Origin of the sequence: Paenibacillus thalictri, from assembly GCF_004307995.1 — a bacterium.
Lineage (GTDB): Bacteria > Bacillota > Bacilli > Paenibacillales > NBRC-103111 > Paenibacillus_AF > Paenibacillus_AF thalictri.
Window position 1 is genome coordinate 57,672 of sequence record NZ_SIRE01000021.1, and the last position, 57,671, is coordinate 115,342.

Annotated in this window: 48 protein-coding genes (2 of these 48 cut by a window edge); all 48 read left to right on the forward strand. The window is 52.4% G+C overall.

Features of this window, described 5'->3' with window-relative positions:
- Positions 1-68, forward strand: partial view of a Gfo/Idh/MocA family protein gene (locus EYB31_RS26710; protein WP_131016499.1) — the end only. Its footprint begins 955 nt before the window's first position; only the last 68 of its 1,023 coding nucleotides appear in the window; the start codon falls outside the window, past its left edge; it ends in the stop codon at positions 66-68.
- Between the two features lie 28 nt (positions 69-96).
- Positions 97-816: a ThuA domain-containing protein gene (locus tag EYB31_RS26715; protein ID WP_276322094.1), complete on the forward strand. Its 720-nt coding sequence runs from the start codon at positions 97-99 to the stop codon at positions 814-816.
- Between the two features lie 206 nt (positions 817-1,022).
- Entirely contained in the window at positions 1,023-2,318 is a 1,296-nt protein-coding gene (locus EYB31_RS26720) for an ABC transporter substrate-binding protein (RefSeq protein WP_131016500.1), read from the forward strand.
- Positions 2,319-2,438: 120 nt separating this feature from the next.
- Entirely contained in the window at positions 2,439-3,308 is an 870-nt protein-coding gene (locus EYB31_RS26725; protein ID WP_131016501.1) for a carbohydrate ABC transporter permease, read from the forward strand.
- A 32-nt stretch (positions 3,309-3,340) separates the two neighbouring features.
- A complete protein-coding gene (locus EYB31_RS26730; protein WP_131016502.1) occupies positions 3,341-4,156 on the forward strand; it encodes a carbohydrate ABC transporter permease in 816 nt (271 codons plus the stop codon).
- A 22-nt stretch (positions 4,157-4,178) separates the two neighbouring features.
- On the forward strand, positions 4,179-5,528 hold the full coding sequence (locus tag EYB31_RS26735) for a hypothetical protein (RefSeq protein ID WP_131016503.1): 1,350 nt from the start codon (positions 4,179-4,181) through the stop codon (positions 5,526-5,528).
- On the forward strand, positions 5,525-6,763 hold the full coding sequence (locus EYB31_RS26740) for a diphosphate--fructose-6-phosphate 1-phosphotransferase (RefSeq protein ID WP_131016504.1): 1,239 nt from the start codon (positions 5,525-5,527) through the stop codon (positions 6,761-6,763). Before EYB31_RS26735 ends, EYB31_RS26740 begins: the two co-directional genes overlap by 4 nt.
- A 61-nt stretch (positions 6,764-6,824) precedes the next feature.
- Positions 6,825-7,679 (forward strand): class II fructose-bisphosphate aldolase, encoded by an 855-nt coding sequence (locus tag EYB31_RS26745; protein WP_131016505.1) that lies wholly within the window; start codon positions 6,825-6,827, stop codon positions 7,677-7,679.
- 78 nt (positions 7,680-7,757) lie between these two features.
- A complete protein-coding gene (locus EYB31_RS26750; RefSeq protein ID WP_131016506.1) occupies positions 7,758-9,179 on the forward strand; it encodes an aldehyde dehydrogenase family protein in 1,422 nt (473 codons plus the stop codon).
- Between the two features lie 24 nt (positions 9,180-9,203).
- Complete coding sequence (locus EYB31_RS26755) at positions 9,204-10,313, forward strand: M24 family metallopeptidase (RefSeq protein WP_131016507.1); 1,110 nt, start codon at positions 9,204-9,206, stop codon at positions 10,311-10,313.
- 202 nt (positions 10,314-10,515) lie between these two features.
- A complete protein-coding gene (locus EYB31_RS26760) occupies positions 10,516-11,268 on the forward strand; it encodes a GntR family transcriptional regulator (protein ID WP_240762900.1) in 753 nt (250 codons plus the stop codon).
- A 307-nt stretch (positions 11,269-11,575) separates the two neighbouring features.
- A complete protein-coding gene (locus tag EYB31_RS26765) occupies positions 11,576-13,015 on the forward strand; it encodes an FAD-binding oxidoreductase (RefSeq protein ID WP_131016508.1) in 1,440 nt (479 codons plus the stop codon).
- Positions 13,016-13,026: 11 nt separating this feature from the next.
- Positions 13,027-14,058, forward strand: a complete 1,032-nt coding sequence (locus EYB31_RS26770; protein WP_131016509.1) for a zinc-dependent alcohol dehydrogenase — start codon at positions 13,027-13,029, stop codon at positions 14,056-14,058.
- 1 nt (position 14,059) lies between these two features.
- Entirely contained in the window at positions 14,060-15,589 is a 1,530-nt protein-coding gene (locus EYB31_RS26775; RefSeq protein ID WP_131016510.1) for a xylulokinase, read from the forward strand.
- Between the two features lie 138 nt (positions 15,590-15,727).
- Positions 15,728-16,909 carry an iron-containing alcohol dehydrogenase gene (locus tag EYB31_RS26780; protein ID WP_131016636.1) on the forward strand — a complete coding sequence of 394 codons (1,182 nt, stop codon included), beginning with the start codon at positions 15,728-15,730 and terminating at the stop codon, positions 16,907-16,909.
- Between the two features lie 87 nt (positions 16,910-16,996).
- Positions 16,997-17,722: a GntR family transcriptional regulator gene (locus tag EYB31_RS26785; protein ID WP_131016511.1), complete on the forward strand. Its 726-nt coding sequence runs from the start codon at positions 16,997-16,999 to the stop codon at positions 17,720-17,722.
- Between the two features lie 631 nt (positions 17,723-18,353).
- Positions 18,354-24,239 carry an NEAT domain-containing protein gene (locus tag EYB31_RS26790; RefSeq protein ID WP_131016512.1) on the forward strand — a complete coding sequence of 1,962 codons (5,886 nt, stop codon included), beginning with the start codon at positions 18,354-18,356 and terminating at the stop codon, positions 24,237-24,239.
- Positions 24,240-24,559: 320 nt separating this feature from the next.
- A complete protein-coding gene (locus EYB31_RS26795) occupies positions 24,560-25,321 on the forward strand; it encodes an IclR family transcriptional regulator (protein ID WP_131016513.1) in 762 nt (253 codons plus the stop codon).
- Between the two features lie 206 nt (positions 25,322-25,527).
- Complete coding sequence (locus EYB31_RS26800; protein ID WP_131016514.1) at positions 25,528-26,454, forward strand: dihydrodipicolinate synthase family protein; 927 nt, start codon at positions 25,528-25,530, stop codon at positions 26,452-26,454.
- Between the two features lie 25 nt (positions 26,455-26,479).
- Positions 26,480-27,331, forward strand: coding sequence for a sugar phosphate isomerase/epimerase family protein (locus tag EYB31_RS26805; RefSeq protein WP_131016515.1), 852 nt, complete (start codon positions 26,480-26,482; stop codon positions 27,329-27,331).
- Between the two features lie 39 nt (positions 27,332-27,370).
- Positions 27,371-28,645 (forward strand): ABC transporter substrate-binding protein, encoded by a 1,275-nt coding sequence (locus tag EYB31_RS26810; protein WP_131016637.1) that lies wholly within the window; start codon positions 27,371-27,373, stop codon positions 28,643-28,645.
- 24 nt (positions 28,646-28,669) lie between these two features.
- Entirely contained in the window at positions 28,670-29,545 is an 876-nt protein-coding gene (locus EYB31_RS26815) for a carbohydrate ABC transporter permease (RefSeq protein WP_131016516.1), read from the forward strand.
- Positions 29,546-29,574: 29 nt separating this feature from the next.
- Positions 29,575-30,399: a carbohydrate ABC transporter permease gene (locus EYB31_RS26820; RefSeq protein ID WP_131016517.1), complete on the forward strand. Its 825-nt coding sequence runs from the start codon at positions 29,575-29,577 to the stop codon at positions 30,397-30,399.
- A 31-nt stretch (positions 30,400-30,430) separates the two neighbouring features.
- On the forward strand, positions 30,431-31,426 hold the full coding sequence (locus EYB31_RS26825) for a Gfo/Idh/MocA family protein (RefSeq protein WP_131016518.1): 996 nt from the start codon (positions 30,431-30,433) through the stop codon (positions 31,424-31,426).
- Between the two features lie 31 nt (positions 31,427-31,457).
- The gene (locus EYB31_RS26830; protein ID WP_131016519.1) at positions 31,458-32,585 is read left to right on the forward strand and encodes a hypothetical protein; all 1,128 of its coding nucleotides are present in this window, start codon (positions 31,458-31,460) and stop codon (positions 32,583-32,585) included.
- Between the two features lie 18 nt (positions 32,586-32,603).
- The gene (locus tag EYB31_RS26835; protein ID WP_131016520.1) at positions 32,604-33,707 is read left to right on the forward strand and encodes a mandelate racemase/muconate lactonizing enzyme family protein; all 1,104 of its coding nucleotides are present in this window, start codon (positions 32,604-32,606) and stop codon (positions 33,705-33,707) included.
- Positions 33,708-33,745: 38 nt separating this feature from the next.
- On the forward strand, positions 33,746-34,855 hold the full coding sequence (locus EYB31_RS26840) for an aldose 1-epimerase (protein WP_131016521.1): 1,110 nt from the start codon (positions 33,746-33,748) through the stop codon (positions 34,853-34,855).
- Positions 34,833-35,645: an SDR family NAD(P)-dependent oxidoreductase gene (locus EYB31_RS26845; protein WP_131016522.1), complete on the forward strand. Its 813-nt coding sequence runs from the start codon at positions 34,833-34,835 to the stop codon at positions 35,643-35,645. Before EYB31_RS26840 ends, EYB31_RS26845 begins: the two co-directional genes overlap by 23 nt.
- Positions 35,642-36,607, forward strand: coding sequence for an MBL fold metallo-hydrolase (locus EYB31_RS26850; RefSeq protein ID WP_131016523.1), 966 nt, complete (start codon positions 35,642-35,644; stop codon positions 36,605-36,607). The genes EYB31_RS26845 and EYB31_RS26850 overlap by 4 nt, the downstream gene beginning before the upstream one ends.
- 25 nt (positions 36,608-36,632) lie before the next feature.
- The gene (locus EYB31_RS26855; RefSeq protein ID WP_276322095.1) at positions 36,633-38,096 is read left to right on the forward strand and encodes an NAD-dependent succinate-semialdehyde dehydrogenase; all 1,464 of its coding nucleotides are present in this window, start codon (positions 36,633-36,635) and stop codon (positions 38,094-38,096) included.
- A 21-nt stretch (positions 38,097-38,117) separates the two neighbouring features.
- A complete protein-coding gene (locus EYB31_RS26860; protein ID WP_165452642.1) occupies positions 38,118-38,867 on the forward strand; it encodes a sulfite exporter TauE/SafE family protein in 750 nt (249 codons plus the stop codon).
- A 152-nt stretch (positions 38,868-39,019) separates the two neighbouring features.
- On the forward strand, positions 39,020-39,298 hold the full coding sequence (locus EYB31_RS26865; RefSeq protein ID WP_131016525.1) for a UxaA family hydrolase: 279 nt from the start codon (positions 39,020-39,022) through the stop codon (positions 39,296-39,298).
- A 2-nt stretch (positions 39,299-39,300) separates the two neighbouring features.
- Positions 39,301-40,455 (forward strand): UxaA family hydrolase, encoded by a 1,155-nt coding sequence (locus EYB31_RS26870; RefSeq protein ID WP_131016526.1) that lies wholly within the window; start codon positions 39,301-39,303, stop codon positions 40,453-40,455.
- 161 nt (positions 40,456-40,616) lie between these two features.
- The gene (locus tag EYB31_RS26875; protein WP_131016527.1) at positions 40,617-41,687 is read left to right on the forward strand and encodes an Ldh family oxidoreductase; all 1,071 of its coding nucleotides are present in this window, start codon (positions 40,617-40,619) and stop codon (positions 41,685-41,687) included.
- Positions 41,684-42,643 (forward strand): hydroxyacid dehydrogenase, encoded by a 960-nt coding sequence (locus tag EYB31_RS26880; protein ID WP_131016528.1) that lies wholly within the window; start codon positions 41,684-41,686, stop codon positions 42,641-42,643. The genes EYB31_RS26875 and EYB31_RS26880 overlap by 4 nt, the downstream gene beginning before the upstream one ends.
- An 8-nt stretch (positions 42,644-42,651) precedes the next feature.
- Positions 42,652-43,404, forward strand: coding sequence for a FadR/GntR family transcriptional regulator (locus EYB31_RS26885; RefSeq protein ID WP_131016529.1), 753 nt, complete (start codon positions 42,652-42,654; stop codon positions 43,402-43,404).
- A 472-nt stretch (positions 43,405-43,876) separates the two neighbouring features.
- Positions 43,877-44,662 carry an IclR family transcriptional regulator gene (locus tag EYB31_RS26890; protein ID WP_131016530.1) on the forward strand — a complete coding sequence of 262 codons (786 nt, stop codon included), beginning with the start codon at positions 43,877-43,879 and terminating at the stop codon, positions 44,660-44,662.
- A gap of 367 nt (positions 44,663-45,029) precedes the next feature.
- On the forward strand, positions 45,030-45,818 hold the full coding sequence (gene nadX, locus EYB31_RS26895) for an aspartate dehydrogenase (RefSeq protein ID WP_131016531.1): 789 nt from the start codon (positions 45,030-45,032) through the stop codon (positions 45,816-45,818).
- 25 nt (positions 45,819-45,843) lie between these two features.
- Positions 45,844-46,662, forward strand: coding sequence for an alpha/beta fold hydrolase (locus EYB31_RS26900; protein ID WP_131016532.1), 819 nt, complete (start codon positions 45,844-45,846; stop codon positions 46,660-46,662).
- 8 nt (positions 46,663-46,670) lie between these two features.
- Positions 46,671-47,456: an IclR family transcriptional regulator gene (locus EYB31_RS26905; protein ID WP_131016533.1), complete on the forward strand. Its 786-nt coding sequence runs from the start codon at positions 46,671-46,673 to the stop codon at positions 47,454-47,456.
- Between the two features lie 12 nt (positions 47,457-47,468).
- A complete protein-coding gene (locus EYB31_RS26910; RefSeq protein ID WP_131016534.1) occupies positions 47,469-49,058 on the forward strand; it encodes an ABC transporter substrate-binding protein in 1,590 nt (529 codons plus the stop codon).
- A gap of 17 nt (positions 49,059-49,075) precedes the next feature.
- The gene (locus tag EYB31_RS26915) at positions 49,076-50,026 is read left to right on the forward strand and encodes an ABC transporter permease (protein ID WP_131016535.1); all 951 of its coding nucleotides are present in this window, start codon (positions 49,076-49,078) and stop codon (positions 50,024-50,026) included.
- Between the two features lie 75 nt (positions 50,027-50,101).
- Positions 50,102-51,001, forward strand: a complete 900-nt coding sequence (locus EYB31_RS26920; RefSeq protein WP_131016536.1) for an ABC transporter permease — start codon at positions 50,102-50,104, stop codon at positions 50,999-51,001.
- A 49-nt stretch (positions 51,002-51,050) separates the two neighbouring features.
- Positions 51,051-52,070 (forward strand): ABC transporter ATP-binding protein, encoded by a 1,020-nt coding sequence (locus EYB31_RS26925; RefSeq protein ID WP_131016537.1) that lies wholly within the window; start codon positions 51,051-51,053, stop codon positions 52,068-52,070.
- Complete coding sequence (locus tag EYB31_RS26930) at positions 52,051-53,037, forward strand: ABC transporter ATP-binding protein (RefSeq protein WP_131016639.1); 987 nt, start codon at positions 52,051-52,053, stop codon at positions 53,035-53,037. Before EYB31_RS26925 ends, EYB31_RS26930 begins: the two co-directional genes overlap by 20 nt.
- 346 nt (positions 53,038-53,383) lie before the next feature.
- Positions 53,384-54,604 (forward strand): helix-turn-helix domain-containing protein, encoded by a 1,221-nt coding sequence (locus EYB31_RS26935; RefSeq protein WP_165452643.1) that lies wholly within the window; start codon positions 53,384-53,386, stop codon positions 54,602-54,604.
- Between the two features lie 38 nt (positions 54,605-54,642).
- Positions 54,643-56,403 carry a cache domain-containing sensor histidine kinase gene (locus EYB31_RS26940; protein WP_131016539.1) on the forward strand — a complete coding sequence of 587 codons (1,761 nt, stop codon included), beginning with the start codon at positions 54,643-54,645 and terminating at the stop codon, positions 56,401-56,403.
- 121 nt (positions 56,404-56,524) lie between these two features.
- Positions 56,525-57,671, forward strand: the 5' portion of a protein-coding gene (locus tag EYB31_RS26945; protein ID WP_131016540.1) for an ABC transporter substrate-binding protein. Its footprint extends 203 nt past the window's final position; 1,147 of the gene's 1,350 nt are visible here — the first part of the coding sequence; its start codon is at positions 56,525-56,527; the stop codon falls past the right edge of the window.

Sequence of the window (57,671 nt, forward strand, 5' to 3'; positions counted from 1 at the left end):
AGATGATGAAGTTGTCATACGCAGTGCTTGAATCGATCGAAACCGGCAAAGCGGTGTATGTAAGTTAGTTTTAAGTTACATGGAGGAGGGAATGCGGTGACCATCAGAGTGACGGTTTGGAATGAATTTTTGCATGAGCGCCATATGGCGGAGGTGGCCGAGCTGTATCCCGCAGGCATTCATGAAGCGATTGCGGCCGGAATACGAAGCGATGAATTGACCGTTACAACGGCAACTTTGGACGAACCCGAACACGGGCTCACGGAAGAAAGGCTTGCGCAAACCGATGTGCTGCTGTGGTGGGGACATAAAGCCCATCATCTGGTCGACGACGCGATTGTGGAACGCGTACAAGCCCGCGTGCTGGAGGGAATGGGGCTGATTGTGCTGCATTCCGGGCATATGTCGAAAATTTTCCGCAAGCTGATGGGGACTTCCTGCAAGCTCAAATGGCGGGAAGCGGGAGAAAAGGAGCGGCTTTGGGTCGTAAATCCGGCGCATCCGATTGCGGCCGGAATCGGGCAATATTTCGAGCTGGAGCATGAAGAAACTTACGGGGAATTTTTCGATATTCCGGAGCCGGAGGAGCTTGTGTTTGCCAGCTGGTTTGCCGGCGGCGAGCTGTTCCGCAGCGGCTGTACCTTTTATCGCGGCAGAGGGAGAATCTTTTATTTCCGGCCCGGCCACGAAACGTTCCCGACGTATTATAACGAAAACGTGCTGAAAGTCATTGTCAACGGGATCAAATGGGCAGCGCCCGTGCAGACGGCAGAACTTACTTTTGGCAATGTGAAGGCGATGGAGGATTTAGGCTGATACCGGCAAGCAGAACGCCACCGATAAAAGCCCATTTGAAAGCGCACTCATAAGCCGGAATTGCTTTCGCTTACCGGGATATTCATAACCGATTGTAACCGATGTTCCAACAAAAATCGTAATCATCATTATGTTACAACTTGAAATACGAAACATTCCTCCATGATGGTTGCCAAAGTAAACCTATGCAAAAGGGGAAGGTGTTTATGTTGACATTTCATAAAAAGGTAACGGGAACGGCTTTGCTTGCAGGTATTATGGCATTGACGGGGGCATGCGGGAACGGCGCGGAACCAGGGGCAACAAAAAAATCGGACGCGCCTGCGGCTAAAGACAAAGCTGTTGAAATCAGCTTTATCCATTGGCGGGGTGAAGATGTGAAGTCGTTGAATTCCATTATTGAAAAGTTTGAAAAAGAGAATCCGAATATCAAAGTGAAAATGGACATTTTTCCGTCCGATGTTTATCAATCCTCGGCGCAGGCCAAATTGCTGGACGGTACGACAGGAGACGTGTTTACTTCCTTTCCGGGCGCTCAATTTGAATCGATCAGCAAAGCCGGACTGTTCGCCGATTTGACGAACGAAAAATTTGTAAGCAATTTCAACAAAAATTTGATTAAGTCGGGCGCCAAGGACGGCAAGCAGCTGGCGCTTCCACTGCAGCTGGTTTACAACATGCCGTTATACAACGTGGACATGCTGAAGAAATTCAATCTGGAACCGCCAAAAGATTGGGACGGATTTCTGGCGATGTGCGAGAAGCTGAAGCAAGCCGGCATCATCCCGATTGCGCTGCCGGCCTCCGATATCGGCATAGACCAGCTCCTGAACTCGATGATGATGAATAACGCGCCGGACGAGCAAATTTTTCAAAAGCTGGAAGCCGGGCAAGCCAAGTTGACGGACGATTGGTGGATCAAGACGTTATCGCAATTTAAAGAACTGAACGATAAAGGATACATCCAGAAAGATTCGCTTGGCACAAAACAAGATGTCGCGATTGCGATGTTTGCCCAGGAGAAAGCCGCTATGCTGGCTACGGGATCGTTCCACATCGCAACGGTTAAAGCGCAAAATCCGAACATCAAGCTGCAGGTTTTGGCGCCGATAACGGTTCCAGCCGACAAAATGGTTTACGAAGGCATTCATACAACAACCTTTATGCTTGCCGTAAACAGCCGCAGCAAACATCAAGCCGAAGCGAAGAAATTTGTGGAGTTTCTGAGCCGCAAAGATATCGCCGGCCAATACGGCAATGAAACCGGGCAGCACGTCACCGTGGAGGGCGTGGATTATACCTCGCAGGAGCTGAAGGATGTCGCAGTATGGGCCACCAAAAAGACGCGTTTTCAGCCGAGATATTTAATCTCTAACGCCGACATTCAGAAATCGCTGAAAAATTCGATTCAAGCCACGTTGGGGGGCAAAAAACCGGAAGATGCGGCCAAAGAAGCGCAAGCCGTGGTCGATCAGCAGATCAAGCTGATGAAATCCAATTAACGTTGTTTCACCCATGACGCAAGCGGCTGCACTTGTTCCGGTGCAGCCTGCCATGGTCCCGAGAGGTTGGCGCCAAAGATTACAAGCCGCAAGCAAACAAAACGCGTTGGAGGCTTCCCCATGAAAGTGAGCAAAACGATTTATTTATTTCTTGTCCCCGGCACTGTCTTGTATTTGCTTTTTTTCGTCTACCCTACTTTAAGCGGTTTTTATTATTCTTTTACGAACTTTGACGGAATGTCGGACCAATTCAAGTTTGTGGGGATGAATAACTACAAGAACCTTCTGACGGAAGATATGATATTTGCCAAATCGCTAGGCAACAACTTGAAATTTATGCTGTTTGTCGTGCTTGCTCAAAGCATCGTTTCCTTGTTATTTGCACTGTTTCTGGTCAAAAACACAAGGTCCAACATTTTGTTTAGGGCCGTCTATTTTTTTCCCACGATCATATCGTCGACGGCGGTAGGATTTATTTGGACATTCATGTACGATCCTTCCATGGGATTGATTAATCAAGCCTTAAACGGCATGAACCTCCCGTCACTGGCTATGAACTGGACCGGCGATATCGATATCGCGATTTATTCCGTCGCTTTTGTTCAGGTATGGGCGCATATCGGTCAGATGATGGTTATATTTATTGCCGGACTTCAAGGCATACCGGAGGATTTATACGAGGTGGCCAAAATCGAAGGAGCAAATAACAGGCAGACGTTTGTTCATGTCACATGGCCGTTGATCAAACCTGCCGCTACTATAGTCGTTGCTTACACAACGATTCAGTCATTTAAGGCGTTTGACTTGATTTACGTCATGACCGGCGGCGGTCCGGTCAATTCGACGGAGATATTGTCTACGTTCCTGTATCATACGGCATTCCAAAGCTACAGATTCGGTTACGCATCCGCCGGTTCGTTTCTCTTCCTGGCGATTATCGGTTTGATTACGTTGATCCAATTCCGTTTGTTGAAAAGCAACGCCGCTTAATCATCGGCATATTTGTTCGGGAGGTGAGATGATTGCTCAATCAAGCATGGAAAAAAACGCTTCTGCTGCTGCTGGCCGCCGGTATTCTGATACCTGTCTCATTGGTGTTTATCACTTCATTTAAAGAGCAAAAAGAGTATTATATGAACCCGGTCGGGTTCCCGCAGCATTTCTCATTCTCCAATTATATGGAGATGTTCACGCAGCAGAAGATCGGGCAATATTTTATGAACAGCGTGATCGTAACGTTAAGCACGGTTGTTCTGATCTTGTTTTTCGGGACGATGATCGCTTTTGCCATCACGCGGATCAGCGGTGTAAAAGGGCTTGTTGTTTACGGTCTTTTTGCCGCCGGGATGATGGTTCCGGGGCAGGTCAACATGATCGCCATCTATTCCTTGGTATTAAAGCTGGGACTGACCAACAGCCTGACGGGCCTTATTCTTGTGTCGATTGCCGTGTTTATTCCGATTGCGGTATTTATCATTTCCGGATTCATGAAAACTTTGTCCAAGGAACTGTTTGAGGCAAGCGGTATGGACGGCGCAAGCGAATGGGTGATGTACAGCAGGATTGCGCTGCCCGTGGCGATGCCTTCGGTAGCAGCCACCGCGATCTTCCTGTTTGTGATGGTATGGAACGACCTGATGCACCCGCTGTTGTTTATTTCCGACAAAAGCAAAAAGACGATGCCGCTTGCGCTGCTGCAACTAAAAGGAGAATACATTACGAATTTCCCGGCTATTTTTGCCGGTGTCGTGATCGCTTCGATGCCGATGGTTGTTGCTTATCTTTTTTTGCAGCGCTTTTTTGTCGCAGGGATTACGGCCGGTTCGGTCAAAGGATGACATTCATGGAGGAGACGACGATATGATCAAGATGAAGACGGTTTTTTTGCCGGTGGCCCGGCCTACGTTTGATGTCGAGACGGCCAACATTTATTTTGAGCAATCCAAGCAATTGCTGAACAAGCTGGTCGACTGCAGCATTTCGCCGGACGCATTATTGATGTCGCCGGAGGACACGGCCCGGTTTATCCGGGATGCGGTGCAAGGCGGGCCGGTCGATGCGGTCATCGTGCAGAGCACCACGTTTGTGGATGCGCGGTTTATTATCGAAATTATGGATGCGACGGATGCTCCGATTTTACTGTGGGGTGTGCGGGAACCCAGGGTAAACGGGACACGGCTGTCGCTGAATTCGATGACGGGAATTAACAACTTAAGCAATTCCATCGTGGCGCGCAGGCGTAAATTTGCGCTTCTTTTCGGAAATCCGCAGGAAGCGGAGCTGGCGGCAGAACTTCATGCGCAGTTAAAAGTGGTCAGGTTGATGCAGCAATTGAAGCAGTTGAAAATCGGGGTGATCGGCAGCCAGCCGGACGGATTCCTGTTCTCTCATGCCGATCCGGACATGCTGGCAAAGCTTGGGCCGCAGCTGATCGAGCTGAACTTGCAGGACGTCTTTGCCAAAGCGGCGGAAGTACCGGAACAGGAGGTGCAGTTGGCGCTGCAAACCGCAGCGGGTCAGGTGAAGGGATTGTCCCTGCTGCCGGAAGAAGGCGTTGTCAAGTTTTCCCGTTTCCAAACGGCGCTGCTGCACGAAATTCGCCGGCTTGGCATTTCGATGGTAGCGGTTCGCTGTTGGCCGGAGTTTTTTACCGAATATGGGGCGGCCGCCTGCTCCACCGTTTCCAGCTTGATCGAATCGGGCGTTATGGCCTCCTGCGAAGCGGATATTCATGGCGCCATCACAATGTATATTCAGCATCAGTTGGCGCAAAACGCGCCTTATTTGGGGGATCTTGTGCATATCGACGAAAGCAAAGATTCCGGCGTATTTTGGCATTGCGGAGCGGGGGCTTTTTCGCTCGCCAGAGCGGATACCGGGGCCGTTGCCGGGCTTCATCCGAACCGCAAGCTTGGTTTTACGCTTGAATTCGGATTGAAGGCCGGCGAAGTATCGGTCAACCGGTTAGGCCCCGACCCGTTTAAGCCGGGCGCATACCGGATGCTGATGTTAAGCGGCGAAGCGCTGGACGAACCGCAGAAGTTTTGGGGGACCAGCGTGGAGGTCGGCTTTGGCCAACCGATCGTTCCTCTCATGAAAAAGCTGATGCTGCAAGGCTTTGAGCCGCATTATTCGATCGTTTACGCCAATATTAACAAAGAAGTCGGCATGTTGTGCGATTGGCTGGATGTGGAGAAGAATCCATTATGACAGATGCGGCTTGGGACAACACAGATAAACATGCGGATCATCAAAAATCCGGGCTGCGGCACAGCAAGATTGCCGTTGCCCAGGTGGGAGGACCTACCGCTGTCATTAACGGCAGCTTGTACGGTTTTATCAAAAGGATCAGACAACTTGAAGAATCGGCGGAAATTATCGGCATACATGATGGAATGTCCGGTTTGCTGGAAAACCGCATGTCCGCGATCAAACCGGAGCAGCCGCTGGAATGGCTGCGAGCGCAGCCAGGGTCGGCTTTGGGGGCGGGAAGAAAGTCGCTGACCGCGGAAGATATCGAAACGTGCGTGAATGGTTTGCGCGACCGTGATATCCATGCTTTGGCTTTGGCCGGCGGGAACGGCACGATGTGGGCATGCCGTCAGATCGAGCTGAAAGCGCGGGAGCTCGGATATGAGCTGCAGGTGATCGGCATTCCCAAAACTGTCGACAACGACATTATGGAGACGGATCATACGCCCGGTTTTCCCAGCGCCGCCAAATTTGTGGCGCATGCGGTGCGCGATTTGGGGGCGGATCTGGCGTCGATGAGAAGTTTCGAGCAGGTGCGTGTCGTTGAGACGATGGGCCGCAACGTAGGCTGGCTGGCCGCCGCTTCCGGGTATTTTAAACAAACGGTCGACGATGCGCCGCATTTGATCTATGTGCCGGAAAGCCGCTTTGATTTGGAGAAAATGCTGGCCGATGTCGCTTGTATTCAGCAGCGTTTGGGATATTGCCTGATCGTGGTGAGCGAAGGTTTGCGGGACTGCCACGACCGGCCGATCAGCGCTAACGGCATCAACAACGGGAAACAAAACGGGCAAGGACTGCGGGCATTGGGCGGGGTGGGCGCATATATCGCCGAAGAAATCGGCGAACGGCTTGGCGTATCGTGCCGGTACGAAAACCTCGGCATGCTGCAGCGCTGCGCTTCACTGGCTTTGTCCGGGCAAGATCAAGCGGAGGCGGAGGCGGTCGGCTGCAAAGCGGCGGAGCTGCTGCTGGACGGGCATACCGGGGAGATGGTGACGATCCGGCGTTTGCAGAATACGCCTTACCGCTGGGAAACCGGGTCCGCGCCTTTTATCAAGGTGGCCGGAATGGAGAGGGAATTTGATTCGGCTTGCTTGGGGCAAGGCGGCCTAATTGCCGAGTCGTACAAGACGTGGCTTGCTCCGTTTATCGGGGACAACCAACCGTATAAGCAGTTTTCCATGGACTGAGAGTAAAAGGGCTCCCGACGATATCGGGCAGTACTTTATTACAAAAGGGAGCGGGATCATCATGCAATTGGTTTCCGGCATAGAACTTATGCAGGACGCGGCGCAGCGCAATTACGCCATAGGGGCTTTCAGCGCGCACACCGGCGAAATGATACAAGGGATATTGGAGGCGGCGGAGGAAGAACGCTCGCCGGTGTTGATCCAAATCGGTCAGCGGGCGATTCGCAACTCGGGTTTTGCCGGCTTGATTCATAACATTGAATTTTTCGGAAAAAGAACAAATGTTCCGGTTATTATACATTTGGACCACGGGAAAAGTTACGAGCAAGCGATCGCAGCGATCCAGGCCGGATGCACTTCCGTCATGTATGACGGGTCGCATCACCCGCTGGAGACCAATATATCCCATACAAAAGACGTTGTGCGCGCAGCGCATGCGGTTGGCGTGGCCGTGGAAGCCGAGCTCGGCAAAATCGCCGGCGTGGAGGACGATTTGTCCGTCGATGAACAAGACGCCTATTATACGGATCCGGCCCAAGCGCTGGAATTTTACCAGGCCACGCAGGTGGATTCGCTTGCTGTAGCGATCGGCTCGGCTCATGGGCTCTACAAGCAAACGCCAAAGCTGGACACCGACAGATTAAACACGATCAGCCGGCAGTTGGGCATCCCGATTGTTCTGCACGGCGGCTCCGGCATTCCGGATGACCAGATCCGGCTTGCCATTCAACACGGCATCCGCAAAATCAACGTGGATACCGAACTTCGCGCGGCTTATACGGAAGGCGTCAGGGAGGCGGTGGAAACTTACGGCTCCGCTTATGATGTGTATCCGTTTGCGCATCAGGGCATGCAGCGCATGAAAGAAATCGTCAAGCAAAAAATCCGCGTATTCGGCAGCAACGGCAAAGCGTAACGACGGCATAACGCAACAAAGGCATAACGTTAACAGGCGGAAACAAGCTTAAACAATCCAGTTCGGGAGGCATCGTAAATGAACCATTATCCGATTCTGCTAGATGGAGAGTGGCTGACGACTGGCGAGGTATTGGAAGTCAGAAACAAATATACCGGCGAAGTGATGGGCACTGTCCCAACGACAAATAAAGAGCTTGTCGACAAAGCGGTGGCCGCAGCGCTGCGGGCTTATCGGGAAACCCCTATGCCGCCGTATAAGCGGTACGAAATCTTAAAGAAAACAAGCGAGCTGCTGCTGGAAAACAAGCGGTATTTGGCGGCGATCTTATCCGGCGAAGTCGGGAAAACGATGAAGGAAGCTTTGGTTGAAGTCGAACGTACGGCTCAGACGTTGGAAATATCGGCCGAAGAAGCCAAGCGGATCCACGGGGAAGGCGTTCCGGTTGAAGCTTCGCCAGGAGCGGAGAACCGCATCGCTTTTACTTTGCGGGTTCCCGTTGGCGTCGTTTGCGCCATCACGCCGTTTAATGTGCCGCTGAATCTGGTGGCGCACAAACTCGGCCCCGCGCTGGCGGCGGGCAATGCGGTTGTGCTGAAGCCGGCCAGCGTCACCCCGCTGATCGCTGTCAAGCTGGCCGAGCTGTTTGTTCAAGCGGGGCTGCCGAGCGGATTCCTGAACATCGTCATTGGCCCCGGTTCGACGGTTGGCGAGTGGCTGGCGAAAGACGAGCGGATCAGCTTGTACACGTTTACCGGAAGTCCGGGCGTGGGCCTCAAGCTGAAACAAGACACGGGTTTGCGCAAAGTGCTGCTGGAGCTTGGCAGCAACTCGGCGGTAATCGTGCATAAAGACGCGGACTTGCAGCTTGCCGCCAAGATGTGTGTCGATAAGAGCTTTGGCAATGCCGGCCAGGTCTGCATTTCCGTTCAGCGGATTTATGTGCACCGCGATGTTCACGGCATTTTTGTGCAAAAAATGACGGAAGCCGCGCTCAAGCTCAAAGCAGGCGATCCAAACGAAGATACGACCGATATCGGCCCGATGATCAGCGAGAAGGAAGCGGAGCGGGCCGAAGCTTGGGTGCGCGAAGCGGTGGCTGAAGGAGCGGTGGTCGAATGCGGCGGCATACGGCAAGGGGCCTTGTTTCAACCGACCATTTTAAGCGGCGTGCACGATACGATGAAGGTGGCTTGCGAGGAATTATTCGCTCCGGTTGTCGGCATCGCTGCATATGACGATTTGGACGATTGCATCCGGCGCATCAACTTGTCCCGTTACGGATTGCAGGCGGGCATTTTTACGACAAATGTCCATACTGCGTTTAAAGCGGCCCGCGAAATTCACGTCGGCGGGGTCATGATTAACGACGCCTCCCAATTCCGGGCCGATGCGATGCCTTACGGCGGCGTAAAGCAAAGCGGCTGGGGGAAAGAAGGACCGCGGTACGCAATTGAAGAAATGACGGAAGAACGCATTGTCGTGATGAATTTGCAATGATATGAACCAAGATGAGGTGGGCCGATGTCAGGTACAATATTTGAGAGAAAATTGGCGCAGATCAGGGAACAGCTTAAACGGCAAGGGCTGGACGGGCTCAAGCTGGGGCTGCAAAAAAATGTGTCGTGGCTGCTTGGCGGGAGAAGCCATGTGAATACGGCTTCCGAACCGGCCTGCTGTGTGCTTGTCGTAACCGGGGACCATTGTCACGTGGTCGTTAACAATATCGAAGCCGAAAGGCTGCTGGAAGAAGAAATCGGCGAAACGTCCGCGCACAAGCTTCTTGACGTACATATTTGGCCTTGGCAAATCCCTGCCGCGCGGGAGCGCATCCTCGCGGATATATCCGGGGAGCTGCGAAATATGAAAAGCGACGCGGAATGGGAGCATCAGCTTATCGCCTTGCGTTCCATCATCGATCCGCAGCAAATGGAGCAGTGGCGTGATGTCGGACGGCTAACCGCCGAGGCGATCGAACAAGCCGCAATGGAAATCAGCCTGGGACAAAGCGAATACGAAATCGCCGGCCATCTTGCGCGTCATTGCTGGGAAAGGGAGCTGGACCCGATCGTCAATTTAATCGCCGTTGATGAACGCATTTTTACAAGAAGGCATCCGCTGCCTACCGGGCTTCGTCTTTCACGTTATGCGATGCTGGTTGTATGCGCGCGCAGCAAAGGTTTGATCGCATCGGCCACCCGGCTTGTCCATTTCGGCGCGATTGACGAGACGTTGAAGCGCAAACATGCGGCCGTGGCGGAAATTGACGCGCGGCTGATCGATGCCACAAGAAGCGGTATCGCCTACAGCGAGCTTTACGAGCGCATCACCGGCTTCTACCGCGATGCGGGATACCCGGATGAGGTGGCGAAGCATCACCAAGGCGGCTTAACCGGATACGCTACGCGGGAGCGGACCGCCGTCCCGGGAGAAACGATGGTTGTAGCCGCTAGGCAAGCTTACGCTTGGAACCCTTCGATCGCCGGGGTGAAGTCCGAAGACACGATCATCACAACAGACGATCGTCCCGAGCTGATTACCGTTTCCGCGGCCGGACATTTTCCGCAGCTGGAGGTTCAGGTTGACGGGCAAATATGGCGGCGCCCGGCTATTTTGCAGAGGGCACCGCGATAAGGTGCGGTGAAATTTTTTCAAGACGAGACAAGACCTCTGTTAATGAGCCCAAACCGGACCATAGCAGATGTCTTGTCTTCTCGCTTGAGATCGGCTTGTTTTCGTTGACTCCCGATTTTGTTATCTTTATAATTAGGTCATAACATCATGATGTAATTTTTCGGGAAATTTATATCCATATGGCAGGAAGGGTGAGTTGAACATGAATGAACCAAATGTAACGATGGAGAAACTTGATTCCAATAATCCCGTTCCGCTATATCACCAGCTTAAAAACATTTTGCTGCAAAAAATTGTAGACAAAGTATGGCGGCCGGAGGAATTGATCCCAACGGAAAAAGAGCTGATCGAGCAATATGGCGTCAGCCGCACAACGGTTCGCGAAGCGATAACGGAATTGGTCAACGAAGGATTTCTGGTGAAAAAGCAAGGCAAAGGCACAACCGTAACTTCGCATCATATGGAAGCGCGCCTCAGCAGGCTGTCCGGTCTTGCCGAAGAAATTATGGAGCAAGGGCTTGTGCCTTCGGCCAAACTGATCAGCGCCGAATTCAAGAAAGACCGGTTTTACGAGTTGTCCCAGCTTCAACTTCCCGACGGGGCCGTCGTGTACATTATTGAACGGGTAAGATTCGCCAACGGCGAACCGATTGCTTATGAAATTACGTGTTGGCCCGAGCGAATCGGAAAGCTGCTTGAACTGGAAGATTTAAATACGGCGCATTTTTACAAAGTGCTTGAGGAAAAACATAATATTTCGCTGAAAGGAGCGGATGAGACGATTCACGCGATCAATTCCATGACGTATGAAGCGGGATTGCTGGGAGTAAGCCCCGGCGCGGCTTTACTGGAAATGAGGCGGGTAAGTTACGATAAGAATGGGGAACCGATCGAATATACCCGCACCAAATACCGCTCGGACCGTTATGCGTATAAAATCCATCTGGAGCGTTAAAACAACAAACAAACCAAACCGGCCTGCCCGTCAAACTGAGGGAGAGGCCGGTTTTTTTGCAGCAATTGGACAGGAAAACATCCTATTTCCGCGAAGCGAAAAAAAGGTTGACGCGCAAACAGGAGGTTCATATACTATACATATAGTTATATATACAACTATATCATAAAGCGAATGATGTGGACTGCGTGGTGGCCGCATACCGGCTTGAGGTTGACAGCCATCATGCGCCGTCGCACTTCGCGCTGGGAGCTGCGCGAGGTGCCGGAACGTTTTGCGTATCGCTAGGACAAGGGGAGTGGGTTCGTTGAATTTAACCGGATATGCGCTGGAGATGTTTCGTTCGGAACTGGAAAGCGCGGTTGGCGTTGAACACGTGATCGGTCAGGAGGCCATACGCAAGGAACTGGCGGTGGATTGTTATTGGCTGACGCACATGTGGAAGGAGAAAAATCGGGATATACAGCTTCCGTATTTTGTCGTGCGGCCTGCCACAACGGAACAAACGTCCAAAGTCATGCGTATTTGCAACACGTATAAGGTGCCGGTTGTGCCTCGCGGCGGCGGATCGGGGACACAAGGCGGGGCGGCTGCGATGTACGGCGGTATTTTGCTTGAATTGACCAGAATGAACCAAGTTATCGGCATCGACGAGGAATCGTTGATATTAACGGCGCAGCCGGGCATTAACGGGCGAGTGCTGGAAAACATGCTAAATGAAAAAGGGCTTATGCTGGCCCATTACCCGTCTTCGGTAGACATGGCGACATTGGGCGGATATTTGGCGGCACGCGGGTCGGGCGTGATGTCGACGAAATACGGAAAAGCCGAAGACATGGTATTGTCCGTGGAGATGGTGCTGCCTGACGGGAAAATCATCAATACGCTTTCTTTGCCGAACCATGCTTGCGGCCCCGGCTTGCTTCAACTGTTTGTCGGCTCCGAAGGCACTTTGGGCGTCATTACGAAAGTGTCCATCCGGCTTGACCCGCTGCCCGAGACCCGATTGTTCCGCATGTTCAAATTTCCGTCGGTAAACGCCGGCTTGGAGGCGGGCCGCGAAATCATGATCAAACGTCTAAATCCGGCGGTGATGCGGTTGTACGATCCGGGTTCGACGAAAAAATCGCTTAAGGATACCGGACAGCCGTTGGAGGGAGTCAACATGGTGCTTATGGTCGACGGGTTCAAGGAGTTGGCCGAAGTCCATATGAGCAAATTGATCGACATCTGCACATCCAATGACGGGATAGACCTTGGGCACGAGCCGGGCGTATATTGGTGGGAGCACCGCTACGATTTCTACAAGCCGCCGCTTCAGCCGGCGTATCCGCTGCTGTATGGCACTGTTGAATCAATCACAACGTATGCCAACATCAAGAAATTGTATGAAGAGAAAAAACAGCTCGTCGAGCAAAAATATAAGCGCTGGAACGCAACCTATATGGCCCACTTCTCACATTGGTATCCGTGGGGTACAATGATTTATGACCGATTTTATATCGAAAATCCGCCGGAAGACGCCGAGGAGGCATTCCGCCTGCACAATCAAATATGGGAAGAGTGCTCCCGCGTGAACATGAAAAACGGAGCGCTGCTCAACGAACATCACGGCATCGGCTTTAAATTGGGTTGGCTTATGCGCGAGCAATACGGCGACGCCTTTGATGTGCTGCTGGACATCAAGAAAGCAATTGATCCTAAGGGCATTATGAATCCGGGCAAATTGGGATTCGGAATCTGGTAGGGGGGATACATATGAAGGCGTTGGTTTATGAAGGCAGCGGCCGTCTTGCTTTGGCCGAGCGGGAAGTTCCGACCATTGGCGAAGACGAAGTGCTGATCCGCGTATCGCATGTCGGTATTTGCGGAACCGATATGCTGGTTGCGCATGACGGATTGGCGCGGGTCAAACCTCCGGTTGTGCTGGGCCATGAGTTTTCAGGTTATGTCGAGCGGGTAGGCAATCCGGCGTCATCGCTGCAGCCGGGAGACCGCGTTGTCGTTGAACCGCTGGTGACATGCGGCAGCTGCTCGGCTTGCGCAAGCGGCAGCTATAACGTCTGCGCGGCGTTTAAGCTGATTGGGGTTGACGTGGACGGCGCGATGGCGCCATATGTGAAGGTGCCGGAAAAAACCGTATACCGCATTCAAGATGCTACGGCTATGGAAGACGCCGCATTTGTCGAACCGCTTGCCGTCGGCGTGCACATGGTCCGCATGTCCGGACTGCAGGCCAGGCAGACGGCAATGATTGCCGGCGGAGGGCCAATCGGGCTGATTGCGGCCAAAGTGGCGCAGCTTAAAGGGGCCGACGTATACGTTTCGGAAGTGAACCCGTTCCGGATCGAATTTGCCAAGGCGCTTGGTTTTTCGCTTATGAATCCGCAGGAGCAGAACGTTGCACAAGCGCTGAAAGCGGCGACGGGAGGTTACGGCGCCCATGTCACATTCGAAGCGACGGGCACAAATCACGGTTGGAACGATTGCATCGAAGCCGCAGGAACGCATGGCACGGTGCTGATTGCCGGTTTGCCCAAAAAACCTCCCACCATCGACGGATATCAGCTTGTGGCTAAGGAGTTGAAGGTTGTCGGCTCGCGGGTGTATACGGCGGAAGATTACAGGGAAGCGATCCGGCTGATCGAAGACGGGCTATTTCGGCCCCAACATTATATTTCCAAAACGATTCCGCTGGATGAAGCGATCGAACACGGATTTCAAGCGATCGACCGCGGGGAGCCGGTGATGAAAATACTGATCCAAATGAATCCAAACGAGGGCCGATAACATGACAAAGCAATATGTGCTTGGTGTAGATCACGGTTCGGGCGGCTGCAAAGTAACGTGTATGGATGACGGCGGCCAGGTGGTTTCGGAAGCCAATGTTTCTTACCGTTCCTATTACCCTAAACCGCAGTGGGTCGAACAAGAGCCGGAGGAATGGATCGACGCCGCGGTGGAGGCCATTCGCCGGGCGCTGCATGTATTTACAGCCGATGAACGGCGGCGGGTCAAGGCGATTTCCTTTTCCGCGCCACATCATGTCGCTGTGCTGCTCGATTCAAGCCATAAGGTGCTGCGCCGGGTCATCATGTGGAATGACCAGCGCAGCGGCGAAGAAGCGAACTATTTCTCGGCGTTGTGCGGTGATCAGATATACGGGATTACCCATAATTCGCCTTCTCCTACATGGACGTTGTGCCATATGGCATGGCTTCAGAAACATGAACCGGAAGTGTACGGCGCCATTCACAAGATCGTATTTATGAAAGATTACGTCAGGTATCGGTTTAACGGGATTTTGGCGACGGATTACATTGAAGCCGAGGGCACATTGTTTTATGATATTCATAACAAACAATGGTCCGAACCGTTGTATTCGCTTGTTTCGCTGGATGAATCGATGCTGCCGCCGGTGCTCGCGCCAACGGATGTGAGCGGCGCGCTGATGCCGCAGATGGCCGAGCGGATCGGGCTGCCGGCGGGCATCCCGATTGTCGTTGGCACGGCGGATACGGCTGCGGAAATTTTTGGCTGCGGTACGGTGGAAGCGGGAGACGGCGTCGTGAAGCTGGCGACGGCAGGCAATTTCAGCGTCTTGGCCAAACAACCGGTGAACAACAAAAAAATGACCTCATACCATCATCCCGTGCCGGATTTGTATTACCAGAACAGCGCCACCAATTTTGCCGCGGCGTCGTTCCGCTGGTTTAAGGAAAGTTTTCTGAAGGAACTGGAACAGAGAAATTCGGCGGAGCAAATTTACCGGGTGATCGACGCCCATATCGAGCAGATCCCGGCAGGTTCGGAAGGGCTGCTGTTCCAGCCTTATTTGAACGGGGAACGTTCACCTCATTGGGATCCCGATTTGCGCGCCAGCTTTTTTGGCTGCACGGTCAGACACCAATGGCCGCATTTCGCAAGAGCCATTCTGGAAGGCGTCGGATTTTCAATTCGCGATGCCGCGCTGGAGTTTTCCGTCCGGCCGGACAAAGTGAAAATTATCGGCGGTGGCAGCAAAGGCAAAGTATGGGTGCAGATTATGGCCGACATTTTGCATGCGGAGATGGAAATTCCGAAAGTCAGCGACGCTTCTTACGGCGGATGCCTGATTGCCGCCACGGCGATCGGCTGGTTCAGCGGGTTAAAGGAAGCGGCGCTTGCGGCGCAAACGGTCGTAGACCGCGTGGAGCCGCGGCGGGACAACGTGTCCGTATACGATGAGATGTTTGAGATATACAGAGAGCTGCACGCCCAAACCAAACATTTGTCTCACCGCTTGACCGCTATGTCAAACGCCGCCGCCAACCGATCTTAATTCCGCGCGCATATCGGAAGCCAAACGGCACTGCGAATCGCTCCTATTCACGCCACACATGAATCCGCTTACACGGGGAAACCGGCCACGGCTTCGGCAATGGACTTTATTATCGACCTATTATGGAGGAGAACGATGATGGCTGAACACATTTATCATTTGTATATGCCCAAGGCGGTAACTTATGGTGCGGGGTCATTCGCCCGTGTAGGCTTGCATGCCCGTACGTTCGGGAAAAAAGCGCTGATTGTGAGCGATCCGGTGATGGAGCGGATGGGAGCCGTCGCGGAGTGCAAACTCATTTTGCAAGGGCAGGCGGTTGAATATGCGCAATATTTGGGTGTCGACAAAGAACCAACCGACGTTCATGTAGCGGAGGCGCTTGCCGTGTGCCGTCAAGAGCAATGCGACGTCATTGTCGCATTGGGCGGCGGCAGCTGCATCGACACGGCCAAGGCGGTGGCGGTTCTGATGACCAACGAAGGGCCGATCGGCGATTACGTCAACAATAAAAAAACGTTTGCCGCCGACCCGCTGCCTTTGATCGCCGTGCCTACAACGGCGGGGACCGGATCGGAAGTGACGAAAGTCACCGTCATTATCAACACGCAAACGGAAGTTAAAATGATGATCTCCCATCCGCAGCTGATGCCCGCCGTTGCCGTCGTTGACCCCATGCTGACGCTCAGTTGTCCGCCGCCCATTACGGCGGCGACCGGCGTGGATGCTTTATGCCACGCCATTGAGGCGTATATTTCGCGGAAAGCGCATCCGCTTACCGACCTTTACGCCTTAAAGGCCGCTTCGCTCATCGCCGGAAACATGCTTCGCGCTTACCGGGACGGCAATGACGTGGAGGCGCGCTCGCAGATGGCGCTTGGTTCGATGCTTGCGGGCACCGCTTTTTCCAACGCCTCTGTCACGCTTGTTCATGGGATGTCGCGTCCGGTCGGGGCGTTATTCCACGTGCCGCACGGCTTGTCCAATGCGATGCTGCTGCCTGCGGTGCTTGAATTTACGAAAGACAGCGCGCTGGACAGATTGGCGGAAGTCGGAAGCGCGATTGTGCCGGAGAGCAGCCAAATGTCCAAAGATGAGCTAGCTGAACAAGTCATCCGGCAAATCAAGCGGCTTTGCGCCGATCTTCACATCCCCAATATGAAACAATGGGGAATTGATCCGGCGAAGTGGGGACAGGCCGTAAGCAAAATGGCTTCCGACGCGTTGGACAGCGGCAGCCCGCAAAACAATCCGCGGATCGCCAGCCATGAGGAAATCATTCAGCTTTACCATACGTGTTATGATTACGAACTGAGCTGAAGCGCACTTGTATTTCACAGCGGATAGCGGTACATTTAAAACGCTGGCGGTACCGATATTCACATCAGAAAGGAATCTGTTTATTCTGTGAGCAGCCATATTTCCAAATCCAATCCGATGCCGATGTATTTGCAAATAGCTAAAGATCTGCGGGAACGCATTGCCACGGGGGAATTTCCCGTCGATGCGCAAATTCCGACCGAAGAGGAGATTACCACACATTACGGCGTGTCCCGCATGACGGCCAGGCATTCCGTTACGCAGCTGGTCAATGAAGGGCTGGTTTACCGGGTGCACGGCAAAGGCGTATTTGTTTCCAAAACGAAGCTGGAACGGAATCTGAACAAATTAAACGGTTTTCATGAGGATATGCTGGAGTTAGGACTTGCTCCGCATTCCAAATTAGTGCGTCTGGAGCAAAGGCTTCCCGATCAACGCGAGCAGCATGTGCTGCAACTGCTCAAATCCCAGGCCGTATTTGAGGTGCAAAGAATCCGTTACGTAAACGGCGCAACGATGGGGTTTCAGAAACTTGTCACGCCGGTTCATCTTGTTCCGCAGCTGGAAAACGTGGACCTGGAGAACGGGTCTTTTTATTCTTATTTAAAGCAGATCGGCAAACCATTAAGCAGGGCGGAGCAGCGGATGGAAGCCGTCACGGCGCCGGAAGTGGCCAAGCTGCTGGAAGTGCCGGAGCATCTCCCGTTCTTTTTTTTCGAAAGGATCTCCTTTGACGGCTCGAACATTCCGGTTGAATTACTTATGTCTTATTTCCGCGGCGACCAATATTCATACAGCATTTCGCTGGGGTGAGGCTTTCAACGTGCGAGAATCCCCGGCGCCACATAGCTATGGTCGCTTTCATCTTCCGACGGTCTCAAAGCAAGGCACCCTCAAGGCTGCTGCGATTTAGCAAGCAGGCCCAGGCCAGGGTGTTTTTTTCGTATTATCAGGTTAGCCGATGATTACCGGCTGGCCTTTTTTTAGAGTCGACGACGCAGCAAATTCCTACAACGATAGGATCGTTGAGGAGAGAAAAAACGGCTGATTGGGCAAAACATCCAATTTGACGGTTGACAAGCCCAACATGTTTGGGTAGTATTTATACGAGAATGATTATCATTTTCATGTAAGATGGAAATTGTGCCTTGCGGCTCAATGCCGTCTCATGCAACATGTCGAGGGAAATTTGTTTGGAAATATATTTTTTTGCAATTTATTGAGAATGATTATCGTTATTACTATTTTCCCTGTGATGATGACGGATGCAAACAAAGGGGGAGATTACGGGCGGCGGGATGCCGGTTGTTTTTAGACAAATTTCAAGAGCACATTCAAGGGAACAGATAAAAAGTGGGAATGAAAAACGCTTTAGTAGAAAGCGCTTTCTTTGCTATGCGCTTTTTTGTTCTGCCAAATTCACATAAAAGGAGGAGATTAAAACATGAAATCTTTATTTAAGAAAATAACGTCATGGCTCCTGGCGATCGTGTTGCTTGTTTCTTCGCTGCCGCTCGTCCCGGCGGCGAAGGCGGCAGCCGCCGCATTGCCGGATGGCGTTTATACAAACGTGGCTTACCGCTATTTGAAAGACGGCACCGACAGCAATTCGGTGGCGCAAAGTTTTTTGTATGTGGCTAATTCCGGGACAGTTACGGTGAATAACGGCGAAGTTGTTTTTACGCATGAAGTTCCGGTGAATACAAGCGGCGTTATGGCTTACCTGGCCTCCCGCAAACCGGGGGCGGCCAAAGCAAGCATCGTGAACAACGCTCCCGTAGGCCAAAGCGGATATGAAGAGTTTACGGTCGTTCCCGGCGGCGGGGCGGACACGGTGAAAGTGGCGATCAAGGTCGAAGACATCAGGAAAAAAATCGAAATCCTGATGCACGTCTTTATCGAGCCGGGAGACGAGAGGTTCCCGGAACTGGGAAATATGGGCTATGACTACTGGTATACGGCGCAGCTGTGGCTGGATACAAGTTCGCTGCCGATTACGGAGGAAGAAGAGCAAGGCGGTACATGGAACGTTACGCTGCAGGATTTGAAGGATTTAATCCTTGTCGGCAACAACGTGCATGATACTGCGGTGGAAGGAGCGGTATACGGCCAATATCCGGCGGGTTCGAAGGCGGGGCTGAAGGCGCATATTACCGCGGTGAATTCGGCGGTGACCCGGGCGGGTTCCCATCCGCAAGATATTAAGCCGGCTTACGAAGAATTGGCGGAAGCGCTGACCGCGTTCCGCGCTGCGGTCCGCCAGGCGGACAAAACGGCGTTGTCGGCGGCTTATAACAAGCTTGGCGAATTGCGCGACCATATGGTAGCGGTTGGGGAGTATGGCAGCTCGGAAGGCCGGGCGGGCGATGCGTATGCGCCGGTTGCTGAAGGAGAGTTCGCTAGGGGCGTGATTTCCAATGTGGAGAGCGCGATGCGGACGGCATTTAATATGCTGCAAAACGTCACGGCAACCGATACGCAGGTGGCGACGCAGATTACAACGCAAACAAACAATTACACCCGATATTCCGCGAGTTATTTTATAAAAGACGCGGAATCGTGGCCGATTTACATTTTGGACGATCTGAATACTGCAACGACGGAATCGGTTTATGCGTCGGATTTTAACAAAACGGTGGATGTTTTCTACAACGGGAATGCGAGCATGTTTGCAGAAATGCATGCAAACTTCACGTTTGCCGTTCCGAATGCAGTTCCGTGGACGCAGTCCCGGCCGCATTGGACGACAGAGTTTTATATGGACACGAATTGTGCGGAATGTATCGCGATGGACTACAATGCGCCTTATAACGCATACCGGGTTCCGCTCGTGAGCACTCTTTCCAATGACACCCGCAAAGTATACCAGGTGCAGATGAGAGCAAGCGCAGGCAATCCCGATTTGTGGAGAGGCCGGTCCGTGCTGGAATACAAGGTGGGCGGCGAAACAAGGAAGGTGTATATCAGCTACAACAAGCGGGAACTGGAGGCGCTCAAAGACGCCGTCGCGGCGGCTGAGCGGCTGCTGGACAAAGCGGAACCCGCCGCAGGCGGCGAAAGCGGCTATAACGAAGCGCGCAACCAGGTAGACACGGCGATCACGGCGGCAGAAACGGTTATTGCCAATCTTGCTTCCACTCGGCCGGCTATTGCGGCTGCGGCTGCCACTTTGCAAACGGCGGTAAACGGGCTTCGGGCCCATGCGGAATATACCACATATTTCACAGTTGCAAGCGGAACTGCGGACGAGTTTTCGCCTGCAGGCGTCTATTTCAACAATTCGGCGGAAATCGTATCGGTTACGGGAAGCACTTACGCACTGGTGAAGATCAATCCGAATCCGAATTTTGTACTTCAGATCAAGGACGGCAGCTCGTATAAAGCTGCTGAAAGTGTCAGCGAAGCGACATACAAGATTCCGATATCCAATTTTGCCGTGCTGCCGGAAGGTCAAATTTTCAGTTCGGGTCATCCGTACGGTGTCCGGCTGAACTTCAACGATGTCGACAACAGCGCGCTGTACGACAAGATTGCCGCAGTGAAAAGTTTGCTGGCCGGGGCGACGGTTGGCGACAAGCCGGGACAACACCCGGAATCGGCGCGTGTGAAATTCCAGCAAGCCATTGATACGGCGGGCAAGCAAGCGGTCAATGTGAGCGGCACGCCGCAGAAAACGGCAGCTTCAATCGCGGCGCTGCAGCGGGCGGCGGAACAGTTCGACGCAACGGTCAATCCTGACGCGGAAGATCCGGGCGCAGAAAACCCGGGTGAAGGAAATTCCGGCTCGGAGGGGTCTGGAACTCCGGCGTCGGGACCTTTGGCGGATGGCGTTTATACAAACGTGCCTTACCGCTATTTGAAAGACGGCACCGATAGCAATTCGGTGGCGCAAAGTTTTTTGTATGTGGCCAATTCAGGGACAGTTACGGTGAATAACGGCGAAGTTGTTTTCACGCATGAAGTTCCGGTACACACAAGCGGCGTTATGGCTTATCTGGCCTCCCGCAAACCGGGGGCGGCCAAAGCAAGCATCGTGAACAACGCTCCCGTAGGCCAGAGCGGATACGAAGAGTTTACGGTCGTACCCGGCGGCGGGGCGGACACGGTGAAAGTGGCGATCAAGGTCGAAGACATCAGGAAAAAAATCGAAATCCTGATGCACGTCTTTATCGAGCCGGGAGACGAGAGGTTCCCGGAACTGGGGAATATGGGTTACGACTACTGGTATACGGCGCAGCTGTGGCTGGATACAAGCTCGCTGCCGATTACGAAAGAGGAAGAAGGGCAAGGTGGAGCGAGGAACATTACACTGCAGGATTTGAAGGATTTAATTTTTGTCGGCAACAGCGTGCATGATGCTGCGGCGGAAGGAACGGCATACGGCCAATTTCCGGATGGTTCGAAGGCGGGGCTGAAGGCGCATATTACCGCGGTGAATTCGGCGGTGACCCGGGCGGGCTCCCATCCGCAAGATATTAAGCCGGCATACGAGGAGCTGGCGGAAGCGCTGACCGCATTCCGTGCTGCGGTCCGCCAGGCGGACAAGACGGCGTTGTCGGCGGCTTATAACAAGCTTGGCGAATTGCGCGACCATATGGTGGTGGTTGGAGAGTATGGCAGCTCGGAAGGTCGGGCGGGCGATGCATATGCGCCGGTTGTTGAAGGAGAGTTCGCCCGAGGCGTGATCTCCAATGTGGAGAGCGCGATGCGGACGGCATTTAATATGCTGCAAAACGTCACGGCAACCGATACGCAGGTGGCGACGCAAATCACAACGCAAACAAACAATTACACCCGATATTCCGCGAGTTATTTCATAAAGGATTCCAAAACGTGGCCGATTTACATTTTGGACGATCTGAATAATGCAACGGCGGAATCGGCTTATGCGTCGGATTTTAACAAAACGGTGGATGTTTTCTACAACGGGAATGAGAGCATGTTTGCGGAAATGCATGCAAACTTCACGTTTGCCGTTCCGAATGCAGTTCCGTGGACGCAGTCCCGGCCGCATTGGACGACAGAGTTTTATATGGACACGAATTGTGCGGAATGTATCGCGATGGATTACAATGCGCCTTATAACGCATACCGGGTTCCGCTGGTGAGCACTCTTTCCAATGACACCCGCAAAGTATACCAGGTGCAGATGAGAGCAAGCGCAGGCAATCCCGATTTGTGGAGAGGCCGGTCCGTGCTGGAATACAAGGTGGGCGGCGAAACAAGGAAGGTGTATATCAGCTACAACAAGCGGGAATTGGAGGCGCTCAAAGACGCTGTCGCGGCAGCCAAACTGCTGCTGAACCGCGCGCAGTCCACCGCAAGCAATGAAACACGCGTCAATCTGGAGACGGCGGTCACGGCAGCGGAAACGGTCACGGCCAATCTGGCGTCCGCACGGCCGGCTATTAAAGCGGCGACAACGGCATTGCAGACGGCGGCAAGCGCATTTGATCCGCAGCTGCTGGATGACGGTGAATATACGCTGGACTTCAAGATTTACAAAAAAGGCACAACGGAAACATCGGTCATGTACGATTACGTGGACAAAACGAGCGGCCGGTTAACGGTAGAAGGCGACAAGAAATACGTATCGCTTGCCTTAAAGCAAAGCGCGGAAATTTTGTCGTTCAAAACGAAGGTCGGCGGCGTGCTGACGGAAACGGAAACGGTTAGCGCCGATGCGGCGACCAATACCAGGGTCGTTCGGTTCGAAGTGGACGATCTGACAGCGATCTTGGGCGGTTGGGTCAAAATATATTGGAATCTTGGTCCTCCGATCGGCGTCTACGATGAGGAATATGAAGTGGATCTCGGATTTTCGAATATCGTTCCCGCCGTCAAAGAACCTGGAGGGGAAGATCCCGGGACAAATGAACCAGGGACGGGAGAACCCGGAACGGAAGAACCGGGTATCGATCTGACGAAGCCGGTACCGGACGGGGAATACCGCTTTACGTTTACTGCGTCCGCATCCGGGGGGACGCCAATCAGCCAATTTGTGGAGAGTGGCGGCAGCCTCAATGTCACGGGCGGCAAGAAAACAGCGGTCTTCACGCTGAAGCCTGGCGTGAGCGTGTCGAAGGTGACAAAGATTAAAGACGGGGAGCGTACGGAAATTCCGCTTGCCGCTTCCGGGAAGAAATCCGGGAAACTGAAACTCGTAGTTGCGCTGGCGGCGGATAGTCAGTTTTCCTTCGAGGTCGAAGATTTGACGGCGAAATATGAGATGGAAATGAGATCGGCTAACGGAGAACCGCAAGTGTTCCAGCTGGCGTTCCAGAAAGTGGTGGCCGTTAATGTGCCGGGGGAAAATCCGTCGACGAATCCGCCGATTTACTCGTCCGGCAGTTCGTCGGGCGGTGGAGGAGGTTTTGTAGCCACGGTAGTTAAACCGGCGGACGGAACATACAACATCGGATTGACGATTCTGAAGAAGGGAACCGGCGAAACTTCCGAGATCATGGATTATGTGACAGTCCCGGCCGTGCTGCGCGTAAAAGAGGGGAAATACTACATCACCTTGACTTTGAAGATGAGCCGGGAGATTAAGGCGTTTAAAGTTTCGCGCGACGGCGTGCTGACGGATGTCCGTGTGCTGAGCAGCAACGAAGCGGCGGATACGCGGGAGATTGAGTTCGAAGCGCCCGACTTGTCGTCGAAATTGAACGGATGGGTGCAAATCCAAAAAGCCGGGGTTGAGGAACCGCAGACGTACGAGGTGCAAATTGCCTATGACGTTTCGTCGATCAAGGAGCTTGCCGTAGAAGAAAACCATGCGGCTGCGGAAGAGAAACAAACTCCGGTGCTGAGCGATATTGCCGGCCACTGGGGCAAAGCGGCAGTTGAACGGGCGGTGGCGCTTGGCATTGTGAACGGGTACGAAGACGGAAGTTTCCGTCCGGACGGCACAGTGACCCGGGGCGAGTTTGCGGTGATGCTCAGCCGTGCGCTGAAGCTGGCACCGTCGGCGTCCAATGTGGCATTTGCCGATGCGGACCGCATCCCGGATTGGGCCAAGCCGTATGTGGCGCAAACGGTGGAAAGCGGGATCATTGCAGGGTATGACGACCGGACATTCCGCGCAGAGCGCGAAATCAGCCGGGCGGAAATTGCGGTGATGATCGCCCGTGCGCTGAAGCTGGCGCCGTCAGCGTCCGACGTGGCGTTTGCCGACGCGGACCGCATCCCGGATTGGGCCCAGGCCCAGGTGGCTGCGGCCGTCAAGGCGGGCATCATCCAAGGCAGAGATTCAAACGTATTTGCGCCGGATGCGCATGCAACCCGAGCCGAATCGGTGACGCTTATTATGCGGATGCTGAACGAATAACTTAAAGTAAACCGCGCTGATGCCGGATCATAGCGCATAATAGTAAGTCAATGAAGATGGAGGATGCCGGGAGACCGGCATCCTTTTTGCATAGAGCAAGAGCGCTATAAGCCGCAATATTGTTCGAAAATAGCAGCGATTGTAAACTCGCCGCAACAGGGTATGGCGGATATGAATTTCCGCCATACCGAAGCTGATTTTCCGTCAGGTTCTTTTTATAAGTGAACACTCCGCTGTTTGCAATTCGAATAAAATGTGCTAATATGGACTAAATGTCCATATTTAGAACAATTTCTGCGGAATGATCGGAGGAACAACTGATGGAGAAGCTGGATCCATCCTTGAAGGCGTTGGAAATTATTGAAGCTTGCGGTCAAGCGGGCCCGGAAGGCTTGGGAGTGACGGAAATCGTTAATTTGACCGGATTAAGCAGAAGCACGGTGCATAGACTGGTTGCTTCTCTTGTTGATTCCTTGTATCTCAGAAGAGTAGGCACAAGCAAAAAGTTTAAACTCGGCTACCGGCTGCTTCGCTTGACGGATTCGTTAACGGGAGATTTGAAAATTAAGGATGTCGCTTCGCCTTATTTGCATCGGCTGTCGGAGATGACTCAGGAGGCTGTGCATCTTATACAAATGGACGGCAATTATGCCGTATATGTCGATAAAATCGACAGCCCCCAGCCTGTAGGACTGCTTTCGAAGGTGGGGACCAGGCTGATGCTGCATTGCACGGGCGCGGGCAAGGTGCTGCTGGCGGATTTAAGCCCGGAACGCAGAGAGCGGATTTTTCAGGATGTCGGGCTGCCTGCACAAACGCCCAATACGATAACGGATATCAATCAGCTGAATCACGAACTGGAAGTGATCAAAATACAAGGTTACTCCATGGACAGGATGGAAAACCGCGACGGCATTTATTGTATTGCCGGCCCTATATACAATCACCGCAAGGAAGTCGTAGCGGCCTTCAGCGTATCGGGGCCATCCTTCCGTTTTTCTTTAGATCAGCTTGACGACCACATTGACGATGTGAAAGAGACAACCAGATTGATCTCCGAGCAATTGGGTTGTCTAGGTTAAACCAATAGGCCCTTAGACTTCGAATTAGAAGGAATAAGGGTCTTTATTTCGTTTAGGGGCCGGAATGGAATTAAACGTGAAACTTGTGCAAAAAGCTGAAAGGGTTTGCAATAATGATTTACACTGGAAAATTGATGTGATATACTTTAAATGTATCAAATGAGAGATTTAATCCCATATTTGAAACAAAAAAGGAGGGTGGATGAATGGCGGCACAATCCAGCAACAAACATTCGTCACAAGGCTTACATGGAATCATTTCGGCTATGGTCACACCATTAAATACATCGGGCGACGATGTCGATCTGGAAGGTGTCAGCAGTTTGGTTCAGTTTTTGCTTGAGAAAGGCGTTCACGGTTTATTTCCGCTTGGCTCTACAGGGGAAGGGGTGCTGCTGACCGAGAAGGTCAGAATGAAAATGGCCGAGAAGGTTGTGCGGGAAGTGCAAGATCGCGTACCGGTTATTATTCATTCGGGGGCTTTCCGGGCGGAAGAGGTGATTCGTCTTGCCAAGCATGCGGAGGAAATCGGAGCGGACGGGGTATCCGTCATTCCCCCAAGCTATTACACGATGGATGAACAGGCACTGATGCAGTATTTTTCCGTGATTGCGGAGCAGCTGCAGACGTTCCCGGTATACTTGTACAACATTCCTTCCAACGCCAAAAATGCCATTTCCGTGTCCTTGTTTGCCAAGCTGTCGCAGCGGCATGCCAACATTCGCGGAATGAAAGAAAGCAGCATGGACTTCTCCAATTTTTACGAGCTGGTGCAGGCGGCTACACCGGAACAGGTAACTTTAATGGGCAACGACGACCAGATTTTCGCCGCACTTTGCATCGGCGGAAGCGGTGCGATTTCGGCCGGCTCAACGGCCGTTCCCGAACCTTATGTCGAACTGTACAAAGCGTTTCGTGCGGGAGACATGCAGATGGCGTTTTATTGGCAGACGATTTGCTCTAAGGTTAAGAAAATGCTGGTCAAATCTTGCCCTGTCGCTCCGCACAAAAAGGTGCTGCAGCTGCGCAATGTGATGGCCGACAAAGTCAGCCCTCCGCTGAGGCAATTAAATGACAAGGAGACGGCGGATTTGCAAAACTCCTTGCAAGGACTTGGGTATTTAAGCTGCTAGTTACGAATACGGAAGGGGAATCATTATGCGATTAGGGGTTTTATCCAGTGCGTTTGGCGTCAAATCGCTGCATGAATTAACAACGGCGATGCACCGGTACGGTTTTCGCACGACACAAGTGAACTTGAAATGGATCAACGATATCGATTCGTCGCCCGGCAAGCTGAGTACGGGTCTTGCCAACTATGTGGCGGAAACGTTTGACCTTCGCGGTATCCGCATTCCGTCATTGGGCTGTTACACCAATTTGATTCATCCGGATGAGACCGAGCGGAATAAAGGCATCCGCAGAATAAAGGAGCAAATCCGCTTTGCCAGAGATTTCGGCTCCAGCTCGGTAGCTACGGAAACGGGCACCTTAAATGTGGCAAACCAATTCGAAGGGCATGCCGGAAACCAAAGCGAAAGCAACTGGAAGCTGCTTTCGGACATCGTGTCCGAGCTGCTGGAAGAAGCGGAGAAATGGGGAGTTCATCTTGCGCTGGAAGGTTTTACGAAAAATGTGATCAACACGCCGGAACGGATGCAGCGTATGCTGGAGCAGTTTCCTTCCTCCCATCTCGGCATTGTCATGGACCCGTGCAATTATATCGATGAAACGAATATGGACCGGCAGGAAGCGGTGATGGACGATGCGTTTGAGCGGCTCGGCGACTCTATTTTGCTGGCGCACGCGAAAGATTACCGGATGGAGGACGGCCAAATGATCCAACCCGCCGCCGGAACCGGACTGCTCAATTACCCCCATTATTTGCAGCGTCTGCTGCAAAGCAAACCGCATATTCAGCTTTATTTGGAGCATGTACGCGAAGACCAGATGTTCCAATCTTTAGGTATCGTAAACAATCACCTGGGCAAGATAACCGCCAACAAGTAACAAATCAGTAATGATGTGAAAAATGGAGGGTTACCGATGATGAAAAAGGGAATAACAAGCGCTCTTGTTTTGATGGTTTCCGCTTCAATGCTGCTTGCGGCATGCGGCGGCGCAGCGGAGTCCAAAACCGATACGGGCGCGTCTGCCGGTAAAGGCGATAAAAAAGCGACGATTAATTTTGTGCATTGGCGCGGGGAAGATACGGAATCGTTCAAAAGCATTATCGCGAAGTTTGAGCAAGAAAATCCGAATATTCATGTCGACATGACGGTGTACAGCTCCGGGGACCCGTATACAAACGGTTTGCAAGCGCTCATTTTATCCGGAGAAGGCGCGGATGTGTTTGCGTCGGCCCCCGGCGCCCAGTTTACGAACCTGCTCAAATCGCAAACCTATGAAGATTTAACCAATGCTCCGCTGCTGAAAAACTTTTCCCCGGATTTGATCGAAGCGGGCAAGGCGGACGGCAAGCAATATGCGATCCCGTATCAGCTCGTATACAACGTGCCTGTTTACAATAAAGGCATGCTCGACAAGCTGGGACTCCAGCCTCCCAAAGATTGGGACGGATTTCTGGCGATGTGCCAAAAGCTGAAGGAGAGCGGTGTCACGCCGATCCTCTACGGATACGATGTAACGCCGGGACAGCTGATCAATACGCTGGTGATGAACAATATGCCTGACAAAGACGCATTCCCCAAATTTCAGACGGGCGCGGCCAAAGTGACGGACCCGTGGTTTGTCAAAACGCTGGAACAATTTAAAGTTTTGGTCGATAAAGAATATATCCAGAAAAATGCGACGGGCACCAAATATGAAGGCGCACTTGCTTTATTTGCTCAGGAGAAGGGGGCTATCCTTGCTGCCGGATCGTATGCGATGGCGACCATCGCCAAGCAAAACCCGAATATCGTTCAAGGTTTGCTTGCCCCGATCACGACATCTGCAGGCGATATGAAATATGAAGGAGTTCATACGACAACGTTTATGCTTGGCATCAACAAGAAATCCAAGTTCAAAGAGGAAGCCAAGAAGTTTGTGGAGTTTCTCACGAAACCCGAAATCGCTTCGCAATATGCTAACGATACAGGCCAGCTGCTTACGGTCAACAATGTGAAATACGAGTCCAAGGAATTGGGCGAGCAAGGCAAGTGGACAACAAAGAAAACCGTATTCCAGCCAAGGCTCACGATTACGAATAAAAAGGTGGAAACCGCCGTTAACGAATCGTTGAACCTGATCGTAAGCGGTGAAAGCGTGCAGAAGACGATTGCCGCCACACAAGCGGAAATCGACCGCAATGTGACGAAATAGGAGGTGAAAGGAGGGATAACTCATTTGAAGGCGAGAAGCGGCACATTATGGCTTTTTATTATTCCGGGTTTGCTGTTGTATTCCTTATTTTTTATCATCCCGGCGGTATCTTCGCTGCTGCTCAGCTTAACCGACTGGGACGGAATGACTTACAACTTCGATTGGGTTGGCCTCAAGCATTACGGCCATCTCGCCGAAGACCCGGTATTCGCCAAAGCGCTGGGCAACAATATCAAGTTCAGCTTAACCGTTGTGATCTGTCAGTTCGGATTATCGCTTTTTTTCGCAATTTTGGTCATGAAAAATACGAAATTAAACGTATTTTACCGGACCGTGTTTTTCTTTCCCACTGTCATCTCATCGGTATCGATAGGATTTACGTGGATGTTTGTATACGATCCGAATATCGGGTCGCTGAACATGCTGCTTCATTCGCTCGGTCTGGAGTCGCTGGCCCAATCCTGGCTGGGAGATCCGAAGCTGGCGATTTACAGCATTGCCTTTGTCCAGTTCTGGGGGCATACCGGCCAAGTCATGATTATATTTATCGCAGGTTTGCAGGCGATCCCGAAAGATTTGTACGAAGTCGCAAACATTGAAGGGGCAAGCAAGTGGAATACGTTTCGTTACGTCACCTGGCCGCTGCTGGCGCCTTCGGCCACAATCGTATTGGCTTATACGACGATCCAGTCGTTTAAATCGTTTGATCTTGTGATTGCTATGACGGACGGAGGACCTAACCACGCCAGCGAAATTTTATCTACGTTTATGTACCATGAGGCGTTTACGTACTTCAACTTCGGTTATGCGACAGCGGCCGCCGTTGTGCTGATGCTGATCATTATGGTCGTTACGTATAGTCAATTCCGGCTGCTCAAATCGGACCGCATCGTGTATTAAGCGCCTTTGCGCAAAGTGAGGTGAATACAATGAAACCGCTTGCAGGTCAAATCAGCAGGCAAGCCGCGTTGATCGCTTATGTGCTGATTGTGCTGCTGCCGTTTACCGTGATGTTTTTCGCGACTTTTAAATCGATGGCCGGGCTGTTTCAAGATCCGTTTGGCATCCCGAAATCGTTTGCACCCAGCAATTATATCGAATTGTTCCGCAAAGAAGACATGCTTGTTTATTTTAAAAACAGCGGGGTTGTCACGTTTGCTTCCGTTTGCTTCATCTTGTTTTTCTCGAGCATGGTCGCTTATGGCATCACCCGGATGCCGGGACGCAAGGCTGCGCTGCTGTTCGCCTTGTTTTCCTTGGGCATGACGATACCGTCCCAGACGAGCATTATCCCGCTGTACATTTTGATGTCGAAGCTGGGTTTGACCAATTCGCAGTTCGGCCTGATTCTTGTGGAGACGGCGTTTATTATCCCGATCGGCGTGTTTATATTAACAGGTTTTATGAAAACGATTCCGCAGGAATTGATCGAAGCGGCGCAGATGGACGGCGCTAACGAATGGTACATATACCAGCGGATCGCCATGCCGATCTCGCTGCCGTCGGTAGCTACTCTGGCTATTTTTGCGCTGATGATCGTTTGGAACAATTTGCTGCTGCCATTGCTGCTGCTGAAATCGAAATCGGTGAAAACGCTGCCCTTGAAGCTGCTGGAGTTCAAAGGCGAATATTTGACCAATTATCCCCAGCTTTTTGCCGCTGTTGTTGTGATTTCGATTCCGATGATCATCATGTATGTGTTTTTGCAAAGGTATTTTATTGAAGGCGTCACAGCGGGTTCCGTGAAAGGATAACAATAGGATAACCGAAAGGGGCGGATAATGGATGAGAGTCGTACAGGTTGGCGTAGGCAGCGCAACGTTCGGGAGGACATGGCGCAAAGGGTTAAAAGAAATCGCAGGGGTCGAGGTTGTCGGATTAATTGATGCCAGTCCGGTATTTTTGCAGGAAGCGCGTGAGTTTTTCGGTGTGCCGGAAGCATGCTGTGCGAGTTATGGAAGCAAGGAATTTTATGACCGCGTGCAGGCCGATTTTATAATCGATTCGACACCCCATGCTTTCCATTATAAAAATGCGCTGGAAGCGATGCGCTGCGGGCTTAACGTCATCGTTGTCAAACCGATGAGCGACACGGCAGCGACGGCGCAAACGATGGTAAACGAAGCGGCGCGTTTGGGCAGGAAACTTGTCATCGCCCAGCAAATCCGCTTTATGGAGCCGGTGCTGCAGCTGAAAAAGCTGATTGCGGACGGTGTCATTGGAGATATTGCCTACATTCAAGCGGACAGCTATTTTACAAGACAAGGGCCGGTCAGAGACAAGTGGTATCAGCCGCATCCGCTGCTGCTGGAATGTGCGATCCATCAGTTCGATTTGATCCGCTGGATGTCGGGGCTGGAGCCTGATTCCGTGATCGCCGACGCCTGGAACATGCCGTGGAATGAAGAGGTATGGGGCAAAAAAACCGCGATCGCCTTGTTTCAGATGAACAACGGCAGCCGGGCGTTATTCCGCGGCTTATCTACCGATCAGCCGGGAGAAAGTTATCCGGGACATTGGGAGATTGAAGGCACCAAAGGGGTGCTCAGTTTGATCAAGGGCAATATTTGGCTGAATGGGGAACGGATCTGGCCGGCTGAAGAGCAGCGTGAAGCGGCGCTTGATCTTTCGGCGTTGAATGCGGAGGTGCTGAAGGACGCTTTGGCTTATTTCGCCGGGGGCGAAACCCCCGTTCTGACAGGGGCCGATAATTTGAAAAGCCTGAAGATGGCTTTTGCTTGCATCGAGTCGTCGGAAAAAGGAAGCAGAATCCAATTGTAAAAAATAGCGCAAGCGAACAGGAGGCAACGGCATGTCGGCAGATCAACCAGCTACACGGCAAACCACAGATGATCAAGGGAAAGCGGCGGTCCATGAACCTTACAACGTGTCGCCCGGCGATTATAAGGGATACTTGCAGGAAGCGCGTAACCATGACCGCGATTTATGGGAAAACAACGGATGGGGCATCCGCTCCATCGAAGGCGAACATGACACGCTGATCTGGACGTCCCCGTACCATTTTCGTTCAAGACCGCAGAAGGGGCCATTTGCGTTTGAGGAAGCAAGTATTTTGCAAACAATGGTTGTTGACGTGCATTATACGAAAGAGCAGAAACGACAGATGAACGACAACGATTTTTACCTTACGGGCTGGAACGGCGTGGAGGACTTAAGGCCTCCGGGCGATCTGCAAATACGCAGTGAGGAGGACCGGACCGTTTGGGAAATCGGGGGCATGACTTACGAGGCGGCGCCGCCGGTTTGGAAAGTGCATGGCAAAGACCGCGCGATCGATTATGACTTTACGTTCAGGGCCAACGCTCCGGCTATCTGGATGACCGATCCGGCCAAAAGCGCTGTGGAAACCGGCGACCGCTGGCACATGATTTATGTGGATGCGGAGGGCAAGCTGGGGACGCCGGACAGAACGATACCGGTGTCGGGTATGGCTTGGCACGAACGGCATGTCCATCTGTCAACGACTTATGATCCGGCCTCCTTGCTTAAGGGCCGGGGGCTTGTGATCCACAATGCGTTTTCCCGCGATTTTCAGGTGTTTTTCCTGGCCCGCCCCGACCTGGGCGTATACCGGGCCAAGGTGATCAGCCCCGGCGGTCTTGTCGATTTCTTCGGCGAAAGCGAAATCAAGATGACGGTCGACCAGCATTGGACGGATCCGCGCAGCCGTTTTGAAATTCCGTGTGTTTGGACGATTGAGCTGGAGAACGCTCAGGGCAAGCTCAGCTTGCATGTCACCGGTTTTGCGCGCTCGTATTATTTATGGAACAATTTGCGCCGGGGCGTCAACGTATTGTATTGGTGGCTGGCGGAATCGACAGGCGAATGGACCGATAAGCGCACGCAAACAACAACAGCGATAACCGAGCTGAAACATGTCGTTCATGCGAACCGGACATTTTATCATTACTCCAAATAAGAAAGGCAGTGTGTTAGTGTGGAAGCGAAAATACGCGAGGTTCACGTATACGGAGTCAAAGTGCCGCGGAAAGGAACGTGGTCGCTGCATCGCGGCACGATTCCGACCCACTCGACGTTTACGCTGGTGAAGCTGGTGTCGGAGGACGGCGTTGTTGGCTGGGGGGAAGCGACCATCCCGTTTCCGACGCTCAAACCTTTAATCGAATATTATTTGACCGACCTGCTGATCGGCCGCGATGTGCTGAACATCGGACACATTCACGATGAAATCGACCGTGTGGAAATGATGGTGATGGAACGGATCGGCTTCTGGAACCCGGCAAGAGCGGCCATCGATATCGCCCTTCACGATATGAAGGGGAAATATCTCGGTTTGCCGGTTTCCCGGCTGCTCGGCAGCATTTACCGGGACCGCATTCCGATGATCAAAAATGTCGGAATCGGCGATGTGGCAAGTTCGGTGCAAATCGCCGAGCGGCTGGTCGGGGAAGGTTACCGTACGGTAAAAATCCGCGTTGGCGCCGATGAACGGCTGGATGTAGAGCGAATTACCGCGCTGCATAAACACCTGGGCCCGGAAATTCCGATTCGCGCCGACGCCAATCAGGCATGGAGCTTAAAGCAGGCCGCTTCGATCGTCAAACGGATGGAGCCGTACGGCCTGGAAAGCATCGAGCAGCCGCTCAAGCGCTGGGATATCGCCGGGGCCCGCGAATTAATGTCGCTGGTTGATGCACCGATTATGGCGGATGAAGGCTTCTGGACATTGGACGAAGCGATGGCGCTGATGCAAGGCAGGGCGGTCAACATCCTGCATCTGTATTTATCCAAATGCGGGGGATTGTATCCCGCGATGCAGATCGTGAATGCGGCCCGCGCTTTTGATGTCGACGTCACGCTTGGCGAGCGGCTGCCGCTTGGCATCTGCGAGGCGGCGGACGCCCATTTTGCCGCGGTTCTGCCGAAGCTGCAGTACCCTTGCGCGATCTCTTACGATCTCAATGAAGATGATTTGCTGACGCATTCGCTGCAAAGATCGGCCGGCTGCTTGCACTTGCCCGAAGGAGCGGGATTGGGCATTGAAGTCGATGAGCAGAAGGCAGCTTTTTATTCGGCTTAAAATGAAGAGGTTCGCCGAAACCAAAGGAGGCGATTGCCGTGAGCGGAACACCGCTTACCGGTCCTATGGACGCAAGCAGGATTAACAAAACGGATGAACCGGCAGTCTGCGAAACGGCGGACGTTTTGGGTTGCAAGGCGCTGCGGCTGCGATCCGGTCTCTATGAAGCGCTGCTTCTGCCCGAGCGCGGCGGAAACTTGATTTCATTCAGCCATACGGCGCGGAAAACGTATCGGTTTCTCCGTTCCCCGCGGCCCGATCAGGAGCAGGAATTTGCCGATAAGCCGTCCCGTTACGGCATTCCCGTATTGTTTCCGCCGAACCGGATCGACGGGGGCGTCTTCCAGGCAGCCGGCAAAACGTACCGTTTTCCCGTCAATGAACTAAACCTGAACAACCATATCCACGGCTTGTTTGTGCGTTCCCCATGGCAAGTGCTGGAGTGTGGAACGGCGGGGGATGAAGCTTATGCGGAAATCGGGCAGCGGGTCGACGAGTCGCATCCGGCTTATGAGCTGTTCCCGCATCGCTTCGAGTTCCGGATCCGTTATTCGCTGACCGGGGCGGGGCTTGCACAGCAAATACACATCCGTAATGACGGGGAAGAACCGATGCCGTGTATGCTTGGTTTTCATACGGCGTTTTGTTTTCCTTTCTCCGCAGACGGCAGGCCGGAAGATTACAAGGTGCATGTAACGATCGGCAGCCGCTGGGAGACCGATAAGCGAATGCTGCCTACGGGCAAGCTGCTTCCTTTAAGCGGGCACGATGAACTTGTTGCCGGCGAGGGAACCTCGCCGTTTGCCAAAGAATGGGCGGATTATTATACGGCCAACCCGCGCCGTACGGAAGAGGGGAAATGGAACAACAGGATGCATCTGACCGATGCAAAAATGAAGATCCGGCTTGTGTATGAGGTTGGCGGCCCATATAAGCAATGGGTTATTTGGAATGACTCGGCGGCCGGTGATTTTATTTGCGTGGAGCCGCAATCGTGTGCGGTGAATGGCGCCAATCTGGATATTCCGGCTGAGGAAAGCGGGCTTGTACTGCTGCAGCCGGGTGAGGTATGGGAAGCGGAAAGCCGGCTTTTCGCCGAGTTTGACATAAGGGAGAACGGCATCGATGACGGACAGTTTGAGCGATAAAGTAGTGATGGTAACGGGTTCGGCCAAAAGCATCGGCAAAGGCATTGCGTTGGAATTTGCCGGTCATGGCTGCAGCGTGATCATTGCCGACCGCGATGAAACGGCCGGCGAAGCAACCGCTGCGCAGATCAGAGCAAACGGCGGCAAAGCGCAATTCATCCGTATGGATTTGACGTCTCCGCGCGATATTGGACTTGCTGTCGAGCGGGCTGCGGCCGATAACGGGAAAATCGACATATTGATTAACAACGCGGCGGTGGTCGAGCCGCTTAAGCCTTTTCTGGAGCTGACGGAAGCGGACTGGAATACGGTGGTGGGCGGCAATGTGACCGGCACCTTTATGCTCAGCCAAGCGGCCGCCAAGCTGATGGTCCGCCATGATCAAGGCGGCGTGATTATTAATCTGCTGGCCATTCAAACGGAAAGCCCGCTGCCCGGATATGCGGCGTATTGCACAAGCAAAGGCGGCATGGAGGTGCTGACCCGGTCGATGGCGATCGAGCTGGCTCCGTACCGCATCCGCGTCAACGGCATTGCGCTTGGCGCGGTTTATGCGGATTCGGTTCGCCGCAATTTGCCCCAGGATCAATATCCGCCGGAGCTGGACGATTTCGAGAATGTGCCTCCCGAGCTGGACGCCGCGTCCGGTACGCTGGTCGGCCGGCTTGGCAGACCGTCTGACGTCGGCAAGCTGGCTGTTTTCCTGGCTTCGCCCGGCGCCGGTTTCTTGACCGGGGGCGTATACAGAGCGGACGGCGGCAGATTGATTAACAGGAGGCCGCAAGTATGAACCAGGCAGTGAATGGGCTGTACCGGATTCCTTGTCGGATCGGCAGCGACAAACCGCTTTATCAGCATGTGCTGGCAAACGGCGATACGGTATTATGGATCGACGCGGGCATCGCTTCTACGCCGGAGCAGGATATGTTCCCTTATTGGCATCGGCTTGCCGGCGAAGCGGTGGCGGAACAAACCCATCTGCTGGTCATCACCCATGCCGATGTCGATCATTACGGCGGCATGGCGGCGATGAGAAACAAGCTGCCGTTTTTGACCGCGATGGCCCACATCGCCGATGTGCCGTGGATTGCCGATACGGAGCGGATCATCGCCGAGCGGTACAACATGCATGCCGCTGACGGAATGGGACTAACTCCGGAGCGGATCGCCCAACTGAAAGAACGATCGGGCGGCGGCGGGCGCGTCGATACCGCTTTATCCGGCGGCGAAACGTTACAGCTTGACGAAGCGGGACAGTGGCGGCTGATCCATACGCCGGGCCATACGCCCGGCCATCTCATGTTGTGGGAAGAAAACGCCGCCTGCGCGGTGATCGGCGATGCCGCGCTGGGCCGGGGGCTGTTTAATACGACGGGCAAGCTGGTTGCTCCGCCTCCGTATTATGACTGCGCTGCTTATCGCCAAACGATTGAAACGATCCGAGAATTGCAGCCGGATATCGTATATACCTCGCATTTTCCGGTCATGGAGGGGGCGGCCATTCGGCGTTTTCTGAATGAAAGCCTAGATATGATGCGGCAGCTGGACCAAACGTTAAGGCTGCTGCCCAAATGCTGCGGGTATTCGCTGGGGGAACTTTGCCTGGAAACGGGAAGCCGTCTCGGTTATTGGCCGGAAACGGCCTGGGCCGGCTTAAGCGACCCGTTGTCCGCTCATCTGCAGGCGATGTTCCGCGAAGGAGCCGTTCGCGTGGAGGTTGAAAATGGCCGGCGGCAGTACTATTTTCAATAACAATGAACACGGGAGGTAGAACAATATGAAAGAAGCGGTCAAGATGGAAGTCGGCATGTACATCAACGGCGCCTGGGTGCAGTCCGTACAATCCGCCCGGCGGGAGATCAGAAATCCGGCCAACGGCCACGTTGTCGGCACCATTCCGGCTGCGACCGGAGAAGATGCCGCTTTGGCGGTTGATTATGCGCATGCGGCTTTCCCGTCCTGGTCCAAGATGACGGCAGGCGACCGGTCGGCCTTGCTCATCGAGGCGGGGGAAATAATAAAGCGGAGGAAACATGAAATTGCCGAAATATTAACGTTGGAGCAAGGCAAGCCGCTTGCCGAAGCGATCGGCGAAGTGACGATTGCCGCGGATTATCTCATCTGGTACGGGCAGGAGGCGCGGCGGATTTACGGGGAGACGATTCCGTCTTCCGCCGGCAACAAAAGGATTGTAGTCATTCGCCAGCCGATTGGCGTTGTCGCGGCGATTACGCCGTGGAATTTTCCAGCGTCGATGATCACTCGCAAAATCGGTCCGGCTTTGGCCGCAGGCTGCACCGTCGTGCTTAAACCGGCTGACGCGACGCCGCTCACGGCGGTCAAGCTGTTCGAAATTTTTGACGAATGCGGTTTTCCGCCCGGGGTCGTCAACCTTGTCACGGGCAAAGGCAGCGTGGTGGGCGCGGAGTGGCTAAGCAACAAAAAAGTGAGCAAAATCGCTTTTACCGGCTCGACCGAGGTAGGCAAAAAGCTGCTGGAAGCCGCGTCCGCACAGGTAAAACGGATGACGATGGAGCTTGGCGGACATGCGCCGTTTATCGTGTTTGACGACGCCAATCTGGATGAAGCGGTCGAGGCATGTATGGTAAGCAAATACCGCAACGCCGGACAAACGTGCATCTGCGCCAACCGCGTATATGTGCAGGAAGGTGTTGCGGAAGCTTTCACCGGCAAATTGCTGGAGAAGGTCAAGCAGCTGAAAATTGGCGACGGCATGGAGCCGGGAGTCGAAATCGGCCCGTTGATTAACGAGGAAGCTCGGGATAAGGTGCTGCAGCAAGTGGACGATGCGGTCGGCAAAGGAGCCGTTTTGCTGCATGGCGGCAAGAAGTGGGAGCCGGCTTCGGCAGAGCTGCGCTACGGGGCGTTCATCGAACCGACTTTGCTGGCCCATGTCGACAAGTCGATGGAGATTTGCCGCGAGGAAACGTTTGGTCCGGTCGCTCCGATTATTTCCTTCCGCACGGAAGAGGAGGTTTTGGCTGAGGCCAATTCACTGGAATACGGGCTCGCGGCTTATGCGTTTACGCAGGACCTCGGGCGTTCGATCCGCATATCCGAAGGTTTGCAGTACGGAATCGTCGGCATCAACGATGCGCTGCCAACGGTTGTTCAGGCCCCTTTTGGCGGCTGGAAGGAAAGCGGTTTGGGCAGCGAGGGCGGCCGGCAAGGCATGGACGGCTTTCTCGAAACCAAATATATTTCCGTGAAGATGGTGTAACTTCCGGACATGGTATATTGGATGGCGGTTGCGGGCTCCAGCGCGGCCTGGATCATCTGGGGCGCATTGTTCATAGGCGGATTTTTGCAAGGATCTGCGGGGTTTGGTGTAGGCTTGTTTGCGGTCGGCATTCTTACTATATATGTATCGGTGAAAGACAGCACATTAATTATACTTGCGTTAACGATCGTAATGTCCGCTTATGTGCTTATAACGTTATGGCGTCATATCCGCTGGAGAACGATAGGTTTCGTTTTGTGCGGCACGGCTGCGGGCCGGGTGGCGGCGTATTGGTACATCCATCATCTGGGCGAGACGGAAGCGGCCAAGCAATGGCTTGGCTTCATGCTGATCGCGGTTGTCGTTTATTTGTACATTCGGCCCAAAATCGAAAGCAGGTTCCGGCGTGTGATGCAGCGGAAAGGGTCGGCCGTCGGGGTCGGCCTTGCCGGCGGTTTTGTGGGCGGAGCGTTTGCGCTTGGCGGACCGATTTACGCGCTTTATTTTATACATCTGTTCGCAGATAAAAAACAATATAACGCTACTTTGCAGGCGGTGTTCATATTGTCCAACTTGTTTACATTGGGGTTGCACGGAGTTAGCGGAGATATGGGAAGCGTATTTTGGCTGTATACGTTAACCGGCATTGTGCCCGTGCTTGCCGGGGTGATGCTGGGAAACCGGCTATTTCACCGGATGTCCCGCGTTGGCGTGCAAAAGCTCGCTTATTTGATTGTAGCTTGTTCGGCGATCCGTCTTATTTGGGGATAAATCGCTCAAGCCAGTCAAAAAAACAACGTTTCAAAAAGATCTGCCGATAAAATAATAAAACTATTGTGTGTTGGCGAATTATGGATTATAATTTTGGTAATTGGTATTACCACTTACATATTACCAATATAATATTTAAGGAGGTTCATCTCATGCACAAGTTTTTGATTCACAAGCAAGGTGACCATGTCGGGGTTGCCACCTCGGATATCGAGGCCGGCGAAAAGGTGATCGGCGTCTACATGGACGACGATTCCACCATCGAAGCGACAGCGGCCAGCGCTATTCCTTTGGGGCACAAAATCGCGGTTTCCGACATCGCCAAAAACGGCCATGTGATCGAATACGGCTTGCCTATCGGTTATGCGCCCGAAGGCTTTAAATTCGGCGATTATGTTCATACGCACAATATCAAAACATTGAGGTGGTAGAGATGAAACAACTTTACGGATACAGACGCGAGAACGGCAAAGTAGGCATTCGCAATCATGTGATCATTCTTCCGGTGGACGATATTTCCAATAATGCTTGCGAAGCGGTAGCCAACAATATTCAAGGCACGATGGCGCTTCCGCACGCATATGGCAGACTGCAATACGGCAAAGATCTTGAGCTGCATTTCCGCACAATGATCGGCACGGGCGCCAACCCGAACGTAGCCGCAGTTATCGTTATCGGGATCGAGCCTAATTGGACAAACATCATTGCCGAAGGCATCGCCAAAACCGGCAAGCCGGTTGCCGCTTTCTCTATCGAAGGCAAAGGCGATCTGGAAGTGATCCGCCAAGCTTCCTGGAAAGCGAAGGAATTTGTTCAGTGGGCTTCCGAGCTGCAGCGCGAGCCGATCAGCTTAAGCGATCTGACGATCAGCATCAAATGCGGCGAATCCGATACGACAACAGGCCTTGGCTCCTGTCCGACGGTAGCGCAAGCGGTCGATCGTCTTGTTGATGCCGGCGCCACCGTATTTTTCGGCGAAACGTCGGAGCTGACCGGCGGCGAACATCTGATCGCCGACCGTTGCGCAACACCCGAGCTGCGCGAGAAGTTTATGGCCATCTACGACAACTACATTTCCGAGATCAAAGGATCGGGCGTGGATCTGCTTGGTTCGCAGCCAACGCAAGGCAATATCGCCGGCGGTTTGTCTACGATTGAGGAGAAAGCGCTTGGCAATATCGAGAAAACCGGAACCAAGCAAGTGATCGGCGTGCTGGAACCGGCCGAAATGCCGGTGAACGGATCGGGGTTGTATTTTATGGATACCTCTTCGGCGGCGGCCGAATGTATTACGCTGATGGCGGCGGGCGGAGCTGTCCTGCACTTTTTCCCGACCGGCCAAGGCAACATTATCGGCAACCCGATCGAACCTGTCGTGAAAGTAACGGCCAATCCGAAAACGGTTGCATCGATGAGCGAGCACGTCGACGTCGACTGCAGCGGGCTGCTCTCCCGCGAAATCAATTTAACCGAAGCGGGCGATTTGCTGATGGACTACTTGTGCCGTGTCGTTAACGGCCGGCTTACAGCCGCCGAAGCGCTTGGACATAAAGAGTTCGTGATGACAAAGCTTTACCGCAGCGCATAACCTATAAAGATAGGGGACCACGCAAAAATTTCCGGGGAGATCATTCCTTTCGGAATGGAACGCGATCCCGAATGTTCGCAGGGTTAATGCAAAAAACGAAATAATGTGTAGTCGGATGTCGCTTAAGGTATCCGGCTATACGTTTTTAACGGGGTGACAGTATGTCTGAACGGCAAACTTCTTTATTTTACCGCGCTGCCGGCTTGGCCGATTTCGCCAAACAGGTGCTGGTCCGGCTGGGCATGGCGGAAGCCGATGCGGGCATCGCCGCCGATTCGCTCGTTCGGGCGGATCTGGAAGGCAACGAAAGCCACGGCATCAGCCGCCTGCCGATATATGCGAAACGGATGCGGGAAGGGCGGATTGCGGCCGTACCCGACATGAGCTTCGAGCAGTCGGGCGCTGTGTTGCGGGTTGACGGCGGCAACGGCTTGGGACAGGTGGTTGCTTACCGTGCCATGGAGAAAGCGCTGCCGCTTGCCCGGGAAAATGGCATGACCGGTATATTTGTCCGCGGCAGTAACCATTTTGGCACTGCCGCTTATTTTTGCCAGATGGCTTGCCGGGAAAACATGGCGCTGATCGCCATGACCAACTCGCCGCCGGGCATTCCGCCATGGGGCGGGAAAAAGGCGTTTTTCGGGACCAATCCGCTGGCGTTTGGTTTTCCTGTGAGAAGCGGCCCGCCTGTCATCATTGATATGTCATCCAGTGTGGTGGCCCGCGGCAAAATTATTTTGGCCCAAAAAACGGGCGAATCCATTCCCAAGGGCTGGGCCATGGACGAACATGGCGCGGAGACGACCGATCCGGCGGCAGCGCTGCGCGGGGCGGTTCTTCCGCTCGGAGGAGCAAAAGGGTATGCGCTGGCGATGGCGGTCGAGCTGATGTGCAGCGTGCTCAGCGGCGCGGCCTACGGCCCGCATGTCAACAATTTGTACAAAGACGGGGATCCGCCGGCCGGCGTAGGTCACAGCTTTATATTGCTGGATATCGCCAAATGGATGTCCATGGACAATTATTTTGATATAATGGAAAGGTTCCTCCAAGAAGTGAAAGACACGCCAAAAGCGGCAGGCGCGGACGAAATCTATTATCCGGGCGAACGCAGGCACAAGGAATACGAGAAACGTTCCGCTTGCGGGCTGGCCGTTGCTCCCGAAGTCGCCGGCGAATTACGGCTGCTTGGCGAAGCCGTTGGAGTGGTTTTTCCGGAAGGAGAATACAGATGAAAGTGGTCATTACCGAACTGAATTGGCCGATTGGCATTGACATATTGCAGGCAAAAGGCTGGGGAGTCGTTTACGATCCCGAGCTTTGGCGAAACCGCGAGCGGCTGCGTGCGGAATTACAGAATGCGGACGCCGTCATCGTGCGCAACCAGACCAAAGTAGACGCGGAATTGCTGGGCTGGGAACACCGTTTGAAGGTGATCGGCCGCCTGGGCGTAGGGCTTGACAACATTGATCTGCCTGCGGCGGCGGACCACGGCATCCAAGTTGTTTACGGGAAAAATGCCAATGCGACATCCGTCGCCGAATATGTGATCTCCGGGGTGTTTGCTTCGGCAAGGCTGCTGCGCGAAGCTTCCGCGGATGTAAAATCCGGCGGCTGGAACCGCAAGAAATACACCGGGCTGGAAGTATCGGGCAAAACGCTTGGGCTGATCGGCGTTGGTGAGATCGGCCACCGTGTGGCGGTGCGTGCCCGCGCGTTAGGTATAAAAGTGATCGGATACGATCCGTTTGTGGCGCCTTACGATTTTCCCGTGGCGGAAAGCGGGATTGAGCTTGCCGGGATCGAGCGGGTTTTGACTGAATCGGATTATGTCAGCCTGCATGTCCCGCTGACCGGCGGCACCCGCAACCTGCTGAACAAGGAAAGTTTGGCCAAGATGAAACGTAGCGCCGTTGTTATTAACAGCGCCCGCGGCGGCATCGTAAACGAAGCTGACTTAAACGAAGCGCTGCTTGGCGGAACGATCGGCGGGGCGATTCTGGATGTGCTGGAGCAGGAGCCGCCAGCAGCCGATCATCCGCTGCTGCAGCGGGATAATTGTATCATCACGCCGCATATTGCGGGGTTAACCGAGGAATCGCAAGTTCGTACGGCAGAGATGGTTTCGAATGAAGTCATCGGCGAACTCGAAGGCAGATCTTCCTTATGCAGAGTGAACGTTAGAAGGTAGGGATCAGCATGTTTAAATCGATCAATGAGGAACGCAAAACATTTTCGCGCAAAGTCGTGGAAAACATCAAGGAGCTTATTTTGTCGGGTAAGCTGAAGCCGGGCGACAAGCTGCCGCCGGAGCGCGAATTGGCGGAAATGATGGATGTCAGCCGGCCGACCATCCGCGAGGCGTTTAAAATTTTGTCGGCAATGGGGCTGCTTGATATCAAGCAGGGCAACGGTGTTTTTGTTGCCGCCCAAAGCGTGCGGCTGGACAACTTGGCTTCGTTCCTGTTTATGGAGTCGGATACGATCCATGAGCTGTTTGAGGTACGCAAAATGATCGAAGCCGAAAGCGCGGCCAAAGCCGCCGTCAGCGGCACACCCGATTTTTTGGCGCAAATTTACGAGAAGACCAAGGACTGTTACAACCGCGTGATCGTTACGCCGCAGTTCGCGACGCCGCAAGAACGCGAGAAATTTTTGTCCGAATCGGACCAAGCGTTCCATATTATGGTGGCGGAGGCCGCCGGCAACGAAGTGGTTGTGCGGATTATGACCAACCTGATCGATCTTTTGCGTCAAAGCCGCATGCAATCGATGAAAATTCCGGGCCGGGTCGAGCAGTCGCTTCAGGAGCACATGCTGATCGCCCAGGCGCTGCGAGACAACAACGCGGAATTGGCGCGTTCCCATATGATCGGACATTTAACCAGCGTGGAAACCGACCTGCTGCTCGAATTAAAGGGTGCCGAGAAATCGGAGAGTAATGAAGAGTAAAAAGAAAACGCCTGTCGGCGACTCAGCCTGTTGATAAGCTCAACAGGCTTTTTTTAATTTACGTCATATTGGTATTCGCCATTAGTGAATATAGTTTACTAATTGTGGGAAAATTGAGGGTGCAATATGATAATTGGGCATTTTACTTTGACCGACAATTCGGTAGAATAGCCGATAGCGATAAGTGCATAGTCGCAGGGGACGCGGAATATGAACCCGAGTGGCTTAAGAAATGCGAAGTTGCTGGGCTGGAGGAAGTTATTTTATAATTCGATTTCGGCGGTCTTTCCCACTAGGCAACGATGAAAGCGATGGAGCCTTTCACCAAGCGGGTGACGCCTCACTTTCAGAACGTTGCGATATTAAAATTAATTGACCGTAAGTTATGCCCCTTCCTTCACTTGTTGACCTCAAATGACGATATATATTGTGTACTGAACGATGAATCACAACGAGGAAGGTATGAGTCGGCATGTCTTATAGCGAAGAGACCGAAGAGAAAGAAGAAAAAGGAAACGGCATCCAGTCGGTTGAACTGGGCCTGAATATTTTAAAGCAAATTGCAAGGCAAAGCAAGTCCTTGAATATTACGGAAATCTCTCATTTGACCGGTCTTTCGAAAAGCAAGCTGCATCGGTATTTGACAAGCTTTTGCAGAAGCGGCGTGTTGGAGAAACATGAAGATCTGCGTTATTCTTTGGGCCGCGAATTAATTTTGCTGGGGGTCAAGGCGGCTGAAAAGCTGGATGTTAAGGAACTGTCCGCTCCTTATTTGACTTATCTGAAAGATAGCTTAAACGAGACGGTGGCTCTGGCCATCTGGGGAGAACAAGGACCTTTCTATATTCGCTGGGAAGCGAGCAACCGCGCAGTCAATATAGGCATTCGCGCAGGTTCCCAAGTAAGCGTTATTTTAAGCGCTCCGGGCAAACTGTTTGTGGCTAATCTCCCGGAGGAGCAGACGCAAGCTTTGGTAAAGATGGAGTTGGCCAATAGCGCGATGAACCAGGCGACGTTCTACAATGAAATCCGAAAAATTCGAGAAAACGGAGTAGCCGTTGCGGAAGGCACTATAATTCAAGGAATTACAGCCATCAGCTGTCCGGTATTTGACCAAAACAATCAGATGGCTGCTGCGGTCACCGTCGTCGGTTTGAGCGGGGCGCTTGATGCATCCCTTGAATCAGACGCTGTAAAGCTGATTCGGGAACAAGCTCTGGCGTTGTCCAAATCGCTAGGATATCAGCAAAAGCCGTAATTAAGGTGCGGACAAGAGGACCTGATCGTGGAGCTCGCGGTACAGATGGCCAAACGGTAGAGGTCCGGATTAAAGGAGAAAAATACGGAAAAGGGGTGATTACACGCTCTTTTCCCGTTTCTCAATGCTTATGACACAATGGAACCGCTTGCTTGTTGCGAGAATACGAAAATAATTGTTATGTAAGTATTGTTGACAGATTGCATTTAGTGGCATTAAAATAAATAAATAATTGCTGTAATGCCTCGCAAAAAGGGTGCAACTGTCGTTTTATGTAACAGTTTATTTTTTTTACAGCAATTCCGAAACATTGTTTTATATATGAAACATCAATGCGGCCAAAAGAAAAAAGAATGGAGGGAGCACCATGAATATCGGACTGATCGGCTGCGGAAATATAGGAAAGTTTTTGCTGCATAGCTTGAATGTCGACCGCGTACTGCCGGATTGCCGGATTACATCCGTCTATGACGAACGGCAGAAGATGAACCCTTCCCATCTAGAAGATCCTGTATATGGCGTTCAGTATTATTCCGATTTTGAGCAGTATATTCATTCCGGTATCGATCTTGTGATTGAAGCGGCGAACATCCAGGTCGTTCAAGAGGTTGCGGCCGATATCGTCAAACACCGCAAAGATTTAATTATTGTCAGTGTCGGAGCGTTAGCCGACGCCGAATTTTACGAGCAGCTCAAAAACTTAAGCCATACATATCAGACGAAAATATTGCTGCCGTCCGGCGCGATCGGCGGACTGGATGTAGTGAGAGCGGCCATGTCGGCAGGCAAACTGGACTCGGTTTCGATTACGACAAGAAAACCGCCAAAAGCATTGTCGCAAGATGGTTTAACCGGCGAGGCGATTATATTTAAAGGCTCCGCTTCGGAAGCAATTCTCTTATTCCCGCAAAATATAAATGTCGCCGTCATTCTTTCGCTGGCGGGCCTCGGATGCGACAACACTTCGGTTACGATCATCGCCGATCCGAGCGTCGAGAGAAACAAACATTGCATTGAAGCGAAGGGTTCTTTTGGCAAGCTGACGGTACAGTTGGAGAACGATCCGATGCCGGGGAATCCGAAGACCAGCTTCCTGGCGGCGTTAAGCGTGCTTTCCACCTTAAAAAATCAACATGAGACAATTCAAATCGGATAATGACATCGGGAGTGGGTTTTGACAGATGCCTTTAGTACAGCTGAAAGATGTAAATATACATTATAGAATCGAAGGCGACGGCCCTCCGCTTGTGCTGCTGCACGGTATGGGCAGCAATTCGCTGTCTTGGCGGAATCAGTTGGAACAGTTGAAGAGCGAGTTCACCGTCATTGCCTGGGATGCGCCGGGATATGGGGAAAGCTCGGATCCAGCGCAGCAGATTACGAAGTTTGAGGAACTAGCCGAAATACTGAAGCAATTTTTGGACGCGTTGGGATTCAACTGGGTGTACCTGCTAGGGCATTCTATGGGTTCCGTGCTGGCCCTGCATTTCTATTCGAAATATCCCGACATGCTAAAGGCGCTGATCTTGGCGGACGGGACACGGGGAGGCGCATCGGGCGATCCGGAAATCAACAAAAATAAGCTGATGAGGCGGCTGAGCTCCATTGAAAAGTTGACGCCGCAGGAAATCGCCAAGCAGCGGTCGAGGGAGCTGCTTTCGGAGCATTCGACGATCGCCACGCAAGAAGAAGCGGAAACGATTTATTCCCAGATCAGACCGGCGGGATACCTTGCATCCGCTTACTCGTTGTATCACGCGGACTTTACGCCGTTTCTGTCTACCGTAAAGGTGCCGACACTGGTGATTTGCGGCGAACTGGATCAAGTGACTCCGCTTGCGGAATCAACGATCATTCATCAAGGCATTGAGGGCTCGGAGCTGGCGATTGTTCCGCAAGCGGGACATTTAAGTTACTTGGAAGACCCGGCAACGTTTAACAAGCTTGTCTCCGGTTTCATCGACAAGCTGACATATAAGACAATGAAAAAGGGGGTATAGCGGAAACCATGTGCGCAGAAGAAAAAGACAAGGATAAATACAGCGCCAATGCGCTCGCCAGAGGGCTTGAAATTTTGACCATGTTTAATGACGAGCATCCGACCTTGTCGCTTGCCGAAATCGCCCAACGGCTTGGGGTCAGCCGGACGACGCCGTTCCGGCTGCTGTATACGCTGCAATCGTTAGGTTATCTTCGGCAGGACGAAAATACGAAGCGGTACGAGCTGACGCCCAAAGTGCTGAGACTCGGATTCGCTTATGTCAGCAATTTGCAGTTTACGGAAATTGCGCGCCCTTATTTGCAATGGCTCCGTGACGAAACGGGCATTTCCACGCATCTTGGCATCTTGGACGGGCACGAAGTGGTCTACGTGGCCAGATTCCCGGCCAGAGGGGTTGCGGCATTTAACATCAAGATCGGCGCAAGGGTGTCGGCGCACGTATCGGCGATGGGCAAATGTTTTCTTGCTCATCAGACAAAGGAAAACGTTCGAGATATTTTGGCCGAACCCAAGCTTGAACATGTGGCGACCGACGAGTTTCTTGCCAGCCTCGAAGTCGTCCGCAAGCGGGGCTATGACGATACGTACGGCGAATTTTCCAGCGGCATCCGCTCTTATGCGGCTCCGATTATCGATAACACCGGTAAGGTGATCGCAGCCATGAACGTCATCGGTTCCGAAGATTTATATGTGAAGGAAAGCGATATTTTGACCAAAGTGTTGGATGCAGCCGAGAAGCTGTCCGCTTCCCTTGGTTACCGCAATCTTGCCAAAAATCTACTGGACGAATAAAGGGGGATTATCATGAAAATGAAAAAATGGAGCTTTATCATCAGTTTATGCGTACTTGTATCGATGCTGGCCGCTTGCAGTTCGGGTGACAATACGCCTGCAGCGGGAAGCGGCGATGCGGGGGCGGGCAAAGCCGCCGCCACAGGCGGCGAAATGAGAGTGGCGATGAGCGCTCAACCGCCAACGTTGGATCCGCATATGACAACCGTAACGGCAACACGCGACACCGCCAGAACGATCTACGAAACACTGGTAACGCTCAACTCCAAATATCAGGTAACACCGATGCTGGCTGAGAAAATCGATGCAAGCGCAGACGGCAAAACGTATACGTTCCAATTGAGAAAAGGCGTTAAGTTTCATAACGGCAAAGAGATGACGGCCGACGATGTCGTTGCATCCATGAACCGTTGGAAAGAAAAATCGTCGAGAGCGCAAAAAATATTAAACGGCGCTACCTTCGAAGCCAAAGATCCCGGCACGGTGGTGCTGCAGTTAAAAGCCCCGTCGCTTGAAGTTCTGTTTACGCTTGCAACGCCAACCCAGTTCCCGGCGATTATGCCAAAAGAAGTGGTTGAAGGCGCCGATACGAAAGGCGTGAAAGAATACATCGGCACAGGTCCTTTCAAATTCGTCGAATGGAAGCAGGACCAATACATCCATGTAGCCAAGTTTGCCGATTACCAGCCGCTTGCCGCCGCTTCGGACGGCTTGTCAGGCAAAAAACAAGCGCTTGTCGACGATCTGTATTTTGACATCGTTACCGACGGCTCCACCCGTCTTGCAGGTATTCAAACCGGACAATACGATATCGTGCTGTCGCTGCCGACAGACAACTACGAGCAGCTCAAGAGCAACTCCAGCGTGGTCAGCCAAGTCGCTTTAAGCAATACGTTTAACGCTGTATTTAATAAGAAGCAAGGGTTGTTTGCGAAGACGGAACTGAGACAAGCGGTAAATGCGGCGCTTGACATCGACAAAATTATGGTCGCTTCCTTCTCCGAGAAAGAGTTTTACCGTGAGAGCTCCAGCTACTTGTTCAATGAACAAGCGGACTGGTACAGCGAAGCGGGCAAAGACAAGTACAATCAGAAAAACGCCGATAAAGCCAAAAGCTTGCTTGCCGCAGGCGGTTACAACGGCGAAGAAGTACGCATTCTTACAACACGCGATTATGATTTCTACTACAACGCATCGGTTGTTATGAAAGAACAGCTGGAGAAAGTCGGGATGAAGGTCAAGCTGGACATTTACGATTGGCCGACATTGACGTCCAGACGTGAGGATCCGAGCAAGTGGGATATCCTGATTGCAGGGCTGACTCCGGTAACAACGCCTTCCCAATTGCTGTACATGACGCCGACCTGGGCCGGCTGGACAACGGATGAGAAAATCGCCAGCACGCTGAAAAGCATCGACGCCTCCGCTACGAAGGAAGATGCCAAGAAGCTGTGGGACGGACTTCAAGCTTATGCTTGGGAGACGCTTCCGATTATTAAGATGGGCGACTACTACGCTTTAAATGCGACGACAAAACAAGTGGCAGGTTTCGGCTCTTTTGAAGGTCCCGTGCTTTGGAATACCTCGGTTGCAAAAAAATAATGTAGGAGGGACCGTTTTTGGGCACGTATCTGGTTAAACGCGTATTTTCGCTTATTCCCGTGCTGTTTGTCGTATCCTTGATGGTATTTATGGTCATCCATCTTACGCCCGGCGATCCGGCCGCATATATGCTGGGCGAAGATGCAAGCCCGCAGCAGGTAGCTGAGCTGCGGGCCCAGCTCGGGCTGGAGCAGCCGATTTATGTGCAGTATATCAAATGGATCGGCGGCGTGTTTCGGGGCGACTTAGGTTTCTCGTTTTTTATGAAGGAACCGGTGACACACGCGATTCTGAATCACCTCGGCCCAACGCTGTCGTTATCGATCTTTGCGCAAATTCTTGCTATCCTGATCGCTATTCCATTTGGCATTATGGCCGCCAACCGCAGAGGTTCGGCAGCGGATCAGACGTTAATGGGCGCTTCCCTGCTGGGCATCTCCATTCCCAGCTTCCTGCTTGGGCTGCTGTTGGTGCTGCTGTTCGCCGTCACGCTCAAATGGCTGCCGGTTGCCGGTTACAAACCGCTCAGCGCCGGTCTGTGGACGCATCTGAAATATTTGATTTTACCGGCGGTTGCGCTGGGCACGATGCAAGCTTCGCTAATTACCCGGATGACCCGTTCCTCGATGCTGGAAGTGCTGAATGCGGGTTTTATCAAAACGGCCCGCTCCAAAGGGGTGAAGGAACGCAATGTTATTTACCGGCATGCGCTGCGTAATGCATTTATCCCGATTCTGACCGTCATCGGCCAAACGTTTGGCATGCTTGTCGCCGGGGCGGCGGTCACCGAAACGATCTTCAACATTCCCGGTATCGGCCAGCTGATTATCAACTCGGTTACACGCCGCGACTATTCGGTCATTCAAGGTGTCGTTTTGTTCGTCACGTTCGCTTATGTGTTCATTAATCTCGTAATTGATTTGCTGTACGGGGTGATCGATCCAAGAGTGAGACTAAATCGGAAATAACCGCTCTATGTCCGGTGAGGCCGTCACGGAATAACTGTGCATGCTGCGAATTTTCAGAATAGAGAGGGTTGCATTATGGAGGCAGCTGGTAAAAAAACAGAGCTACTTACCGTCAAAAACAGCTTGCGGAAACAACAAAACAGTTTATTCGTCCGTCGCGTGTTATCCAATAAAATGGTCGTCCTCGGCAGCGTGCTTACTTTGCTGCTCGCTTTGATCGCCATATTCGCACCGCTGATTACCCACTACGATCCATACCAGATGGAAGTGTCGGACCGGTTGAAGCCGCCCAGCGCGCAGCATCTGTTTGGCACCGACAATTTCGGCAGAGACTTGATGAGCCGGGTATTTTACGGCGCACAGGTATCGATGGGCGTAGGTTTTGCAGTTGCCCTTGCCACATCGCTGTTTGGCATGATCGTTGGCTTGTACGCAAGCTACTATCGTGTGCTTGACAATGTGCTGATGCGCATATGCGACGGGATGATGGCATTCCCAAGCATTTTACTGGCTATCGCGATTATGGCGGCGCTTGGCCCGCGCACGGAAAATGTCATGATCGCGCTGACGATCGTTTATACGCCTTACGTCGCCCGCGCCGTCCGTTCGGCGGCCCTGGTCGTGCGTGAGCAGACATATATTGAAGCGATGAAAGCGATCGGCGCCCCGTCATGGCGGATCATTTGGATGCATATTGCGCCGAATACGCTGTCGCCGCTGATCGTGCAGGCTACATTTATTTTCGCCGATGCGATTATTATCGAAGCGGGCTTAAGTTTTCTGGGAGCCGGGGTTCCGGCGCCGGCGCCGAGCTGGGGCAATATCGTGTACGACGGCAAAGTCGTTATTTTTAAAGCGTGGTGGATGACCGTGTTTCCGGCGATCAGCATCATCTTGTCGGTGCTGGGGCTGAATCTGTTCGGAGACGGACTGCGCGACCTGCTCGATCCTCAAACCAATCAAGCCAAAAAATAATGGAGTTCCAGCAAACACGAAGACAAAGATATTGGCTAGGAGGCTTTCCATGGAAAAGCAGCAACTGCTTGAAATTAAGCAACTGAAAACCCATTTTCAAACGGAAAGAGGACGAGTTACCGCGGTCGACGGCATTTCCTTCGAGGTGGCGCAAGGGGAAATATTAGGTGTGGTCGGAGAGTCCGGCTGCGGGAAAAGCGTCACGTCGCAGTCCATCCTCCGGTTATTTGACGAAAAGCAGACGGCCAGCTACGAAGGTGAAATTTTGTTCAAAGGAACAAGTCTGCTCAAGTTGTCCGTAGCGGAAATGCAAAAAATTCGCGGCAACGACATTTCGATGATTTTTCAAGATCCGCTTAGTTCCCTGAATCCGGTATATACAATAGGTTACCAAATTTCGGAGTCGCTTATACTTCATCAGAATATGTCCAAATCCGAAGCGCATGCCAAGTCGATCGAGCTGTTGAAGCTGACCGGCATCCCGGCCCCGGAAAAAAGGGTCAACGAGTTTCCGCATGAACTGTCCGGCGGGATGAGGCAGCGGGTGATGATTGCGATGGCGCTCGCCTGCCAGCCGAAGCTGCTTATTGCCGATGAACCGACGACGGCGCTGGATGTGACGATTCAAGCGCAAATTCTAGACTTGATCGTTGAGCTGAACGAAAAGCTGGATATGGGCGTTATTTTGATTACTCACGATTTGGGTGTTGTCGCCGAGGTATGTCAGCGTGTAGTTGTTATGTATCTGGGGCAAATTGTCGAAGAAGCCGATGTGCATTCGTTGTTTGACGCACCGCTTCATCCGTATACACGCGGGTTGATGAAATCGATTCCGCAGATGGACGGGGACCGCAGCCACAAGCTGCATGTAATTGAGGGTATGGTGCCTTCGCTGCACAATGTGCCGAAAGGCTGCCGTTTCGCGCCCAGATGCCCGCATGCCGATGCCAAATGCCGGGAGAACATGCCTGAGCTGGCCGCCTATCAAGGCTCTCATAAAGTAAGATGCTGGCATTACGATAAAATTGCGCAGCAGGAGGTCGGAAGTGTTGTCAACGCAAGCCGCTAAATCAAACGAGCCGTTATTAGAAGTAAAAGGCTTGAAAAAATATTTCCCCGTCAAGGGGCTGCTCGGCAACGCGAAAGCGCATGTCAAGGCGGTTAACGACGTATCCTTCAAGCTGTTTGAAGGAGAAACCTTCGGACTTGTCGGCGAATCGGGCTGCGGCAAAAGCACCTTGGGCCGGACGATTTTGCGGCTGCTGGAGCCGACCGGCGGGGAAGTGATGTACAACGGGCGAAATATATACGGACTCTCCGACAGAGAATTCCGCAATATCCGGCAGGAGCTGCAGATGGTGTTCCAGGACCCGTATTCCTCGCTGAATCCGCGCAAACGGATCGGCAGCACGCTGGAGGAACCGCTGGCGATCCACGGCATCGGCGCCAAGTCGGAGCGCACCGACCGTGTGATGGATATATTGCAAAAGGTCGGTATGCAATTGGAAAGCTACTACCGGTACCCGCACGAATTTTCCGGCGGTCAACGTCAGCGCATCGGCTTGGCCCGGGCGCTTGTGATGAATCCGCGCATCATCGTCTGCGATGAGCCGGTATCCGCGCTGGACGTTTCGATTCAATCGCAAATCATCAACCTGCTGCAGCAGCTGCAGGGAGAGTTTAAGCTGACCTATTTGTTTGTCGCCCATGATTTGAGCGTCGTTCGCCATATTTCGGACCGGATCGGCGTGATGTATCTAGGGCAAATGGTCGAGGTCGCGCCGACGGACAGCTTGTTCGCCACGCCGCTTCACCCGTATACGCAGGCGCTGCTGTCCGCCGTGCCGCTGCCGCATCCGGGCGCGCGCAAGCAGCGGATCACGCTGAAGGGCGAGATCCCATCGCCGCTTAATCCGCCTTCCGGCTGCATTTTCCACACGAGATGCCCGTTTGCGACGGAGGTTTGCAAAACGGAAATTCCAGTGCTCAAAGAAATGACCGAAGGTCATTTGGTGGCTTGCCACTTGCATGGTTGAAAATAAACGGAGACTCGGCATATGTGCGGGGCTGGTTGTAAATTGAATATAAGCTAATCAAGACCTGCCTGCGGCGGGTCTTTTTTTGCAGCCGCAGTATGCTTAGCGGATTAGTGGATTATTTAAACCGGCTTGCAGCCATTCATTTTGCATATTTCAAAAGGAAAATATTTGACTTATGATATGAACAGGGAAATTCAGGCTGGAGCACCGGCGACGGGAGGTAGCGACTTAAGTAAATCGGTGCTAACGTTGTTTGTTCTGACAGATTTCTTCGGGCAGAAGAGGCCGGTTCGTGCGAAATATGATGTTTTGCCGCCTTGAGGCGGGGAAGGAGATGACACAAATGCCTACTATTTTAATTGTGGACGATGAACTGCTTATCCGCAAAGGACTGCTAAATATGATCAGGCGGTTATGTCCGGGTTGGCAAATCGTCGGGGAAGCGGCAAGCGGCGAAGAAGGCATACGGGCCATTGAAGCGTTGACGCCGGACGCCGTTATTGCGGATATTCGAATGCCGGGGATGAGCGGTTTGGAAATGATTGAAAGCGCTCTCTCCAGACAGGGGTCGCTTTCTTTTATCATTTTGAGCGGTTACGGCGAATTTCAATTTGTTCAGCGCGCGTTGCGGATAGGCGTGGAGGATTATTTGCTGAAACCTGTAAAAAGCAATGAGTTGGCGGCGGTGCTGAGGAAAATGGAAACGAAGCTGTCGGAACGCAAATCGGAATTAACGTTAAAAGCGCAAATACAAACGTTTAAAGAAGAGACCCGGCGAAGCGCGTTGGAGAAAGCGGTCAAACAACTTGTAGAAGGGAATATTTATTTGGGTTCCGTGGAGAGGGACATTTTGGAGGAGGAAGGCTTGCGTTTTGCGGAAATGCAATATGTCGTCATGAGCCTGGAGATCGATCCCGAATCGCTTATCGGCCGCGCGAAAACAGTAAAAGACGAACAGTTATTCAAGCTATTCTTTCAGCAGATCATTCATGAAATTATCCAGAAGCACGGAACCGGAGCGGCGTTTCTTGGACCCGATGATGCGCCGCTTGTTGTCGTGTTTGCTTCCGGCGTTACGCAGCCGTTGGTGGAAACGGCGATAAAAATCGGCGGCGAGATCGAATATTCGATGAAAACGTATGCCAGGCTTGAGGTTATTACAGGCATCAGCGCACCGCAAATGGGTTACGAACAAGTGCGGATCGCTTACAGACAAGCGCAGGAAAACGCCAACCGCCATAAAAACGACCGGCCCGTCTACCAAGCGATGACCTTCATCCAGAAACATTACCGGGAAAAATGCAACTTAAAGGAAACGGCGGCTTTTGTCCATCTGCATCCTACGTATTTAAGCGAGCTGTTTCATAAAAAAACGGGGATGTATTTTACAGAGTATATTAACCACATCCGCATTTTGGAGGCAAAACGTTTACTTAGCGAAACGTCGGCGGCTGTTGAAGAAATCGTCGACAAGACCGGCTTTCAAAGCTATCGGCATTTTAATCGCGTATTTCGTGAACATACGGGATATTCCCCCGGCGAATACCGCAAGCGCTATTTGTAATTGGAGTGGAAAGCTCTATTGTTAAAGGAGGTTTTCAGTTGTCCAGACTGTGGAGAAATAAAGGGCTGCTGTATAAATTGGTAGCGACTTATTTAGCGCTTGTTGTTGTTCCATTAACGCTTGTCAGTTATGTAGGTTATGTCACCTATAAAAAGTCGATGGAAAAAACAATTGATGAATTCGTGCTGGAGACGCTGAGTCAATTTACGATTAATGTCGATACCTATTTGAACGGGTTGACCCAGTTGTCCACGCTCCCTTATTACGACAATCCGTTTTTGGAATTATGGAAGGGAAAACCGGCAAATGCCGACGAGCGCTTGAAACTGCAGCAGGCGGCTCTAAAGTTGGCGGGTAATTCCGTGCTCAGCGGCCGTTACGACATTACCGGAGTGATCTTCTTGGACGATTCGGGGGATATATTACCTTATTTGAAGTTTGGTTATGTCAAACCTTCTTATGCCTACAAGCAAACCGACTGGTACCGGGAATGTGCGGCTTCCGCGGGGGTACCGGTATTTTTGGGAGGCGGCAAGCCGGATTATATCGAAAATCCGTATCAGCCGATGCTTACCTCCTGCCGAATGATCAACGATTTGGACGCTCACAACAAGCCGATCGGTTTGTTTATGATTTTGACCAATTTGTCGGTCATTCAAGATATGATCGGAAAGATGAACCCTAAATATCAGGGCAGCGTCTACTTGTTTGATAACAGCAATCGTCTCATATACGGCCGTTTTAACGACGATGAGGAAAAGAGCGCATTGCTTCGTGTATGGGAGCAGCCGGCCGGCGATAAATTTTCGCAGTTGGTTACTTTCGGAGGTCAGCGTTATAAAGCGGGAAGTGTTATTTCCTCGGTCAGCGGCATTAAAGCGATGTTCGTTATGCCTTATGAAACCATTTCCCAAAACGAAAAGTGGGTGTTTCTGCTCGTATTTGTTTTGGCTTCCACGGCCATGATCTTATCCATCGTTATTTTCATTTGGATTGCCCGCCGCCTGACGACCCCTCTCCGCACACTTCAGCAGCTGATGAAGAAAGTGGAGATGGGGCAATTTGACGTGCACTACGAAACGAACAGCCAGGATGAAATCGGCCGTCTTGGTTCCAGTTTTAATTATATGGTTTCGGAAATGCGGCGGATGTTTTATGACGTATACGAAGCGAATTTAAGGAAAAAGGAGACGGAATTGATTGCGCTGCGCAATCAGATTAACCCGCATTTCTTATATAATTCGCTTGAATCGATCAATATGATGGCCGAACTTCAGGGCAGCTATCAGATTAGCGAGATGATCGGCACACTCGGCGAGCTTCTTCGCCTTTCGCTTCATCGGAGAGCGTTTAGCACGGTTGAAGAAGAGGTGCGTTATATTCAATTGTATCTGAGTATCCAGAAGACGGCATATGGAGGAAAGTTTGAAGAAATCATTCGTATCGATAGCGATATTTATCATTTTAAAACATTAAAGCTGCTGCTGCAGCCGGTTGTCGAAAACGCGCTGTATCACGGTATCGAGAAAAAAGCGGGCCCTGGGACCATCGTCATTGAAGGAAGAAAGGAAGATCGTGTTCTGCGGTTTTTCGTCACGGATGACGGAGTTGGCATCTCCGCGGAAAAACTGCTTGTGCTGGATCGCCAGCTTAATGATGAGAGCTACGAAGGGTCCGTCGGTTTAAAAAATGTGTTCGAACGCGTTCGTCTGCATTATGGACCGGCTTATGGCATCCGCATTTGCTCGTTGTCCGGAAGCGGTACGACGATACAGTTGACCTTGCCTTGTATCGAATAAGTGCTCATTTCCCGTTCGCCTGCTCATCTTGAAATATGTCCCAAATACCCGGAGCACACGCATTTTGAAAACGGTTGCCCGGCTTTATGATAAGGAAGGAAAATGAATTAAAGGGGGTAACATGATGAGGAAATGGGTTAAAACCGCTGTACCTGTTGTTGTTGCAAGCGCGCTGATCGGCTGCCAGGCAAGCAATACGCCGCCTGCCGATCCTGCCAAAACGGCTGACGCCAAAAGCGAACCGGCCAAAAGCGCGGCAACCGACAAGAAAATTACGATCCGATTCGCCACCAACTATACGGGCACATCGGGATTGGGAGGTCCGACAACGAAATTATTGGATAAATTCAAAGCGGAAAACCCGCAGGTCGACCTGGTCATTGAAACGGCGCCGGGCTTTGATCTGGCCAACAAAATCAAGATTGACGCGGCGAGCAACAACACGCCGGATGTGTTCAACTACTGGAGGCCGGATCCTAATCTTGGCATGGATAAGATCATCGCTTCAGGCGCTATTGCCGATTTGACGGAATTAAAAACCGACCCCGACATAAAGGACTTATTTGATGAGGATGCGTGGAAAACGGCAACTGTCGACGGCAAAGTTCGTGCCATGCCAATGATTTTATTTTACAACATGCCTATCGTCAACAAAGATATTTTTGCAAAATGCGGTTTAAAGCTGCCGGAGACTTGGGACGATTGGCTTGCGGCCGTCAAGGTGCTTAAGGAAAAAGGGTATATCCCTTGGGCTGTCAGCACGATCCCGGCGAAATCGGGGACCATTGAACGCCCGCTGAACTATGTGCTCGACAGGATGCTCGGAGCGCAAAGAGTTTCCGATTTGTTTGAAGGATTGGAGCCGTTTAATAAACCCGACGTCATCAAAGCGCTGGATTATGCCAAGGAATTAATGGCCGGTTATGCCCCGGATGACGCTTCTGCGCTGGAGGATCAAGCTGTGTTTGCCAAATATGTAAACACGGGGAAAACGGCGATCATTATCAGCAACTCCGGAGCAATGGCAACGGTCAAGCCGGAACTGCTGGATCAGTGGGTTCCTGTGGAATTTCCTTTGATTCCGGGCGGTGTGGAAACCGAAAAGCGGATGATCAAAGATTTAACCCAGCTGTACTTCGCAGGCGCAAAAGGTTACGCAGACCCGGTCAAAAAGCCGTATATCGTCAAACTGCTGAAGCTGATGACCGGCAAAGAAGCCGGGAAAATGTATTATGAGGATGGCGGATCGCCGATTCCGATGAAAGGCG

What these genes read in the sequence shown, in the direction of transcription:
- nadX (WP_131016531.1), top strand. Translation starts at nt 45,030, where the DNA reads ATGAATATCGGACTGATCGGCTGCGGAAATATAGGAAAGTTTTTGCTG.
- EYB31_RS26790 (WP_131016512.1), top strand. Translation starts at nt 18,354, where the DNA reads ATGAAATCTTTATTTAAGAAAATAACGTCATGGCTCCTGGCGATCGTG.
- EYB31_RS26905 (WP_131016533.1), top strand. Translation starts at nt 46,671, where the DNA reads ATGTGCGCAGAAGAAAAAGACAAGGATAAATACAGCGCCAATGCGCTC.
- EYB31_RS26795 (WP_131016513.1), top strand. Translation starts at nt 24,560, where the DNA reads ATGGAGAAGCTGGATCCATCCTTGAAGGCGTTGGAAATTATTGAAGCT.
- EYB31_RS26720 (WP_131016500.1), top strand. Translation starts at nt 1,023, where the DNA reads ATGTTGACATTTCATAAAAAGGTAACGGGAACGGCTTTGCTTGCAGGT.
- EYB31_RS26890 (WP_131016530.1), top strand. Translation starts at nt 43,877, where the DNA reads ATGTCTTATAGCGAAGAGACCGAAGAGAAAGAAGAAAAAGGAAACGGC.
- EYB31_RS26860 (WP_165452642.1), top strand. Translation starts at nt 38,118, where the DNA reads ATGGCGGTTGCGGGCTCCAGCGCGGCCTGGATCATCTGGGGCGCATTG.
- EYB31_RS26830 (WP_131016519.1), top strand. Translation starts at nt 31,458, where the DNA reads ATGTCGGCAGATCAACCAGCTACACGGCAAACCACAGATGATCAAGGG.
- EYB31_RS26805 (WP_131016515.1), top strand. Translation starts at nt 26,480, where the DNA reads ATGCGATTAGGGGTTTTATCCAGTGCGTTTGGCGTCAAATCGCTGCAT.
- EYB31_RS26900 (WP_131016532.1), top strand. Translation starts at nt 45,844, where the DNA reads ATGCCTTTAGTACAGCTGAAAGATGTAAATATACATTATAGAATCGAA.
- EYB31_RS26855 (WP_276322095.1), top strand. Translation starts at nt 36,633, where the DNA reads ATGAAAGAAGCGGTCAAGATGGAAGTCGGCATGTACATCAACGGCGCC.
- EYB31_RS26920 (WP_131016536.1), top strand. Translation starts at nt 50,102, where the DNA reads ATGGAGGCAGCTGGTAAAAAAACAGAGCTACTTACCGTCAAAAACAGC.
- EYB31_RS26800 (WP_131016514.1), top strand. Translation starts at nt 25,528, where the DNA reads ATGGCGGCACAATCCAGCAACAAACATTCGTCACAAGGCTTACATGGA.
- EYB31_RS26820 (WP_131016517.1), top strand. Translation starts at nt 29,575, where the DNA reads ATGAAACCGCTTGCAGGTCAAATCAGCAGGCAAGCCGCGTTGATCGCT.
- EYB31_RS26740 (WP_131016504.1), top strand. Translation starts at nt 5,525, where the DNA reads ATGACAGATGCGGCTTGGGACAACACAGATAAACATGCGGATCATCAA.
- EYB31_RS26910 (WP_131016534.1), top strand. Translation starts at nt 47,469, where the DNA reads ATGAAAATGAAAAAATGGAGCTTTATCATCAGTTTATGCGTACTTGTA.
- EYB31_RS26750 (WP_131016506.1), top strand. Translation starts at nt 7,758, where the DNA reads ATGAACCATTATCCGATTCTGCTAGATGGAGAGTGGCTGACGACTGGC.
- EYB31_RS26850 (WP_131016523.1), top strand. Translation starts at nt 35,642, where the DNA reads ATGAACCAGGCAGTGAATGGGCTGTACCGGATTCCTTGTCGGATCGGC.
- EYB31_RS26745 (WP_131016505.1), top strand. Translation starts at nt 6,825, where the DNA reads ATGCAATTGGTTTCCGGCATAGAACTTATGCAGGACGCGGCGCAGCGC.
- EYB31_RS26880 (WP_131016528.1), top strand. Translation starts at nt 41,684, where the DNA reads ATGAAAGTGGTCATTACCGAACTGAATTGGCCGATTGGCATTGACATA.
- EYB31_RS26875 (WP_131016527.1), top strand. Translation starts at nt 40,617, where the DNA reads ATGTCTGAACGGCAAACTTCTTTATTTTACCGCGCTGCCGGCTTGGCC.
- EYB31_RS26870 (WP_131016526.1), top strand. Translation starts at nt 39,301, where the DNA reads ATGAAACAACTTTACGGATACAGACGCGAGAACGGCAAAGTAGGCATT.
- EYB31_RS26770 (WP_131016509.1), top strand. Translation starts at nt 13,027, where the DNA reads ATGAAGGCGTTGGTTTATGAAGGCAGCGGCCGTCTTGCTTTGGCCGAG.
- EYB31_RS26845 (WP_131016522.1), top strand. Translation starts at nt 34,833, where the DNA reads ATGACGGACAGTTTGAGCGATAAAGTAGTGATGGTAACGGGTTCGGCC.
- EYB31_RS26885 (WP_131016529.1), top strand. Translation starts at nt 42,652, where the DNA reads ATGTTTAAATCGATCAATGAGGAACGCAAAACATTTTCGCGCAAAGTC.
- EYB31_RS26725 (WP_131016501.1), top strand. Translation starts at nt 2,439, where the DNA reads ATGAAAGTGAGCAAAACGATTTATTTATTTCTTGTCCCCGGCACTGTC.
- EYB31_RS26825 (WP_131016518.1), top strand. Translation starts at nt 30,431, where the DNA reads ATGAGAGTCGTACAGGTTGGCGTAGGCAGCGCAACGTTCGGGAGGACA.
- EYB31_RS26775 (WP_131016510.1), top strand. Translation starts at nt 14,060, where the DNA reads ATGACAAAGCAATATGTGCTTGGTGTAGATCACGGTTCGGGCGGCTGC.
- EYB31_RS26935 (WP_165452643.1), top strand. Translation starts at nt 53,384, where the DNA reads ATGCCTACTATTTTAATTGTGGACGATGAACTGCTTATCCGCAAAGGA.
- EYB31_RS26925 (WP_131016537.1), top strand. Translation starts at nt 51,051, where the DNA reads ATGGAAAAGCAGCAACTGCTTGAAATTAAGCAACTGAAAACCCATTTT.
- EYB31_RS26780 (WP_131016636.1), top strand. Translation starts at nt 15,728, where the DNA reads ATGGCTGAACACATTTATCATTTGTATATGCCCAAGGCGGTAACTTAT.
- EYB31_RS26810 (WP_131016637.1), top strand. Translation starts at nt 27,371, where the DNA reads ATGAAAAAGGGAATAACAAGCGCTCTTGTTTTGATGGTTTCCGCTTCA.
- EYB31_RS26735 (WP_131016503.1), top strand. Translation starts at nt 4,179, where the DNA reads ATGATCAAGATGAAGACGGTTTTTTTGCCGGTGGCCCGGCCTACGTTT.
- EYB31_RS26755 (WP_131016507.1), top strand. Translation starts at nt 9,204, where the DNA reads ATGTCAGGTACAATATTTGAGAGAAAATTGGCGCAGATCAGGGAACAG.
- EYB31_RS26760 (WP_240762900.1), top strand. Translation starts at nt 10,516, where the DNA reads ATGAATGAACCAAATGTAACGATGGAGAAACTTGATTCCAATAATCCC.
- EYB31_RS26865 (WP_131016525.1), top strand. Translation starts at nt 39,020, where the DNA reads ATGCACAAGTTTTTGATTCACAAGCAAGGTGACCATGTCGGGGTTGCC.